The organism is Bacillus sp. FSL L8-0152, from assembly GCF_038006365.1.
Lineage (GTDB): Bacteria > Bacillota > Bacilli > Bacillales > Bacillaceae_G > Bacillus_A > Bacillus_A cereus.
In genome coordinates this window covers 2,896,863-2,953,260 of sequence record NZ_JBBOVB010000001.1, presented here as the reverse complement: position 1 = coordinate 2,953,260, position 56,398 = coordinate 2,896,863, and the positions used below count along the sequence as shown (strand labels likewise).

The following is a 56,398-nucleotide window of genomic DNA, read 5'->3' as shown; positions in this document are numbered from 1 at the left end:
AGAAATGATCGATTGAGACAGGGGAAGTTCATTCATCGCTATCGTTACAGTATATTAAAAGAAGAGTATGAATCAAAAAATAATCACCTATAAAAATATTATGTCAATTAAAAAGGGGAAGATAAAATGATTCGATTACTTACAAAAGCGGATGCAAAACAATATTGGGAGTTACGTTTACAAGCACTACAAGTAAATCCAGAAGCATTTGTAACGACTTATGAAGAAGCAGTACGTCAAGAAAACCCTCTTGAACGCGTTGCTAGTAATCTTTCATCCAACAGTAGTTTTACATTTGGTGCTTTTAATAATGAAAATCGTTTAGTTGGGGTTGTTACTTTATTAACAGAAGAAAAGGACGCATATAAGCATAAAGGGCATATCGTTGCAATGTATGTAGATACTGAAAATCGAAGAAGTGGTCTTGCACGTGATTTAATACGTAAAGCAATTGAAAGGGCAAAAGAGATGAAGCTAGAGCAATTGAATTTAGGGGTTGTGTCAACGAACGAACCAGCCAAACGATTATATGAATCAATGGGATTTAAAACGTACGGAATTGAAAAAAGGGCTATAAAAATGAATGGTATGTATAGTGATGATGAACATATGGTGTTGTTCTTTTAAGAGAGGAAGTTTTGTATGAAAGATCTCCATTTAGAAAGAAATCTGGATCCTCAAGTAGCGATTTTGTATGCGACGGTTGCTGATACGTTTAATAGATTGCAAAGGTTAGTAGAAGGTACTGAAGAGAACGAACTATCCTATAAAGGGTCTGAAAATAATGAAAATAGTATTGGGCAGTTACTTCAGCATTTAGCAGTTGTCGATTTACATTGGGTGTATCGTTTCAAGGGAGAAGATGTTCCAACAGCATTTGAAAATAAATATGGTCCTATGTTGAATGAAGTAGGAGAAATACCGAGTTTAAGAAAATACACGTTGCAAGAGTTAATGCAAGATTATGAAGCAGTGCAAAAATTGTTTTATGAAGAATGTATGAAACTAACAGAAACTGATTTAACGCGGGAAGTTTTGTATGAAAAAGGGGAAAATGCGACTATAAGATGGGGAATTTGGCATATAGCAGATCATAATCGGTATCATCAAGCACATATAAGTCGATTGAGGAAATTATATAGAGAATATAAACTACATATTCTTTAATTTTTGAATGAACAAACGCCCCTAAATAATAATTAAAGGAGGCGTTTATTTTTATTCGTTTGCTTTTCATCCCAAGCTATTATTAAATTTTTATGATAATCTTTTGGTTTTTCAATAGAAAACCAGTAAATTGAATGTGCAATAGTTGGTAGCCATCTTTTATGGCGGATTCGTATATTTTCATGGTGAGTATAATGGGTCGAGATTAAGGTAGATTTTGATCCTTGAAAATTTTGGTATGTAATATCCTTGATTTCATACCAATACACTTTATTCCCATGCAAATCTACTACAATTCCTTCATCATCCCAATAGGAACCTATATCGTTTGCACGTGTTTTCCATAAGGTTAGGGCATACTTTAGTAGCCATAAGGAGAAAAATATTGAAATAATTCCTAGTAAATCAAATTCTTCCATTAAAGATAAAACACTTATTAGAAGGAAAACAACTTCGAAAGAAAGTACAAATAAAATAGATTGTATAGAGGCTCTGTATATTTTCAGTGTTATCACATCCATAGAAGTAACTTATTTTTAAAATTATTTCTGTTTAATGTTTTTATATTAAGTATAATAAATGAATGTATTATTATCTTTTTCATTGCAAGTGAATGGAAAGTGAAATGTAAGTTTGTATGTAGATTTTTCATCGCGTATACTAAAATATATGTTATAGAGATTAAAAATTAAATACAAGGGGTTTTACAATGAAAGCAATTGTTATAGGGATACTGGCATCATTTTTCTTTGCCTTTACCTTTGTTTTAAACCGGGCAATGGACTTAGAAGGTGGAAGCTGGATTTGGAGTGCATCATTACGGTATTATTTTATGGTTCCAATGCTATTACTTATTGTTATGTATAGAGGGAACTTAAAGCAACTCTTTCAATATATGAAAAACAATCCGAAAGAATGGTTAGTATGGAGTATCGTTGGATTTGGTCTCTTTTATGCACCGCTTAGTTTTGCTGGAGCGTTCGGACCAGGTTGGCTCGTTGCATCAACATGGCAAATTACAATCGTTGCAGGGATTTTGTTAACACCATTTTTTGCGGTGGATCCACTACATAAAAAACTTCCGATGAAGGAATTAGTTATGTCGGGCATTATTTTATTAGGTGTTGTTCTCATGCAAGTAGAACATGCTTCTTCATTAGGTATTCGTGAAACCGTTTTATGTGTAGTTCCTGTACTTATTGCAGCATTTGCGTATCCTCTTGGAAATCGAAAAATGATGCAAGTTTGTAAAGGGGAATTAGATGTATTTCAGCGAGTACTCGGTATGACATTAGCAAGTTTACCATTTTGGTTTTTATTATCTGGTTACGAAGTATCAACTGGCGGATTACCGTCAAGTAACCAAGTTTTTCAATGTTTTATTGTAGCAGTTAGTTCTGGGTTAATCGCGACAATATTATTTTTCTTTGCAACAGATCTTGTAAAAGATGATCCACAAAAACTAGCAACAGTGGAAGCGACGCAGTCTGGTGAAGTTTTATTTGCGCTAGTAGGAGAGCTGATATGGTTATCTGCACCAATTCCGTCATCTTTATCTTGGGTTGGTATGAGTCTCGTTATTATTGGAATGATACTTCATAGTTATGTGGCTGTCGTTGTAAAAAAAGAAGAAAAAATAACGGCGTAATGAGATTAGCTCTTTTTATTAAGAGTTAGTCTTTTTTCATAGAAAGGGATGAAAATATGAATTTACAGCGTGTTGAACAAATTGAAAAAGATTCAATATTAAATTTGCTACAATATGCCGTCGGTCCAAATGAAATAAGCTTAAAGAAGGCAGTAATATTTTATCAAAGTAATAAAGGGACTTTGTACAAATATGAAGAAAAAGCTTGTATAGGTATTGAAGTAATCGGAGTAACTAAAGCACGAGTATGTCATATAGCAGTGGCTTCAGATTATCGTCAAAAAGGAATTGCACTGCAAATGATTAAAGAAGTGGTAAGGATATATCAATTGACTTATATAGAAGCAGAGACAGACGATGGGGCGGTAGAATTTTATAAAAGAATTGGTTTTCAAGTTAAAAGTTTAGGAGAAAAATATATGGGAATCGAAAGATTTCATTGTTATTTGGAAAAATAGTATAAAAATATGCATATGGAGTATAGCTTGAAAAAATAAGATTTACATTTTTCTTCATTTAATAAAACTCTCGTTTATCATTCTCTACGATTTTAATAGAGTTTTGAGGCTTCAGTACACCCATATACATATTTTTGTAGTAATGAATATGATTAAGTTAAAAATTAAGAAAAATATGATAATATATTTATATAAAAGTTTAAATTTACGTGGCTAGTGAGGGAACCAATATGAAAATGAATGAAATAGTAGCAAGCACACAATTTCCAAATACAATCGAAACAATAACAAAAGATTTAAAAACATTAGGAATCGAAAAAGGAATGACAATTATCGTTCATTCATCACTAAGTTCTATCGGATGGATATCTGGTGGTGCGGTTGCCGTAGTAGAAGCATTAATGAAAGTTGTTACGGAAGAAGGAACGATAATAATGCCAACGCAATCTTCGGATTTGTCCGATCCGAAACATTGGTCAAGACCACCTGTACCGGAAGACTGGTGGCAAATTATCCGAGATAACGTCCCTGCATTTGATTCACGTATAACCCCAACAAGGGGAATGGGTGAAATAGTTGAATGTTTTCGTACATATCCGAATGTAGTACGTAGTAATCATCCGTTAGGAAGTTTTGCTGCATGGGGAAAACATGCAGTAGAAATAACAATGAACCATTCATTATCAATGAGCTTTGGAGAAGAATCTCCATTAAGAAAAATATACGATTTAGACGGGTACGTATTATTAATTGGTGTTGGATATGATTCAAATACGTCTGTTCATTTATCCGAGGTGCGTACTGGTGCATGTGAGTTAATACAAGTAGGAGCACCTATTATAGAAAACGGTGAAAGAGTGTGGAAAGAGTTTGTTGAAATGGATTACGAATCTGAGAAGTTTGTAGAAATTGGTGTTGAGTTTGAGCGAAAAGGAACTGTAAAAAATGGGAAGATAGGGAATGCAACGTGTCGTCTAATGAAACAGCGTGATATAGTTGATTTTGGAACAGAATGGTTTCGTAAGAAAAATTAGTAAGGGATGGTTACAATGAAAGGGAAAAAGGTATTAATTACGAGCGGTGGTTGTCTAGAAAAATGGGATCAAGTACGCGGGCATACGAATATGGCTAAAGGTACAATCGGAAGGATAATCGCAGAAGAACTTCTAGCTAAAGGGGCACATGTTATATATTTACACGGTTATTTTGCGGAGAAACCGAGCGATGTACATAGAGGGTTAGAATTACATCCATTTGAAGGGATTGTTGATTTACAAGATAAAATGAAAAGTATCATCACACATGAAAAGGTTGATGCGGTTATTATGGCAGCGGCTGGATCAGATTGGATTGTGGAGAAGATCTGTGATCAAGATGGTAATGTTCTTAATATGAACGGAAAAATTTCAAGTGATATTGCACCGATTATTCACTTTCAAAAGGCTCCAAAAGTATTAAAACAAATAAAAGAATGGGACCCAGAAACAGTACTTATTGGTTTTAAACTTGAAAGTGATTTAAATGAAGAAGAACTGTTTGAAAGAGCGAAAAATAGAATGAAAGAAGCAAGGGCGAATGTAATGATTGCGAATTCACCACATTCTTTATATTCGCGCGGAGCTGTGCATTATGTAATTGGACAAGATGGTAAAGGGAAGTTGTGTAATGGGAAAGATGAAACAGCGAAAGAAATTGTCAAAAGCTTAGAGGTATTATGTAATCGTGTCACTGCTTTTTAAAATTAAGTTTTTAGATAAGAATGAATCCGCATAGTAATAAGTAAGCGAAACTTTAATTGGTGGGAATTTTACTTTTACACGAATGTGAAGCGTATATCAATTAAGAGCTATACACAGAATAATTGGTGAGGAGTGGATTCTATGGAACATTTATTAAAGCAAGCTATTAAACTTAGAAACGAAAAGAAATATGCGCAGTCTAAAGAGATGCTTATAGGATTAACAAACTTTACAAAGGATGCAGAAGTACTGTATCAGTGTGCGTGGATACATGATGTAATGGGGCTAGAAACAGAAGCAGTTCCGTATTATGAGCAGGCAATCGCAAATGGACTTGATGGCGAATCCCTTTGCGGTGCTTATATTGGTCTAGGAAGTACATATCGTTGTATAGGGGAATATGAAAAGGCAATTACAGTATTAGAAGCTGGGGTGAAAAAATTCCCAGAGAACGATCCGATGAAAGTATTTTTATCATTAGCAAAATATAACGTAAACGATCACGAGTCAGCGATGAAATTATTACTTGAAACTGTCGTGAAAGTAGAGGAAGTAAAAGAATTTGAACGTGCCATTTCATTTTATAAAGACCACTTAAATGAGGTTTTTAAATAAAGGAGTGAACGTATGAATGTTACACTATCGCGAAGGCGAAAAGGTATTTGGATTGGACTCGTCTCTTTAATTATGCTATCAAACTATTTATTGTATGCTCTTCCAATAGTACCAGCTGCGCCGAAAGAAGTTGTACTTGGGTCATTATTAGATTGCATGTTTGTCATTCCAATCATCACGTATTTCTTCATTATTCGAAAAAGGTACTCGTTAACGTATATAGTTCCTGTTGTAATAGCTGGTTATATTTTTGCAAGATTTATTATTCCAAGTGACTATTTACAAGATTTTTCATACGTTTCTTATATTATAGTTGCAGGAGAAATTGCTTTTGTATGTTTAGAGTTATTCCTTCTATATAAAATTGTTAGAAAGCTTCCTACCATAATAAAAAAATATAAAGAATATAAAAGTGAGTACTCTTCATTTTCTTATGCAATTGATGCTGCGTTTGACGCTACTATGAAAAGAAATAAATTAATAGATATCATTGTAACGGAGTGTAAGTTAATCTATTATGCATTTTTATCGTGGCGTGAAAAAGTACCAGAAGGTGAATACGTATACTCATATCACAAAAAGACTGGTGCAATAGGTGTATATATCATGATCATCCATGCGACCTTAATAGAAAGTATTGGTTTTCATTATTTGCTACACCAGTGGAATCCAGTAATAGCATGGATTTTACTTATTTTAAATGTATACGCGATGATTTATTTTATAGCTGAAATACAAGCGATGCGTAAAAATCCACTTATCGTAACAGAAGAACAAGTAATCATTCAAATTGGATTAGGAAAGAAAATTGTTATATCATTTACACAAATTGATAATATTGCGTTCTACAAGGATGAATTGCTAACGGCAAAAGAAGGGAAACAGGTATTGGATGCAACTGTTATGGAGTTCATAAAAGAACCTGCTACTTTTGAAATAACATTAAAAGAGCCAGTGAAAGCACAGTTGTTATATGGATTTTCTAAAACAGTAAGTCGTGTGCACTTAAATGTTGATGAAGAACGAAAATTTTATGATGCGGTTAAGGAAAAGTTAAAACATGAGTAATAGTGCTGTTAGTTACATAAAAACAAATGCGTTTCCGTTAGAAGTGAAAAAATATGAAACATGGATAGTGAAAAACTCTTTCTAAATAAGAAGGAGTTTTTCTTGTGTACTTGTATAAATCATTATATAAAAAACCATATACTTCTTTATCGTTAGATAAAGAAGTATATAATTGAGGATAGAACTAGTATGAGGGGAAACAAAATAATGAATAAGTTACTTACATCGAAAAGTGAAATTATAGAAAGAAAAATCCGGTATAACTCAACAATAGTAGATCACAATTGTTTATTACTTGAAAAGCAATCACAAAGTATCGTTTTATTTCACGAGGTGCAGTATTCATTTACAATGACTGCAAAAGATACTAAGTTAACAATCCCAAAAGGAAGTTATACAATCGCATATTATTGGAAAGATCGTCCGTACAATTTATACGTATGGAGAGATATAAAAGGGAAGTATTTAGGTTCCTATTTTAATATCGTAAAAAACACACAAATAAAAGGAGAAGTGGTTTCCTTCGAAGATTTAATCATCGATATTATGGTACTTCCAAATGGAGAATACTTCCTATTAGATGAGGATGAATTACCAGAACCATTAGGAAATTTCGAAGGTGGTTATGTGAACGAAGCTCTTCATTTATTAACGGATACAATTAAAACGTTCCTTCCAAAAATAATAAAAGGGACTGCTGATATCTTTAAAAATAAATAATGTTCGCTAAAACCTAGTTGACTTATCGGAAATATTTGTATAATATGTACTTAATTCCATAACGTATTGCTGATTGGAGAAACCAAAGGCATTTATCTGTTGATAAAATGCCTTTGGTTTTTTTATTGCACAAATACTGAATCTGTTCATTTATATGAATCATTTTAAGGAGGAGAAGAAATGACTGTTTCAATTGATGGGGTATCAAAATATTTTTTGAAACAAACTGGTACTGTTCAAGTATTAGAGAATATTAATTTTCAATTAGAGAAAGGGGATTTTGTTACAGTAATTGGTCCGAGTGGGTGCGGAAAAAGTACATTACTAAAAATTGTTGCAGGTCTAGATAATGATTTTGAAGGTGAAGTTATTATTGACGGGGAGCCTATCTTAAAAACGAGCAAGAAACAAGGTTTTATTTTTCAAGAGCATAGGCTTTTTCCATGGTTAACAGTTGAAGAAAATATAGCGGCAGATTTGTCGTTAAAAGATAAGTATGTGAAAGATAAGGTGAGAGAATGGGTTGAAATCGTTCGGTTAGACGGCTTTGAAAAATCGTATCCGAAAGAAATTTCAGGCGGGATGTCACAACGTGTTGCGATAGCGAGAGCGTTATTAAGAGATCCGAATGTATTATTACTTGATGAACCTTTTGGAGCGCTGGATGCTTTTACTCGAAGTCATTTACAAGAAGTATTGCTGAATATTTGGGAGCAGAAGAAAACAACAATGATATTCGTTACACATGATATAGACGAAGCGATATATCTTTCAAACCGAATTATCATTATGAGTGCAAAACCAGGGAAAATACATAAAGTGATTGAAAATAATTTGCCTTATCCGCGAAATAAAACTTCTCAATCGTTCCAACAACTTCGAACGAAAGTATTACAGCAGTTTGAATATGGAGGGTTGATTCAAACAAGTATATAGGAAAAGGGTGATTTTATATGTATAAAAAATTTAAAATTCTTTCTTTTACTTTAGCTATATCAGTATTTTTATTAGGATGTGAAAAAAGTACAGTAAGTAGTAAGAAAGAAGATGTAACAATACAAATTGGTATACAGCAAGGATTAAGCCCGCTATTACTAGCAAAGAAAAAGGGATGGTTTGAAGAGGAGTTTAAAAAAGAAGGAGTTAAAGTGAAATGGACAGAGTTCCAAAGTGGACCTCCTTATTTTGAAGCAATCGCATCAAACCGGTTAGACTTTGGTGAAGTAGGGAATTCTCCAGTCATTTCAGCGCAAGCAGCAGGTATTGGATTTACCGAAATCGCCAATACAAGTTATGCGAGAAAAGGAACTGGAATTCTCGTTCAAAAAGATAGCAAGATTGCGAGTGTAAAAGATTTAAAAGGTAAAAAAATTGCAGTAGCAAAAGGAAGTAGTGCCTTTAATTTATTATATAGAGCGCTTGATAAAGAAGGTATTGATGCAAAAGATGTAAATGTCATTCAATTACAACCAGATGAAGCGCAGCCTGCATTCGAATCAGGATCAGTAGATGCATGGGCGATTTGGGACCCTTTCATATCATTACATACGTTAAATAAAGGTGCGAAGGTGATTGCAGATGGTGAAACATTAAATGTCTCTTCACCAGAATTTTTAATTACGAGGACAAAATTTGCGAAAGAACATCCAGAATTAGTTGAGAAATTCCTCAAAGTTTATGAGAAAGCACGTGTATGGCAAGAGGCTAACTTAGATGAAGCAATAAAAGTGTACACTTCTGTAAAAAAGATAGATGCAGAGATTGTAAAAGAAGTGTTTAATCACGACAAACCAATTTTAGTTCCGGTAACGAAGGAAATAATAGCAGAACAACAAAAGACAGCGGATTTTCAATATAAGCTCGGTTCTATAAAGAAAGAAATTAAGACGGAAAAAGTTGTGGATAATTCTTTCGTAGAAAAAGCATTGAAAGCGAAGTGAAAAGAGGTTTTGTAAAGTGGAAAATACGAAAGCTGTTATGAAACCAGCGAGTATAACGATTAAGAAAAATGGCATAAAGAAGGTACGAAAGTTAAATGTAAAAGTTTTAGTAAGGGCGATTACTATACCGGTTATTATATTAATAATTTGGCAGTTGGCTGGCGTATTCGGTCTTGTTTCTAAAACAGTTTTACCAACACCATTAGATATTTTTCTAGCTTTCCAAGAGCTTATTAAAACAGGAGAGTTATTCGGCCATTTAAGTATTAGTGTATTCAGGGCTGCGGCTGGTTTCTTTATTGGTGGGGGCTTAGGAATCATTTTAGGAACAATTGTTGGATTTTCAACGAGAAGTGAGCAATATTTAGACCCATCTGTGCAAATGTTAAGAACTGTACCTCATTTAGCTGTTGCGCCGCTTTTTGTATTATGGTTCGGTTTTGGTGAAACATCGAAAGTGTTATTAATTGCAGATGGTGCATTTTTTCCTTTATACGTAAACGCATTTTTAGGTATTAGAGGTGTGGATTCAAAGTTATTTGATGTTGCGAGAGTGTTAGAGTTTAGCAAAAGAAAACTAATTACGAAACTAATTTTACCATCTGCATTGCCTAACCTTTTACTAGGAGCAAGGTTATCGTTAGGTGTTGCATGGGTGAGTTTAGTAGTAGCAGAACTTATGGGATCTACAGAAGGTATTGGTTATATGATTATGGATGCAAGGCAATTTTCAAATACAGATATCGTATTTGTCGGCATAATTATCTTTGCATTTGTTGGGAAGTTTTCTGACTCTCTAGTACGTTTACTAGAAGTGAAGTTTTTAAGATGGCGAGATAATTTTAAAGGTGAGACTGGGAATTAACATATAAATTATTAGGGGTAATTTATATAGAATTTGTTAGTATACGTTTCAAAATAAATAAGGGATGTGTAAAGGTATGGAATTATTATGGTTTATTCCGGCTTATGGAGATGGTCGATATTTAGGAACGACAAAACGAGGAAGAGCAGCTGAATATGGTTATTATAAGCAAGTTGCTGCGGCAGCTGATTATTTAGGATATACGGGTGTGTTACTTCCAACTGGTCAAGGATGTGAAGACCCTTGGGTGTTAGCTTCAGCTCTTGCTGCTGAAACAGAAAAACTAAAATTCTTAGTAGCAGTGAGACCAGGACTAATGTCACCTACAGTTGCAGCGAGGATGGCATCTACATTTGATAGAATTTCAGATGGGAGACTACTTATTAATGTAGTAGCTGGAGGAGATCCAGTTGAACTACAAGGAGATGGATTATATCTTGAGCATGATGAAAGATACGAAGCAGCGGATGAATTTTTAAAAGTTTGGAAATCGACATTGCAAGGTGAAACGATCTCTTTAGAAGGAAAACATATTCAAGTTACAGATAGTAAAGTTGTATTCCCGCCAGTTCAAACACCATATCCTCCTATATATTTCGGAGGATCATCAGCTGCTGGAAAAGAAGTAGCAGCTGAACATAGTGATGTATATTTAACGTGGGGAGAGCCACCAGAGCAAGTGAAAGAGAAAATAGAAGAAGTAAGAAAACTTGCAGAAGAGAAGGGGCGTACAGTACGATTTGGCATTAGATTACACGTAATTGTAAGAGAAACAGAAGAAGAAGCATGGGAAGAGGCAGAACGTTTAATTCAATATGTGGATAATGAAACAATTGAGCTTGCTCAAAAGACATTTGCAAGATATGATTCGGTTGGTCAAAAGAGGATGACACATTTAAATAAAGGTACGAGAGAGTCGTTAGAGATAAGCCCTAATTTATGGGCTGGAATCGGACTTGTAAGAGGTGGGGCAGGTACTGCACTTGTAGGCGATCCGCATACAGTAGCAGAAAGGATAAAAGAATATGAATCGTTAGGAATTGATACGTTTGTTTTATCAGGATATCCGCATTTAGAAGAAGCGTATGAGGTCGCAGAATTGTTATTCCCATTATTGAAAGACGAGAAGAAAGAAGAAAATAAAATTGTTGGTGAAATGATTGCTGATGCATATGCATTAAAAAAATAGTGAGAAATAAAGTTTCACATATTTATTGCTTTATTTTGTTCACTGCCTGTTAATACGGGATAAAAAACCCGCAAGTTATTCGCTTGCGGGTTTTCATCGTAAATTATTAGAAAATATGGTAAAATTAAAGGGTAACTTAAGGTGCGGTTGGTTGTTCAATTATCACTTCTCCGAGTAGGAGGGGGGTGATAATACGTGAGTGAAATAGCGTTGCTACTGCAAGGTGGACTGTTTCTCGTTGCATTGTTAACGTTCGTCGTCGTTTTAATAGACAAGCTCAAAAAATAACAACCCACCTATGCTTATAGAATGTGGGTTGTTTTGTTTGTAAGAAACAAATAGGATAAATGAACAATCCAATCTGCTAAGTTACGTGGACTAGTGTGTAGCCGCACACTAGTCTTTTTTATTTATATACAATTTATAATTGGTTTATGTGATTGTATTGTTCTTTTCATACTCATTATAACACAGTGTCTTTTCATCAAGAAAGGAGACCGTATGTTCTGGTTCCTGTTATATAGTAGGTGCTTTTTCTTTAAACAGCCCATCCATATACTGTTTTAAACTTTGGACATAAAATTTCTGCGTATTCACATTATTTACACCGACAATCGGCGATGGAAGGTCAAATCTTTTTTCTGATAAATGAACGACAACATCAAAGATGTCAAACAAACGAATGAAGCAAAACAGGCCGTCTTTATCGCTAAGTAAAATAAAGTAATGATTTTCACTACTTGTATTTAGCGTATTCCATAAAGAACTTTTGCTTAAATCACGTACAATGCTTTTTTCTTTTAGTTCCACGAAATCTGCATTTGAGAGAATGGTAGAAATATCAATTGCATCTTGATCTTCAAAGTAGCCATCAACTGTTTGTACAGCGAATGTATAAGCCATTTTTAATACACTCATTTTATATTTACGGTTATCTAATAGTAATTCACGTTGAATAGAACTCGCTACTTTCGTTACACGTTCCTCCTTCCAAATTTCATTATGTAAGGAAATATCGTGCTTTTTACATAGTTTCATAATTAATGCATTAGAATAAAGAATCTCGTCGCTTACTTCGACAACATCAGTCTCAGCAGCCGCAAGTTCCTCACCGTGCTCATTCGTATAGAGTGGGGAATCAATTTGTCTTTTCATTTGTTCAATCTTAAATTGACTCAATTTATGCCTAATTAAAGGACGATCAATATCTGTTGTCATTTGTTCATGACAAGTATCACAAATTGAGTTTGTGAAATAATATCCACATAATATTTCTGGAATGACATATTGTTCACTAAGTTCTTTCGTATCTTTTCTGCAAATGATGCATTGTGTCATTTTTATCACCTTTACCTGCAAATTTGTATGTAATCTCATTGTAGTGTATTTATTGGTATTTTGGAATATTGTAAAGGAAAATATTATGTGAAATTCATACTTATTTTGGTACAATGAAGAGAAGTGCTAGTTTAAAGGAGGCCGTTTTTTTGAAATCAAAAGTGCACTTTTGGACATTAGAAGTGCTAATGGTTGTAGGAATCATATTTATTTGCACAAAAATATCATTTTTATTTCAACCGATTGGTATCTTCATATCAACATTGTTTTTCCCAATCTTAATCGCGCTTTTTTTATACTTCATATTTAATCCTGTATTAATCTTTTTGGAGAATAAAAAAGTACCTAGAAATTTAGCGATATTACTGTTATATCTTTTTATCATAACATTAACTGCGGTTGGCGTTGGAGTAGTTGTTCCTACGATTTCACAACAGCTAATGGACTTAGTAAAAAATATGCCAGGCTACATAAAAGAGGGGAAAGTATACATACAAGAATTATCACATCATAGGTTGTTTGAATGGTTATCTACACAAAACTACGTTTCCATTGAAACAATTGAAAAAAATGCGATTGAATACTTAAAAGATATTCCAAATACAATTACGTCGAGTGCAACGGCTTTATTTGGTATTATCACGAACGTTGCATTAGTTGTATTTACAGTACCGTTCATTTTATTTTACATGTTTAAAGATGGACATGCCTTTCCAGGAAAAGCGGTAAGTTTATTACCTGAGTCTTACCGTGAAGAGGGGCTTCGTATCATTAAGGAAACGAACGAAACATTATCTGCATATATTCAAGGGCAAGCGCTCGTTTGTATATTTGTAGGTGCGTTTACTTTTATCGGTTATTTAATTATCGATTTACCGTACGCTTTTGTTTTAGGAATTATTGCAGCATTTACAAACATCATTCCTAACTTAGGGCCATTTATTGGGGCAGCACCAGCTGTTATTGTAGGACTGTTCGTTTCTCCGATGCAAGCCTTATACGTAATTATTATCGTAACAATTGTACAACAGTTTGAAAGTAATATTATTTCACCGCGTATTATGAGCTCGAAATTAAACATTCACCCATTAACAATTATTATCCTAATTTTAGGGGTAGGTAATTTTGCTGGAATCATCGGAATGATTTTAGCAGTACCAGTTTATGCAGTAACAAAAACTGTTGTTTCGAACTTAGTGAGATTGTTTAAGACAAAGAGAAGTAATCGGAAATAGTGAAACCTGAGAAAGATACACCGCTTTTTAAGTGGTGTATCTTTTGTTTATAAATAAATAATTAAAAGCGGGTTGATTTGATTTTATTATATATTTTTTATACATCAAATTCAGTGATAAACTTGTGTGATATAAGCTCTATAAAACTATGTGGAATCCCTCTGAACTATCCAAATCATTTCCTTACAGCGTGCTATCAACATCATAATCGACTCCTTTCAATTCTATATAGTTAAACGATTAAAGGTGAGTGTAGTATTTGCTCCTACGATCTCGAATTTCATCAATAACTTGTTTATATTGTCTTTCTTGTTTTAATTCATTTTGAGATATTGTTTCTTTTTGAATTGTAATCGTTAAAAAGAAAAGGTGAAACTTCATATGTGAATTCCTCCTTTCGAATTGGAATTACAGATGACTACAGTAATGACTTTGTCTTTCTTTTACATGATCTATAGCCTGATTAATTTGTCGTTCATGAAACATTTCAGACTCAGAAAATTTATTTTTTTGAATGGTAATGGTTAAAAAGAATACTTTAAATTTCATTAGATAATTGCCCCTTTATAAGTGATTTAGAAAAAACGAGTGTAATAAGAAATTACAGATGACTACAGTAATGACTTTGTCTTTCTTTTACATGATCCATAGCCTGATTAATTTGTCGCTCATGAAACATTTCAGACTCGGAAAATGTATTTTTTTGAATGATAATGGTTAAAAAGAATACTTTAAATTTCATTGGATAATGACCCCTTTATAAGTGATTTAGAAAAGACGAGTGTAATAAGAAGATTGGCGCTCTTTTACTTCGTCCATAATGTTTTGAATGTATTGCTCACGTAAAATCTCTTTCTGTGAAAGTTTACGTTTTTGAATAGTGATAGTTAAAAAGAATGCTTTAAATTTCATTAGATTTATGACCCCTTTATAAGTGATTTAGAAAAGACGAGTGTAATAAGAAGATTGGCGCTCTTTTACTTCGTCCATAATGCTTTGGATGTGTTGCTCACGTAAAATCTCTTTCTGTGAAAGCTTACGTTTTTGAATGGTGATTGTTAAAAAGAATGCTTTAAATTTCATGAATATATTGCCCCTTTAAAATATATTTTTAATACATTTGAGTGTAGTATGAACTTTTAATGTCAGTTATTTTATCAGTCAGTTGTTTTAACTGTTGTTTACGATTGATTTCAGTTTCAGATAAAGTATTTTTTTGAAGCACAGTCGTAAAAAAGAAAATATGAAAAGTCATAAATGAATTCCTCCTTTCGAAAAGGAATTACAGGTGATCACAGTAAAGTGCTTGGCGCTCCTTAACATCATTCATAGCTTTTTCAATTTGCTCATTATGAAGAATTTCCCCTTTGGAAATTGTATTTCTTTGAATCGTAATACTTAAAAACAATACGCTAATAGTCATTGAATGTTGCTCCTTTCTTAGAAAAATAATGTAAGAGACTAAAAAATCGCGCAAAAAAACCACAGGAAGATACAGTTCTCCTATGGCTGGGCGCGAAAAAGCCACAGGAAAGTATACGACCTCCTGTGGCGAATTTATGAATTAAATGAAATAAATTACGATTTTCAATTCTCCATTAGGGTGGTCGAATTCATATTTAATTGTCCAGAAAACACAGGTGCAGTTAACGCTAAAGTTAATGCATGTAATTGTAAGTTCATCATTTCCTTCGACCTCCTTTTAGAATTTTTTTCTTACGTTAGTAAGTATATACAATTAATGGATAATTGTAAACATAAAAAATGAAAATTTTTAATTTTGATTAAAATGCGTATATTTAAAAAGGGATTTGAAAGTAAATATTGTAATTAACGAAATATCGATAAAAATGAGGGATGCTAAATGAAATATATGCATCATAACATAATCGTTATGCTAACAATTTTTTTATTTATTACGGCTTGTTCTAACGGGGAAAGAATAAAAGCTATATATGATGTTAGGTCAGATGATTTTAAGAAATATACTGGGACATACGTTGGTAATAATTCAGATGTGGTTGCAATTATTAATCATTTACCCGGTGGTGGAACAGTTCAAAGTATAAGTTTAGAAAATGAAAATATAAAAGTGAACTATGGCGCAAAAGGGAGTGGGGCTCTTACAGAAGAAATGATTGAGACGTATTGGTTTGATGAGAAAGATACGATGAAGAAGAATTTTCTCTTTAACATTATTTATCTTGTAGTTTTAGTTCCAAATGCAAACAGTTACGAGTTTCAGGTAGAGAATATAAAATTTATGATGAAAAGGGAGGAAATCCTATCAATCTTGCATGGAAAATTTGATGATTTTCCAAAAGAAGATGATATATGGGATAAAAAGAAAGTAGTAAAGTTTCTTAACGATAATAATGAAAAAATTAAAATGCTTGTGGAAGATAAAGATTTTCGGAAATCTTTATTTGCTAAATATCCAGTGAGCCAGTTGAAATAATGGAGGGGAGAAGATGGAGTTAGTATACAAAATTTCTTATCATAGAATGCAGGATCATTATTTACCTAAATTAGTACAGGCAATTAGGCTCGTTAGTGAAGAAGATTTGTGGAAAAAAGAGACCTCTGTTAATTCAATTGGTGGAATCGTACTACATATTTGTGAACATTTACAGAGAAATACAAGGCGTTATAAGGATCCAAATATAGTTTTTGAAAATGGAATTGAAGAATATTTTCCAGTGAAACAAATAAGATCTGAAGCTTTGTTAAAAACTGTTGAAGAAATATTTGATGAGTGGGGCAAAGCATATATACAGGTCTGGGAAGAAAAAAGGCATATTGATCTTCAAAGTCTATTACATTTGGTTGAGCATACAAGCTATCATTTAGGGCAAGTAGTAGATCGTACAAAATGTATTGAGGGACAACAGTTTAATTTTTGTCAAAATGGTATAAATGAAAAGAATTTGAGAACAAGAGTTGAAACTTCGAATTTTTAGAAAGAGAGACATTCTTAATTGAATGACTCTCTTTTTTTGTAAAAGAAATTTATGGAAAAAAATAATTCTATGTGATATGGTTAATTACATAAGTAATGAACCTATGAACCTAAGGTGGTGAAAATGTGAAGCCGACTCTAGAACAAAATAAATTAATATACATACAAATTGCAGAAACGATTGAATCTGATATTTTAAAAGACATATTGCTTGAAGAAGAACAAGTTCCATCGACAAATCAATTTGCGAAGATGTTACAAATAAATCCGGCTACCGCAGCTAAAGGGGTGAATGTATTAGTGGATGAGGGGATTTTATATAAAAAGAGAGGGATCGGGATGTTTGTTGCAAAGGGAGCGAAAGAAGTCGTACTAAAAAAAAGACAAAATACTTTTATGACTGAATATTTACCTAAAGTGTGGGAAGAAGCGAAAGTACTAGAAATATCAAAAGATGAATTGATGGATATGATTCAAAAGATTACGAAGGAGGGGAAAGAGGGATGATTGCACTTGAAACGAAAGATGTAACGAAAAAGTATAAAAAGAAAATAGCTGTAAATGAAGTAACGATTTCATTGGAAGAGAATAAAATATATGGTTTGCTTGGAAGGAACGGAGCAGGGAAAACGACTTTATTAAATTTACTAGCAGGACAAATTACTTCAAGTAGTGGAAGTGTATCAATATTTGGTGGAGATGTTTTTGAAAATAGTAAAGCGATGCAAAATATTTGTTTCGTTAGAGTAAAAGAAGAGTCTCATTTAAGTTATAGCGTAAAAGAAATTTTTAAGATATGTAACATGTTTTATAAAAATTGGGATCAGAAGTTTGCTGAAGAACTGGCGGGTAAATTTCAGCTTAATATAACAGAGAAATACCATAAACTATCTCATGGCATGCAAACAGTTGTAGGAATTATTAAAGGGTTAGCAAGCAGAGCGACAATTACTATTTTTGATGAACCAACTACAGGATTAGACGCAGCACATCGTGAGTTATTTTATAGTTTACTACTAGAAGATTACGGGGAGTATCCCAGAACAATTATATTATCAACACATCTGGTAGAAGAAGTAACCCATGTTATTGAAGAAGTAATTATCATAAAAGAAGGTGCACTTGTTGTTCAATCAACAGTGGAAGATTTATTGCAACAAGGTCATATTATTTCAGGGCAAAAAGGTAAAGTGGAGGAGTTCTTGATTAATAAAAAAGTTATAAATAAAGAAATTTATGGGAATAAAGGTATTGCTGTTATATGGGAAGAGCTTTCTAATGAAGATTGTTACTCTCTTGAAAAAGAAGGTTTAGTAATTGATAGAATTACATTACAAAAACTATTTATTCACATGACTGGTGGCGAAGTGGAATGACGACGTTAATGAAACAATTGAGGTTACATATAAATTTTCATTATAAAGCAATTTTAATATTTTGGATTGTAGCTTTATTAATAAAAGGAGCTTTATATGCTGCTCATTTAAATGAAGCGAAAGTTGGTTATTTACCCGAAATTATCAATAATCCTTCAATTGCAATTATGATTTTTATAGTAGGGAGTGTTTTCATTGTTCAAGATGATGTATTTCGTTTAGCAGTTTCATTTGGTATAACGAGAATACAATATTTTATCGGAGCGATTTGTTATATCGTGTTGCAATCCGCATTGTTTTCATTCCTTCAAATACTGTTTTTACAAGATATAAAATATAACTTAGTAAATGTTAACTTTGGAGAGCAATTAATACAACAGTTTATTTTACAATTTTTATTTTATGTTACGATAGCATGTTTCTTTCAAGTAGTAGTAATTTTTAAGCAAAGATTTCAATGGATTGGTCTCATGATTGGTGGGTCGCTTTTCCTTTCAACAAATAGTGTGCTGTATGGAGAAGTAGGGATAAAAGGATTGTTATTTACAAATGATGTATCTTTAATAGATATCCCTTATTTTATTGTTATTTCAATTGGATTAACAATTCTTTATATCATAACTAGTAGTATATTTATTCGTAAAGTATCATTTGAACGAACAGTTTAAAATAGTGATAGATTATTCTTTTAGGGAGAAGGAAAATATATGGGAGACACGTCCTCACTAATAACCGTCTTTTTATGCATTGCACTACTAATATTTTGGCGTCGTTATCGCTCCATGCATAAGCCAATAAAGGGATCGGGAAAACGTATTTTATGGCCATTACTATTTTTAACACCAGGTATTGTATGGTTTTTAGGTCCCGTACATCCAGCTATATTACAAGTAATTATAGCGGTATTCATTGGTGTACTTTTTGCTGTACCGCTTATAGTATTAACAAATTATGAACGAAGAGATGATGGGAATATTTATACGAAAAAAAGTGCAGCTTTTTTAATTACTTTTATTGCACTTGTCTTTTTAAGATATGGTTCAAGACAATTTATCGTTGATTTAGATCAACAAACGATTGGTTTATTATTTTACGTTGTTGCAGTATCGTATATTTTTCCTTGGAGAGTTGCCTGTTATATAAAGTTTAGGAAAGTTTGGCTGGAAAATAATAATCATGCTATATGAAAACTTCTCATTTGAGAAGTTTTTTTATTTTTACAGGTAAGCAAAACAAGTTGTTGAAGGGCAGGCTGTCATAGAATATGATACATATTATAATGAGGAAAAGTTGAGGGGATAAAAATGCGTACAATTTTACTTTTTCTAAACAACATGTTCATTAGCGAAATCGAGGACATTAGGCAAAAACATGATCCTTTATTTGGATTAATTCCACCGCATATTACAATTGTATTCCCATTTGAAAGTTCGATTTCAAATGATGAGCTGAAATTACATATTATAAATGTATCAAAACCGATACAGAATATAGAAATTGAATTTAAGAATCAAATTACAAGTGAAAGAGAATATTTGTTTTTACGAGTTGAAAAGGGGAAAGAACAAATAGAGGAACTACATAATATTCTATATACAGGACCTTTATTACAATTTTTGAAAGAAGACATTCCGTACATCCCGCATGTAACAGTCGGAAGAAAAGAAAGTGTCGCGTTAGCTGCTGAAGTAGTGAAGGAGATTCCTAGTTTTCATGGGAAGTTAAATTGTGTGATTGATAGAATAAGCGTGGAGCGAATTGGAGAGAACGGGGAATCAATTATTGAATTTGAAGTGCCATTTCTAAAAAGCTGACAAAAGTCAGCTTTTTATTTCGTAGCATGAAGTAATGCACCAATTGCACCGCTATTACCACCATCTTGTAAAAAGATTGGTGTTTTATTTTGATATTCGGTGTAGCTACTAATAATATGTTGAAGTTGTACGTTATTACATAAAGTCGAACCAATATAAATAATATGTTCAATGTTTTTTGTTTCAGCGAATTGAAGGCTTAATGCAGTAACGACTTCACCGACAAGTCCTTGTACAGTAGCTAGTATATCGGAGCTACTATTATTTGATTCTGTAATGGCTGCTTTTCCGAAGTTACTAGCAGTTAAGTTATTATCGATAGGGGAAAGAATACCACCATAAATATCTCCAACCGTAATATCTAGTTCTTTTCTAGATCCTACTTTTGTTAGAGGGATTACATCTTCAAAATGATCTATATTTGTTAACAATTTTGAAAGTCCCATAATAGTCCCACCGCCAACTCCGGTTCCACCAGCGCGAATATATTGTTCATTATAAACGTAATGGATAGAAGTACCTGTACCGATATTGGTTAAAATAAAATTGCGTATAGCATGTTTTTCTTCTTTTAATATGTATTGGACACCTGCAAGAGTAGCTTCAAATTCGTTTAGCTCTATTATTTTATATGAACCTGTAAGCAGTTGCTGTAATAGTTTCGATTTACCACCCGTAATACATATTTGTTTTATGCCATTGTTGTTTTTAATCCAATCTATTATTTTATGTTGTTCATGTGAATAAAATTTTTCAAAAGTTAATAGCCTTTTTTCGTTAAAATAAGCTATTTTCGTTAATGTGCCTCCAGCATCGATACCGATAGTACGTTCCATTTTCCTGCTCCTAACTACGTAATATGTTTTCCTATTTATTTTTAATTGGTTGAGAATAGATATTCCCAACTGATATAAGGAACAATTTAATCTGCTTGATATATTAATAGTTTTTCTATAGTTACAATAGGCTGGTCGTTTACAGTTGCAATACCTTTACCAAGAACAAAACCTCGACGATTGCGCGTTAGTTCATAATGTAAATCAAGTTTATCACCGGGATATGCTTTTCCTTGGAATTCAACTCCATCTAAAGAGGAGAGGAATCCTAGTCCTTCAGAATCACTTGTATGTACAAATGCACTAAGCTGAGCAAGTGCTTCTACAATTAACATATGAGGCATATGTTTTTGATTATCATTTATAAACCATTCGTTATTTGTAATGAGTTTATATCCTGTAACGGATTCACCTTGTTTTACATTTGTTACTTTATCAGTCATTAAAAATGGATAACGATGGGGAAGAGTGTCTTTAATATGCATATGAAAGTACCTCCAATTAATAATACCCCTGCTAAATTTAAGCAGGGGAGTGGGAACTAATTTTTAACTAATTCATTTACTTTTTCAAGAGTGAAAATGCCGCTATTTCTAATGTTTTCAACAACTTGTTGCAACACTTCTTTATCTTGAACGAGTGCAATACGTACGAAGCCTTCTCCGTGAGGTCCAAATGCATGACCAGGTGTAACAACGACATTCGCACGATCCATTAATGCATAAGCGAAGTCTAGAGAAGTCCATCCTTGTGGAATTTCAGCCCAGACAAACATACTACCAGCTGGCTTATCGACATTCCAGCCAAATGTTCGGAATCCATCGACTAAAGTATCTCTCCGTTCTTGATAAATATCGCGGTTTTTCTCACAAAATACAGCGCCATTTCTTAGTGCTGCAGATGCCGCTTTTTGAATTGGTAAAAATACACCGTAATCGGTATTAGATTTAAATTGAGTAAGTGCACGAACAATTTCTTCGTTTCCAATCATATATCCAATACGGCTACCTGCTAAACTATAACTTTTTGACAAAGAATTGATTTCTACACCAACTTCTTTAGCACCATGTACAGAGAGGAAGCTAATTGGCTTATTACCATCGAAATAAAATTCAGCATAAGCAAAATCATGGACAACGATAATATTATGCTTTTTCGCGAATGCGATTACTTCTTTAAAGAAATCTTCATGAGCCATTGCTGGAACGGGATTCCCTGGGAAGTTTAAAATCATCATCTTCGCTTGATCGGCAATTTCTTCAGGGATGACTCCTAAGTCTGGTAAGAAATCATTCTCTTTCTTTAAAGGCATGTAGTAAGATGTTGCACCAGCCATTTGAATACCTGTTTCATAAGCTGTATATCCTGGATCAGGAACTAATATAATATCACCTGGATTTGCATAAACCATAGGTAAATGAACGAGCCCGTCTTGTGAACCCATTAATAATAAAACTTCTTTATCCGCATTTAATAAAACGTTATGAGTGTTGTTGTAATATTCAGTTACAGCTTCGTGAAATTCTTGAATACCTGATAATGTATACCCGTAGCTCTCTTTCTCACTCGCTGTATGTACCATTGTTTCTCTTACAAAATCAGCGGGCGGCATATCAGGATTTCCGATGCTCAAATCAATCATGTTATGACCTGCTGCAATTTTTTCTTTTTTATAGGCTCCTAATTCACTAAATATAGAAGATTGGAATGCTTTCATTCTAGTTGCTAACGTGTAAGTCATCAAAACCCCTCCTAAAACAGTGCTTTCATTCTGCGTTTTTAATTATTCTGAAAACACATGTTTATATTTTATCATTTTTTTATGAAAATTAAAACGATTGACAAATTTAGAGGAAGGATTAGCCTATTTTGAAAAGTATCGATGTAAATAGCGTAGACGTGTTAATTGAAATGTCTATTATAGGATTCATTTTATATAACTTAAGTTATTTTATAGTTTTTATTAAGTATTTGTGGAAGATTTCTAAAGTGAAATAACGCAGAAAATATTTTCTGCGTTTCCTCTGAAATGTAATCATTTCTTTTTATACGTGCATAATTTTTCAGCTGTCAAAAAGTATACATTTAATGTACCGTCGGCAACTTTTAAAGTTTGCTCTGATGTAAATGAATTACCATAATCAATGTGATATACATTAGAATTTTTGACAAATGAGCCTTTATATAAATCGTCTTTATTCTTTGTGGTTTGCATTTCTACTAAATTTTGCACAATTTCCTCTTTATTTTCTTTTTTGACAACTGTTTCAAATTTATAATATACAGGGCATTCACCATTTTTATTGTCAACGACTTCCCAAGAACCGTATATATCGTTATTGCTGCATCCACTAAGTAGGATGATTAGTATAGGAATTGTAAGTAGAACCTTTTTCATTTTGTGCTCCTTTCTTTTAAATTTGAATAAACGTGCGAATACGATAGGGATATTATAATAAATAAAGTTTAAATTTTTTTAAAGAATTATTTAATTTCATATAAAAATTTAGGAGAAATTAAATAAGCATGAATCTAGTGTAAAGTCAGATTCATGCTAGTACTATAGCCTATGTTATGTCTTTTTTGAGGATATATAAAGAGGAAAGCAGAAGCACTATTCCATTTATTATATATACGCTTGCGATCATAAAGGCTAACGTACCTGCGCCAAATCCTGCTTTATCGAATATAGAAGCAAATGTTGCGATAGTCAAAAAGATAATGGGAGTCAGTAGTAAAAATATGAAACCTGCCACGATTCTTTTTTTAAAACTATGTCCAGATAAGGAAATGGCTAAAAAGTTTAGGATGCTAAACAGAGCAATTGCAAAGAGCAGGACAATAAATACTTGGATGCCATCAGACATTTTACCACTCCTTTTATAAAGAGTACTCTTTATAATCTATTCGAAATAAAAGAGGGCTACTCCTTTAGATAATTTCAATAAACGTAATAAATAGGCGTATTATAAAACAAAGAAGTATGGATTCAATATTATATCCATACTTCTTTGTTTATTTTATAAATTCGCAGATTGCGAATGCTGTTTTTCATAATGTTTCTGCTTAGAAAGGGAAATAGAAATAATCAATAATGAAACGACTCCGAAGATGAGAACCATATATTGTAACCCAATTGTATCTAAGAAGAACCCTGTGCCAAGTAAGACGATTTGGAACATAACCCTCTCAAACATATTACGGAATGAGAAGAGGCGACCGTGATAACTTTTTTCAACTTTCGTTTGGAAAATTGTCGACATAATAGGGAAGAAGCAGCCAACGCTAAACCCAAACAAACCAAATGATGTAAGAGCCATCCATTTTATATCGCTAAAGAACAATGAAAGGTGTGCAAAAGCAGTACAAACTGCGAAGAAATATAGTAATTTTTCAGGTTTGAAATGATCAGATAGACGTTTAATTACGAAGGCACCTAACATAAATGCGACACCTTCAATTGTATATATGAACCCTTTAATCGTAGGATCATGTTGCATTTCGCTAATGTTAATAACCATTAAATTAAACCCAGCTATAAATAATAGAGGGATAATACTTAATATAAGTGCTGTAAAAGCAATAGGAATTCCTTTTAAAATACGAAATACTTCCATAAAGCTATTATCTTTTGCAGCTTGTTTACTTGGTGTTGTTGATTTCTTGTCTTCGAATTGTAGGAAGAAAGTCGAGAGGAATAATAAGGCGTATGCTGCCATTGAGAAGGCATACATGTACTGTAAACTCATCACAACTAAAAGAATTCCACCTAGTGAAGTACCTGCAATACGAGCGATTGTACCAACATTCATATGTACACCATTCATTTGTAATAACTCATGCTCACGTACGATGAGTGGAATTACAGATTGTAATGCAGGGAAATAAAATGCTGCTGAAATTTGAAGAGCAACCATAAATGCAATCATAAATGCGATACTTTCAAATTGAATAGCAAAAAACATGAAAATAACACTTAAAACTCGACCAAACCCAGCGTAAAGAAGAACTTTTTTCTTTTCATACTGATCGATGACACGGCCAGCCATAGGTCCAACTAGAACACCGGCTAATAGTCCGATAAATAATATAACTGATTTCATGAAATCAGAAGGGACATATTTTTGCATAAATTCAAGGTTGCCAAGAATACCAAGCCATAATCCTAGACCTGCAATAAACTCCCCAATTAAAACAATCCAAACGTTTTTATTACGCCACATAACATAAAACCTCTCCGTCTTTTAAAATGAAAAACTCGTATATAAAACCTCCTTATTTATGTAGTATTTTTATACGAACTTTTTTAGAGTCAGAGTCTATATTACGTGTTTCATAATTGGATTTCAATCTTTTTGATTTGTCAAAAATTTGATGCGTTAATTGATGAAATAAGTGAATTAAAACATAAAAAATTTATGATTAAAGCTAATAGAAAGTAAGGGTACATATAAAAAAGCAAGAACGTATAACTACGCCTCGCTTTTCTCAAGTACAAAATTAAATATTAGATTCACTTAGCAACATTTACGCTCTTGTCCAATAGCTAAAGCGCTAAAAGATAGTGGGCCAACAACTTCTGCGCTTGCACCACTAGTAAGGTTTTCTACAGTTAATGAATATTCGTGTGTTCCACTGCTAACGTTTTGATCTATAGCTTGAAATGTTTGTACGTAGAATTGTTCAGAATCTGTAGATTCAATACCTACTTGTGCATTAAAAATTTCAATATTATCACGGAAAATTCGGAATAAAACTTGTGAAGTCTCAGTTATACCTTCTACACCAATTGTAGCGATTAATTCTACTCGATTATTACGTGAATCTCTACTTGAAATTCGCAATTTCAAATTTGCTAAAATTGCTTTATTTGGAGAAGCTGGGATTGCAAAAGTTGTTTCACCAGTTTTACTTATAGGCTGAGTAGCTTGGTAATCAATGATATGAGTCATATTCTTCACCTCCTCATATACTAGAATATGAAAATAGTGAATAATTAGTTTGGACAAATACTAGATTATTTAATAGAGTCAACAATAATTATTGAAAAGAAGAAATTCACATAAAAGCATTAAGAATATATCACAATAAGATGATATTTTTCTTAATGCTTTTTGTAATTAAGCAGAATATTCTTCTTTACGTACTTCAAAAAATTCATTACGTCGTAAGTAATTATAAATTTTCTCTGAAACCTCTTCTTCTTCAGACACTAAGAAACGATGATCAAAAGCGTAGAAAGATTGACCTTTAATTAATTTTACGTAATACATATTAAACGCCTCCTGACACTAGATTATTACTTGCTTCATATTATGATGGCCTATATGTCTGCTAAAAATACTTGGAGTTTCAAAGGGGATAAGTAAAGGGATGAAAGAGCTTACAATTCTGTAAGGTTTATGTCACCTTTTTCGATAGTTTGTATTTACCAGTTTCTTCTATAATGCAAATAGGTTACATAAAATAAGGGGGTAAAAAGATGGATGAAATAATTGGAGAAGTTGTAGCTGGTATTTGTGAATTTGTAGTGGAAGTAACAGCGGATGCTATAGGAAATTTAGTTTCTGGAAATGATGAGGAAAAAGAAACATTATAATAATTTGTAAAAGAATAAAGTTGATCAAATTATAAAGACTGATTTCTAAAGGGAAATCAGCTTTTTTATTTTTTACATTATATTAATTTAATTTGAATATTCATTTGTTATCATATTTAAGAAGCCTATATAAGGAGGTGAATAAACAAATATGCCGAATTCAGGGCCTGATTTATCTGTTTCTCGTTTGATTGTGGTAAATATAGAGGAAAAAGAATATCATTTTATTGTTCGTGAACATCCGATTGTAGGGAAATTTATATCGCTATTTGAAAATGGGAAAGAATACGGTTTAATAGATAAACAAATCGCTAATAAAGATAAATTTATTACAGCGGAGCTTACTAAGTTAGATTATTTTAATATAGATGTTTTATATCTTACACCTGGGTGGATATGGATTGGTATGGATCAATTTGGTTTACATGCTCGTGAGGCTACTTATAACGAAGTAGATGTTATTATGAAGTTGAAAGAGGATTTATATTATATAGATATATACGAAGAAATAAAAATGTAGTAAATATTTATTCAGGTTAGGGGGGAAGTTCCCATAGCCTTTTTTTTTGTTTAATAATAAAGTGAAAAATTATATTATTTTAATGAAAGGTAAATATGATAAGAAGTGAGATGAAAAGAGGATTTGAAAATACATTAAGAGAATTGTAGTAATTATATGAGTCGTATATGTAAATAACAATAGAAAGAAGATGATAATATGAGTAAAGAAGAGCTTGTGAAAAAACAGTTTGGCAGCAATGCAGATAAATATGTAAATAGTAAAATACATGCTAAAGGACTGGATTTACAATATGTAGTTCAACAAGTTGAGTCTCGTCATAATAATCGTCTTCTTGATGTTGCTACTGGTGGCGGGCATGTGGCAAATATGTTAGCACCTATGTTTGAAGAAGTAGTTGCACTTGATTTAACAGAACAGATGTTAGAAAAAGCAAAAGTTTTTATAAAGCAGAATGGTCATGAAAATGTATCTTTTGTAGCAGGAAATGCAGAGAATTTACCATTTGCAGACCATTTTTTTGATACAATTACATGCCGGATTGCAGCCCATCATTTTACGAATCCGGCTCAATTTATTTATGAAGTAAATCGTACGTTGGAGGATAATGGATTATTCATCTTAATAGATAATGTTTCGCCAGAAAATAATGAATATGATACATTTTATAATTTTATAGAAAAGAAGCGGGACCCAAGTCATGAACGAGCTCTAAAAAAGACAGAATGGCTTACTTTATTAGAAAAAAACGGTTTGCAAATGCAGTCATGTCTTACTTTTGATAAGAAGTTTGATTTTGACTGGTGGTGTAATATGATGGATGTCCCTGTACAAAAGCGTGAAAAATTAACAGAATGTATGATGAAAGCACCAAACGAAATGAAGGAATATTTTAATATTCAACTTAAAAATAATAAAGTAGATTCGTTCTATACTGAAATGGCTATGTTTATATGTAAAAAAAGTACAACATTAAAAAGATAAATGTGTTGCAGTCTTTCTGAAGTACGATATACTTAGTACAGAGAAACTGTGAATTGAGGAATAGTTATTATGATTCGTGTACGCATTGAAGGTACTGAGGAAGAAATGCTTGAATTTATGGGGAAAATGCCAGACATTCCTGGATTTGAAAAGACACATATGAGAGAGCCAAGAAAAGGAAATAACCCGAAATACGATTCAAGTAAAAATGTACTAGCATATTTGTCTTATAAAAAGATTGAAGTCGCCAATAAATAGGCGGCTTTTTTAGTTTGCACTGTTTCACCGCCTTGTCTTTTTCACATAATAATAATAGTAGATTATGCTGAAGAGGGGTGAGAATAGTTAATAAGAAAATCATCTTTTTTGGAGACTTTGGTATTGATGACGCCGTAGCGTTAATTTATGCAAATAAAACATGTAAATTAGATATTCTAGGTATTGTTGCAGAGTACGGGAATGTATCACGAGATATCGTTACGGAAAATGTTTATTTTTTAGAAAGGTACTATGCTACACAAGTGAAAATTATTGAAGGTGCGAGTAGGCCGATGACAGCTGAAGAACCTTTGTTTTTCCCTGAAATCCATGGGGATCATGGTTTAGGTCCTATTATTCCACCTGAAATGAGAATTTGTAAACGAGAAAATTTTTGTGAATTAATCAAATTAATCGAACCTTGTCCAGAAGATATTATAATTGTGGCGACAGGAAGACTAACGACGCTTGCTACGTTATTTTTATTGTATCCAAATATAATGGATCGTATTTGTTCGTATTATATAATGGGCGGCGCTTTCCTATTTCCAGGTAATGTTACACCAGTATCTGAAGCGAATTTTTATGGTGATCCAATTGCAGCAAATATTGTTATGAAATATGCGAAAAACGCTACTATATACCCGTTAAATGTAACACAGGGTGCGCTTATTACGCCTGAAATGGCCAATATAATAGATAAACAAGGAACTGGACAGGCGAAACTCATTAAACCAATGATTGATTTTTATTATGAGAATTTTTATAAAAAAGAATATCCAGGTATTGGTGGAAGTCCCATACACGATTTACTACCGTTTGTCTCGTTTATAAACGATAGTATTTTCGAATATAAAAAATCGGCAGTGTGGATTAGTACGACAAATGATGTGACTAGGGGCCAAAGTGTAGCTGACTTTAGAAAAATAGCTGAACCAACAAGGTTTGATGATCGGCCGATTCAGAGAATTGCTGTTGGTTTTAACTATCCTGCTTTTAAAGAAGAGTTTATGCGAACAATATTGAAGCCAGATTGTCCTTAATGTGTGTAATAACAAGTCGGATAAATCGTTAGTTCGAAAAATAGTTTATCGGTGTGTATTATTCTCAAAAATCTTATAGTTGAGCAGCATGAATAACTTATGAAAAATGTCACATAACTAATGGTAAGCAATTGTTTCTAATTATATTTTGATTGGTTAAATATAAAGGAGGTTATTATATGATCTGGTCTTTAATCGTTGGTGGTTTATTAGGATGGTTTGCAAGCTTAATTACTGGAAGGGATGTACCAGGTGGTGTAATTGGTAATATTATTGCTGGTATTATCGGTTCTTGGATTGGTACGAAATTACTTGGTAGTTTCGGTCCTGTAATAGGCGGATTTGCAATCATTCCTGCTTTAATTGGTGCGGTTATTTTGATCTTCATTGTGAGTTTTTTACTAAGAGCAATGCGGAAATGAATGTAGCAGGACTGTTTACATTTGTAAGCAGTCCTTTTTATATGTTATGCTAGTATTATACAATCAGGAGGTGTCAGCATTGAAATCATTTACAGTAAATTTCCATCAAGAAGATAATGCAAAAGCGACAACAGTACATAAATTAAGTGAAGAGGACTTCAATAAAGCAACTGAAAAAGGTACTCGTCATTTATTTGATTTAGATACAAACGTTGGCTTCTTCGTATTCTTTGATGCAGAAGATGCAGAAGGAAATGATCAATACTTAATGTTACAATATGAAGGAGATCATGAAGAACCAACTGCGTGTTATGGATTTGATTTAAAACTATACTATCAATTTTTAGCACTATACTTAAATGATCTGGAATACCAAGGTGAAACAGATGAGGAAGAGGAAGAATATGGTCCAATTCATCATTTAGCTCACTTACTTTATCATATTGTTGAAGACGGTAAGTCAATCGAAGTGTAATATACATATTTAAAGCTGTCCTTTTGGGCAGCTTTTTTATATGACATTGAAATGGTGTACTTTGAGCTAAATAAAGTGAAGCTTTAATCAGTGGGTGGTTCATCCCCACTGATTATTAGCCCTACCAATCGGGCTTTTACGGGCAGCCCTTACCCCTATCTAACTTCTTTGCTTCGAAGTGGGGATCTTACTGCCCGGCAAATAGCGGGATAAATTAATAATAGAAATTTATTTATTAAGTAGGATTATTTATTACTTTCATGTTAGGATCGTAAAACACCTGTTATAATGATTGTAATTAAATTCATGGAGGCTAATTCTATGCTTGTAGATGTAAAAGCTTTTATTAAAGCTGCAGGTTTAACATGTATTTCATCATTAAGTGGAGATAATACATTTGCTTATAATTTTGAAACTGTAAAAAGCACTATCGCTACATTTTTTAAGAAACTAAGATTTACCGTTTAATTTCATTTCAACCAGTAGGAAAAGAGTAATCACTTCCTACTGGTTTTTTTCTGTTTCAAGGAGCTGTTGTGACGGCATATTTTCAGCTATAGATAGAGGATATTATCATTGAGAAGAGAAGGTTTAAATAAGGAGATGAATACAGTGATTAACAATATAATTCCAAGTTTTTTGAAATTATGGGAAAGTGACGATTTAGAATTAGAACTCCTTAATCGCTACTTTACTTCGCATTCAGAGATATTTGAAGAATACTTTAAGTATCATTGTCCTAAAACGAAAGAACGTCTTTCTAATGCCATTAAACAATATCCCGCAAAAATAGAAGATATTCGTATTATTGCAGAATCATTACCAATCATTATTCAAGAGGTAACAAATGAATATCGTAATAAATATAACTTTGATGTAAATATGAAATTCCATGTATTCGTTGGAGGATTTGGTTCAAATGCATTTGTAGAAAGGGAAATCATTGGAGACATATTTTTTGCGGCAGAAAAATTATCTCCAGATTTGAATCATCTTCGTGTTATTGCTGCTCACGAAATAGGTCATATATATCATAATGTTATGCTACAAAATACTGGAATAGATTGGACTAGGGCTGAATGGACCGATGCGTCGGTAAGTTTGTATCGTGAAGGTGTTGCAACTTATTTATCAAAAAAAATCGTTAAAGATTTAAATGAGTCTGTTTACTACTCATATAATAGTGACGGTGATCTATGGCTACAATATTATAAAGAAAATGAAGAGAAAATAAAGAAACGTTTTTTACAAGATTATGTTGAAGGATGGACAGATGAAAAAGAGAAAGAATGGTTCCGTTTATCAGGAGGTAGTTACTTCGGATATAACAGACTTGGTTACTTTTTAGGAACAGCTTTTGTAACATATTTTGTACAAGCCTTTGGAGAGAATGAAGCACTGACTTTTTGGAACAAACATAATTTGAAAAGTAGTGTAATGGGTTGGTTATCGAAATGAATAAGATGCAATAGGGGGGTAAAATGATGAAAGGGTATTTGAAAATAGTTATGTTGTTTTTGGCTATAGCATGTATGTTTGCGCTAGCAGCATGTAATGGGACAGACGAAAAAAAGGAAACAAATCCAACCTTGGAAAATAATAAAAATGAACAAAGCAATTCTTCAGAAGAACAGAAAAATCCTGAAGCAAAACCAAGTAATGAAAAAACAACAAAACCATCACCTGAGCCAGATTCGAAAAATAGAACACTTAATCAAAAATCAATTAACCACGTTAAAGATTTGTTTGAACTAGCAAAAGAAGGAAAGGTACCTAATGTGCTATTTGGAGCCCATACAGGGGATATTGAAGAAATTGAAAAAGCGTGGGGGCAAGCAAATAAAACCGAATATACAGGGAATGGAATGTACGCAACTTTTACAAATAAAAATGTTGTTTTCGGATTTAATAAAGGGTCACAAGTTTTTGATGTACGCTCATATCATGCAGAACTAAAATTGATTACATTACAAGAAATTGAAAAAGCATTAGGAAAACCATCTTCAGTTAAAGAGAATGGTGAAGATAAAATATATGTATACAAAGTAAATAACCAGTATGAGCTGAAATTTGTCATTCCAAAATCGACTGGTAAGGTAGATCATATTTCTGTATTTTCACCAGAGGATAGTATTAATAAAATGGCAGGATAAGAAATTAAGTGATTTCAAAAACACCTCACTTTATTGAAGTGAGGTGTTTTTAGTTGTAAATAAGGAACGTCTCCTGCCATATAAAACATACTTTCATATGCGAAATACTTCACTTTTGTTTTTTAATATTCATCCAATAAGAAATATTGATCTACTGAAAAAGTAGTAACCTATAAATTATGTGTAGGCTGGTTCATGATTTTTTTACGTTCTAAATTTTGAACAAACAGTGCTTGAACAATACCTCCAATTAATAAGAAACTAGCACAAATATAAAACAGCATACTTCCATTTAATTTACTTAATAAAACTGCACCAATAACAGGTCCACACGTTCGAGATATATCCCAGTGTATACCGTAAATTGAAAAATATAAACCACGTTTATCATGAGGTGCAATTTCTGAAACGAATCGCAATAAATGGTTTAAAGCAATACTTTCTCCAATGACTAAAAAGAGTAAGGTGAAGAACAACGACAATATCGTCGTTGAATAACTAAAGCCAACTGCAGCTATCGTATAGCAGGCGTAAGAAATAAGGATGATTTTCGCCATAGAAAATCGTTCAGACCATTTTACGAGGAAGATTTGTAGAATGATTTCCAAAATGGCTTTGCATGTTGAAATAAATGCGAGTATGAATACGAGATTAGGAAATACATGTTCTGCAAAAATACGATAATTCGTCTCAGTTTGTGCATAAAAAAAGCTAATAGGAAGTGTAGAAAACATAAGACCGAATATGGCGTAATGTTTAAAAACAAATTGCTTTGGTGAACTTGCCTCAATTGTTTGTTTCGTCTTACTTATAGTCGGAACGGTTTCTGGGAGCTGGGTCCAAACAACAACGGCATATATCGTAAGGGTTACACTTTGCACGATAAATAAATATTCTGGGTGAGTATTATAAAAACTTGCACCGATTAAAGGGCCGATTACGGATCCAATTGCTCCCATCGTTTGTAGGAGAGCAAAAATTTCTGCTTGCTGCTCTTTTTTTGTTAAATCAGCAATTTGTGCACGTTGAGCCGGAATATATAAGGAACGGCCAATGCCATTAATGACATATAACAGTGCAAATATAAAAACGGATTGAGCGAAAACGAAATTACCGATTGCAACACTTTGTAGCAATAAGCCGAGTAACATAATCTTTTTCCGGCCATATTTATCAGTAATTCCTCCAGCAATAAGTGTAAATAAAATGTCTGAAAGTGGCTGTAATCCGAAAATCAGCATAGTTATTATTACATTGCCGTTTAACATTTTATTAACGTAAATAATCATAATGATAGCTAGCATAGATTCAGTCGTTCGGGTTAATAATTCACCACACAGTCTAATAAAAATAGGTTTATTGTAACGAAGTAAGAGATAATTCAATATTAATTCCTCCTTTCTATATTTAAATGATAAGATGAAAGAAGAATTGGAAAAAGGGTAGAAACAATAGGGAGTATTTTTCACCTTTTAGGGGGATTATGATGTTTATTTTAGATCAATATATTGAACTATGGATTGCTTATGGAAAAGGGAAAAAAGAGGGAGAACGATTGGAAGTAACAGTGCAAAATATATCTGAAACATTATTTTGTACAGAGCGTAATAGTAAATTAATTATAAAAAAATTAGATGAGTTAAATTGGATCAAGTGGTTTCCAGGTCGCGGCAGGGGAAATCGTTCCAAGTTAATATTTCAAAAGCACCCGATGTCTTTAATTTTAGATAGAGGAAAAGAAATAACGAAAAAAGGGGATGTGAAAAGCGGAAGCGTATTTGTGGAACGCTATAGCTCACATTTTCCGTCAGTAAAGGGAGAATATCACTGCTGGGTAGATTCAATATTTGGTCATAAGATTGAAATGACATCTGAAGGGAGAAGAGATGTACTCCGGTTGCAAGTACAAATGAATTTAGATATCATATTAGATCCTGTATACGCTACAATGCGTTCAGAATGTCATATGGTAAAACATATATTCGACACACTCGTGTATGTAGACGGTAATACAAACATTATAGAGCCAAGACTTGCATTTCACTGGGAATATAATGACGCTGAAAAAATATGGACGTTTTATTTACGAAAAGGAGTTCACTTTCATAATGGAAAACAACTTACTGCACATGATGTTATATACTCATTGAATCGATTTATGAATCTGGAAAATAATGCACACGCATGGATGTTACAACACGTTGAAAGTATCCGTTCAGTGGATGACTACGTTGTCGAAATTCAATTACAAACGGAAAATAAAATGTTTTTACATATGATAAGTGCAGAACAGTGTTCTATCGTGAATGAAGATGAAGCAGGAGAGCTAATTGGAACAGGGTCTTTTCAATTATATAAAAGTAATGAAAATCTGTTCATTTTAGAAGGTCATCCTTTATATTTTCGTGAAAGACCTTTTTTAGATCGTGTTGAGTTGTGGAATGTAGAACAAGGTGTAAGTACATATGATGTTTTAGTAAAGGCGCAGTATAAAGATAAAGAAAAACATAATAAAGAATTGTCTCGGCTTGAGTCGAACGTGACATATATAACATGTAATCTTACGAAAGAAGGACCAATGCAAGATGAGTTATTTCGGAAAGCGTTATATAAAATCATTCATGGTTATACAATCGTTCAAGAACTCGGCGGAGAACGTGGAGAAGTGGCAAAGAAACTAATATTAGCAGGTGAAAGCATTGTAGAGATTGAGGAAGATGTAGAAAGTTTAATTAAAAGGAGTACTTATCATAATGAAGTGCTACAGCTCTACACATTTACAGGACGAGATCATGTTGAAGATGCACAATGGATACAAAAAGAGTGTGCGAAGTACGGGATTCGTGTAGAAAATAATTTTCTTGATATAGAAGAGCTATTGGAAGTAAGTACGATACAAAAGGCTGATATGATGCATGATAGTGCCACAATAAGCGAACGAATAGAAGATAGTCTATTATATATGTTTCTTACAAAAAATAGTTTTATTCATGGACAAAGCAACATGGACTTTTATGAAAAGTTGTCTATTTATTTTAAACAAGAAGAATTAGAGAAAAGAGTTACATTGTTACGCGATATTGAGGATACTTTGTTACGTCAAATTCATATTATTCCTTTGTATCGTAATAAACAAGAGGTAAGTACACATGAAAAAGTCCAAAATATAATGATTAATTCACAAGGTTGGATTGATTTTTATAATATTTGGTTTAAATCTTGATATATAAGGGCTTTTGCGCATTTTCATAAGATGTGTAAGAGCCTTTTTTGTATGTAGGAATATGTTTGTTTTACACATTGTTACGCTACTTGTGATAAAAGTCTATTTACAGCGTAACAGTGTTATGTTACATTGTTATCAGGAAGGAGTGTTATACAGTTGAGTACAGATTTGATTTCAAAAAAAGATTTATTAGAACTAACTGGCATTTCATACGGACAGTTATATAGGTGGAAAAGAAAAAATTTAATACCGGAAGATTGGTTTGTACGAAAGTCAACATTCACGGGTCAAGAGACATTTTTTCCGAAAGAAAAGATATTAGAGCGTATTGATAAAATCCAAACGATGAAAGAGGATTTATCACTTGATGAACTAGCGAATATGTTTTCACCGAGTGTGAGGGAAATTCTTTTAACAAAGGAAGACATTTTACGTAAGGGGATTGCATCAGAACCAGTTTTACAATTTTTCATAGAACAAACGAATAAAACAGCAGAGTTTCAATTTGTAGATATTCTTTATGTGTACATGTTAGAAGAATTATTACAATCGGGAGATATTAGTTTAGAAGAAGGAAAAATGATCTTGCAAGTTGTACGTGAAAATTATGAAGCAATTAAACATAAAACTTGTGATTTAATCATTGTACGAAAGTTAGGGATTTCTACATGTTTATTAGTTTCAAACGTGGAAGATTTAATTTTTGAAAAAGGCACTAAAATCGTTTTACGCGAAGCGATTATGAAATATACCGAAGCATTAAAAACGAAATTGTTGTAGTGGAGGAGAAAATATGCGTACAGATAATTTGATTATAAATGGTTACGGTTCATCGAATGGTGGCGAGTTTCATAAAGTGCAATTAAACGGAAAAGGTACTGTGAATGGAAATGTTGAATGTGACCAATTTGAATGTAACGGTTACGGTGCCGTTACTGGAAATTTGAAAAGTAGCAATGCAAGAATTAGTGGATCAGGTAAAATCGACGGTACAGTTCATGCTGAAACGATGCGAATTGATGGAAAAGCAACAATTACGCAAGATGTGAAGGCAAACAGTTTGAAAATTGCAGGAAAAGGTACGGTAGGTGGAAATGTCACTGGTGAAGAATTTAAAGTCAATGGTCAAGCGACAATTGATGGTAATTGTGAAGTGGATACGTTTTCTTCAGAAGGACAATTTACAATTGGTGGATTACTAAGCGCTGATGAAATAAATATTAATATTCACGGTACATGTCGAGCGAAAGAAATTGGTGGTCAAACGATTAAAGTAAAACATAGACTAAGTACTTTTAGTAGGCTGTTTAAATCAGTATTTGGTATGCAATTAGAGGCTGAACTATTAGAAGGTGACAATATCGATATTGATTATGCTCACATAAGAACGGTAAGAGGAAATAATGTTACGGTAGGACCGAACTGTGAGATTGAACTGATCGAATATACGGGTGTTCTTACTGTTGATAAAAGCGCAAATGTAAAAGAAATGAAGCAGATTTAATGGAAGGGAGAAAATGATATGGAACATCAACATAGTCTTACTGTTAATGGTTCTGGTAGTTCAGCAGGCGGAGATTATAATAAAGTGAAGATTCGCGGTGAAGGAACGATTTCTAATGACATGAGCTGTAATGAATTTAAAACGTACGGCACGAGTGAAGTGTGCGGTAATATGAAAGTGAAAAGTTATGTCGTGTATGGAGATAGTGAAGTACAAGGAAATGTAGATGCGGAATATGTAAAAGTATACGGAAATACACAAATGCATAGTGATGCTCATATTGAAAAAATAAAAGTAAGAGGTATGATAGAAGTTAAGGGGAAATTAACTGGTGATTTCGTAGATGTGAAAGGCGCTTTAAATGTAAAAGGAGATATTGAAGTTGAAGAACTGTCACTAACTGGTGGCCTTGAAAGTGATGGATTACTTAATGCTGAAAATATTGAAATTTCACTTCGTTATGAAGGTAGCAAAGTAAGAGAAATTGGCGGTAAGAAGATTACCGTTCGTAAAAAAGCGAGATTTATTCCATTTACAAATCATGCTGGAAGCCTCCAAACGTCTATCATTGAAGGAGATGAGATTTATTTAGAGCATACGATTGCTGAAGTAGTAAGAGGAAATAATGTTACAATTGGTCCTGGATGTGAAATTAGTGTTGTAGAATATCATACTAGTTTTAATCAAAAAGGTAATGCAGTCGTAAAGGAACATAAACAAATATAAGTAGTACGAGGGAGAGCAAGGTTATGGTTGAAAAGAATAATAAGCTCGGCTTTGTTGTAGCGGGCTTATTGCTAGGTATTTTAATGGCATCAATGGATAATACCATTGTCGTAACAGCGATGGGAACAATCGTTGGTGATTTAGGAGGCCTTGAAAACTTTGTATGGGTCGTTTCTGCCTATATGGTCGCAGAAATGGCAGGTATGCCGATATTCGGAAAACTATCAGATATGTATGGTAGAAAGAGGTTCTTTATTTTCGGTTTAATCGTCTTTATGATTGGTTCGGCGCTTTGTGGTACTGCTGAAAATATTACACAGTTAGGGATTTATCGTGCCATTCAAGGTATTGGCGGCGGGGCATTAGTGCCGATCGCGTTTACTATCGTTTTTGATATTTTCCCTCCTGAAAAGCGCGGGAAAATGGGTGGTTTATTCGGAGCAGTATTTGGTTTATCAAGTATTTTTGGTCCGTTGCTTGGTGCGTATATTACAGATTACATAAGCTGGCACTGGGTATTTTATATTAACTTACCGCTTGGCGTTTTAGCACTTATTTTTATTACATTCTTTTATAAAGAGTCACGAGTTCATAGAAAGCAAAAAATTGATTGGTTTGGCGCAATTACTTTAGTTGGTGCAGTAGTTTCTTTAATGTTTGCGCTTGAACTTGGCGGACAAAAGTATGATTGGGATTCTAACTTTATTTTAAGTTTATTTGGTGGATTCGTTATTTTAATTATTGCATTCATTTTTATTGAACGTAAAGTAGAAGAACCGATCATTTCATTTGAGATGTTTAAACAACGTTTGTTCGGAATGAGTACAATTATTGCTTTATGTTACGGAGCTGCATTTATGTCAGCAACTGTATACATTCCATTATTTATTCAAGGTGTATACGGTGGCACTGCAACAAACTCAGGATTATTACTTTTACCAATGATGTTAGGCTCAGTCGTAACAGCGCAGTTAGGTGGTTTTTTAACGACAAAGCTTAGCTACCGAAACATTATGATCATTTCTGCGGTTATTATGCTAATTGGACTATTTTTATTAAGCACATTAACGCCAGAAACAAGTCGTGCATTATTAACAGTGTATATGATCATTATCGGATTTGGAGTCGGTTTCTCATTCTCTGTACTAAGTATGGCAGCTATTCACAACTTCGGTATGGAACAGCGCGGATCTGCGACTTCGACGAGTAATTTCATTCGTTCATTAGGTATGACACTTGGTATTACAATCTTCGGAATGATTCAAAGAACAGGTTTCCAAGATCAATTAGAAGAAGCATTTAAAGGTATGAGCGGGGGAATGAATACAAACACATTAGGGGATTCAAGAGCCATTTTATCAGAATCGGCAAGATCTCAAATCCCTCCGCAAATATTAGATAAGATTATTGATGCTCTTTCTAGTTCAATTGTTCAAACGTTCATGTGGGCATTGGTACCAGCTGGATTAGCATTCATATTCATTTTCTTTATGGGAAATGAGCGCATGGTAATTAAGAAACAACAAAAGAATAAAAAGAGCGAAACATCAAAAGCGTAATGAAAAAGCTCCTTTCCAATTGGAAAGGAGCTTTTTCATATGTATGGTGTTAGATTAGCCTTCGATAATTTCGTATTCTTCGTCTGCAAGTAATAAAATTTGTGTTTTCTTACCTTTGTTTTGAACTTCGATTACATCGTATGCACCTAAGTCTCTTACTTTGCTTTGAGAAGCGTTAACCATAACTTCCATAGAATCAATTAAGATATCTTCTTCAATGTATGATTCAGGCAATGCCATATCTTCAGTTTCTAATACACATGCGTATAGATTTTGTAAGTTTTCAGCAGTTGGGTTTTGTTCCTCAACATCAATGATGTTTTTTACTGCTTCCATATTTTCTTCTTTTACTTGGTATACTTTAATTTTAGCCATTGTTTTAATCTCCTTTATAACGTAATCGTAGAGGCTACACTTCATTATAACGTTTTTTTCATGAAAGATGAAATTGTTATATGTATTTATAGTAAAAATTATGTGTTATTACTCATTATTGGTGTAATTCCCTTACTAATATTATGAATAGGTAACGATATTCCTACGTTAAAGTTATATTGTCCAAGCTTTTTTGTTTTCCTTTCATATATATGTATTAGCTATTCTATATAAAGAAGGGATGGAGTGTAAGTGGATTGTGAGCCGAAACGTGATTGTGGATGTTGCCAAAATAGTATATGTGAATTTTTACAAAGTCTAGAACCGTATACTAAAGTTGAAAGTATTGTAATAGCAGGAAACGAAATCGTTGTATCCTATTTTCTTTCGTTTAATGTGATGAAAGGGATTGTATCATTTGTACAAGAAGATAGTGAGGTTATATTTGTAGATTGCTCAAAAATTGATGCAATCCGAATAGGAAAAGTTTGTAGTTGCAAATCGAAAGTTAAATATATTGAAGAGGACTTTAGCTTGCTAGGAAATGTGTGCCCGCAATGTTTAACAGAGGGGAGCACAATCTTTTTCGATTTTCATGATCCAGAATTAAATTTATCTTTACAAGCGAAAACAATTGATGCACCTATATGTACTGAATTTACAGATGAACTTGGGAATATAGTAAAGCAAGTTGCAATCGTAGGTGAAGCAATTGTTTCTAAGGATTTTGTTCAAGTACCTGAACTGTTAGATTTTCGATTAGTTTTATCGGATACTGCTGCGAACCCTTTGAAGTTTGGAATACTATTCATTAATTTTCCTGATATTACATTCATTATTCTTTTCGCATCTAGTGGATACTTAAACATTTCAAATTGTTTAAAAGTAGAGAGTGGAACTGGTAATATTGAAATAGAAGAGCTGAAAAAAATGATAAAGGATGACGATAACACGTACAAATCGGTTGTTAAATTGACTAAGGTATATAAGAACGGTGAGACGGAATCTTTTATTTCTAAGAAGGAGTTATAACGCATTTTTTGATAAATCCTCATACATTATGTTGAGGGTTTATACATACACGATGTATATTCTAAAGTTTAAAAAGTGAGATACTCTTTTTTTATTAGATGTTATAATAATTTTATATTTGTGAATAATTTATAATTATATAAAATTTTAGTTTAATAGGTGTTTGCTTATATGGTAAGTGGTTTATTGAAAAATTATATATATTGAATCTTAAATATTTAGAATACGATTGATTTTAAAGAAGGCGGGAATGTAAATGATATATGAAGCGAATATACGTACAAGAAAAAAACTAGTTTCTATGTTTGATGATTTCAATAACGTTGTTTTACTTTCTTATTTACAAGGACATATGGGTACTGCTTGGGTAAATGATCTTGAAAATCCAACATTAGCACAAGTTACGGTAGGAATTTTCACATTTTACGCTGGAGACCCAAATGTGCAAGAAACAGAAGAGTTATTACGTAATATTCCAGAAAGAATTTTAGTTATCGTAAATAGTGAAGAGTGGAAACAACGCCTAGAAACATTCCATGAAAGAAAAATAGATAAGTTTTTACGTTATAAATTCAAACGAAATCCAGAAGTTTTTAATCGTTCAAAATTACAATCTTTTATATCAACACTTCCAAAAGGATATGAGTTAAAAAGAATAGATGAGCATATCGCAAATAGCCCTACATTACATAAGATCTCCGAAGATTTTACAAGTCAATTTCAGTCGGTAGAAGATTATATAAACCGTGGTATAGGTTATAGCATTTTATATAACGGAGAAGTTGTATGTGGTGCATCCTCGTATAGTATTTATAATGATGGAATTGAAATTGAAGTTGCGACTGATCACAATCATAGAAGAAGAGGTTTGGCAACTGTAGTTAGTGCAGCTCTTATATTGGATTGCTTAGAAAATGGAAAGTATCCAAACTGGGACGCAGCGAATACTACATCTGCTAACCTAGCAGAAAAGTTAGGATATGTTTTTGATAAAGCGTATGATACTTATTTTGTGGATAATAGATGAGTGAAGGAATTACATACTAAAAAATAAATGCGCCCTAGTACGTAAGTCTAGGGCGCATTTATTAGTTGGTAAATATCTTCATAACAATCTTATCACATTTTATCTTTTGAATGTTTGGAATTAAAGATATTTATGTGACTTTTTGAAAAAATAAAAGAGCAGCTAGCAAAAGCTTACTGCTCCTCTCCAAGGGAGAATGGAGAAATACAATCATGTTACTATAGTATTGACGGAACATTAAGTTTTAATCAGCCATTTATAAAAGGAGAGATAAAATATCTTTAATTAATCCTTAGGTTCCGATTAGGAGTACTGATAGAAAAACGATTGAGAATATACTTTGTTATCCCGCATTAACGGGCAGTAAAACCCCCACTGATTAAAGTTTCGCTTTATTACATTTACAATTTAAATAGTAGAACGTGTTTTTCGTAGTTCTCCAAACACCAATTATATTTTTTTATAATAATTGGATGGACTGCTTCTTTCGTAGTATCGACTTCAGTATAGCCATATTTCTTATAAAAGTTTTCTAATTCCTCAAAAGGAAGACAATATACATCTTGTATTTGTGATTTTCTCGCAGTTTCCACTAAAAATGAAACAAGCTCACCAGCTAATTGTAGCCCTCTAAATTGAGGCAGAATAAAAATTCCACCCATTTCTAAAGTATCTGCATCTATTTGGACTAATCGTCCAACACCTGCATACTCATTGTTATATGTAATAATTGCAACTTTATCTCTCTTTAAATCACTTCTTACAAATCCTATTGAGTCATATTGATTATTAACCCATTCTAAATCGTTAGATGTGGCCAATTGAATACTCATATACATCCTCCTTGGAAATACTAGCGCTCTCTTCATTATATAGAACATAACATACTATATCAAAAGAACCTTGAGATAGCACATTTGTTTAAGTTATTAGTTAAAAGTGTGGGATTGCTGGCATTGAAATGTAGGCTTCACCAAATATAGGATAATAATGTTGTGAATTTAGTGTTACATAGTCAAAATAAAAAATAGTTCATGTGTTCGATAACGCACGATTGTTTAAGTGTAGAGAAAATCATAGGGGTATTTTAATTAGTAGCTACTGTATTCATTGAAGCTATTAAGGAAATGTGGTAATCGCCAGCCTTATTGATACAAATCATATTAGGATTTAATAAAAAACTCTTCCTGAAAAAGAGGGAGATTAAAGATAAGAGCACTTCGAAAAGTGCCCTTCAGTAACGACTACTCATTCTAAAAAGAAAGGATGCAATATATCATATGAAGTTTAGTGTATTTAATTATGGGCCTTTTATATAAAAGTTTTATTTTGTTCCGAATAAAAAGGCGGTTGTTTCCGCAACCACCTTTCAGTAAAACAAAGCACTTTTTATGAAATAAATTATGGATGATCCCTAAAAAAGGTTATAGGATATACCCACATTTTTATAACTAAAGTGACGAACTCAGGTTATAAGGAAGGAACAATTATATTGTATGAAATCTATTCTAGAGTAGTCACAAAGAAAGTTGTCTTCTTATTAGAAGGCAGCTTTTTTTATTAGAAAAAGAAGTAGAAGATTAAGTTACTTGTCCAAACAAATTTTAAAAAAATACATAAAATGCTATTAGTTAGTCAATATTTTAATATTGCTAATTTTTAAGACTAAAAGGGGTGATTTTATGTGTGAATGTGAAGTTTGTAGACGAAAGAAAAATCGGGATCCATTAAACCGGGAGTTTGAGCCGAAAAAACGAGTTCCTGAGCCAAAAGAAGAGGATTGTGAGCCAAAAAAAGAGGACTGTGAATCAAAAAAAGAAGATTGCGAATCATTAAATTATTATTCATTTAGTAAAAATGCAAATTTTTTAGAAGAAGCTATACAAACAGATGAAATCGATCAAATTTCTGAGGAATATATTGAAATAGTAGATTCAGCAGATGTACAAGTTACTACTACAGATACAAAAGCTGCGCTATCTATCCAAGCTGCATTACAAGCAGCTATTGTGGTTGTGGTAAGTATTTCTATAGCAGATAGTGAAAAGGCAGATAAAATAACACAAGAATTGTTTCAAAAATCATCTATTAAACAAATTAATAGACAAAAAACATTTATTAAAAATTCCAGAAACGTAACCGTAACAACTACTGATACAGATATTGCAGTGAATATTCAAATTCTCCTTCAAATTTTATTAGCGTTACTAGTTAAATTAAATATTTTATAAAGTGTCTATCCCATTTATATTTAGCTATAAGGGTTCACTCTAAGTAAATATTTTTTTGTTGTAATATGTGGTACAAGCTTGGACTTCTCATTATGACTGAATTAATATTCAAGATTAATGGGAAATTAAGTGTGGAAAACTACACAATAACAAAGGTGAACTTATAATTTAACATTGAATAAAACTTATATATGTGAAGTAAAGGAAGGCTGTCTTCGTATTAGAAGACAGCTTTTTGATTTTATTAGTAAAAAGAAGTGAAAATAGAAGATTAAGTTACTTGTCCAAGCAATTTTTATTTAAATGCATATAATGCTGGTAGTTATTTGAAATTTTTATAGGAAACTGATAGGAGTGAACATTGTAAATGGATGATTTAAATAAATTTTCTTCCTTTAAGTTTGATAAGGATCAAAAGAATATAATTATAGACCTTTTACTCTCAGATATTTTTAATAGGCATGGAATCAATGAAGAAAAACTAAAAAATTTATCACCAGAAAAAAAGCAGCAAATTAAAAGTATTGTTTCTGAAATACAATCACAAGTTAATAATTATTTAGATTGAAAGGGGGTGAACGTATGGACAAAACATGTCATTCAGATGAAAATAAAAAGTGGAGTGCATTAGATTCCTCAAATCCTCATCCGTCTTTTAAAAATGCTAGCGTTTCAGAAGCAGCTGCGCAAGAAAGTAAAACGTACCAAATTTCTGAAGAATCTATTACAATTGTAGATTCAGCAGATGTAGAAGTTACTACTACAGATACAAAAGCTGCTTTATCTATTCAAGCAGCATTACAAGCAGCTATTGTGGTTATAATAAGTGTTTCTATAGCAGACAGTGAAAAAGCTGACCGTGTAGCACAAGAATTGTTTCAAAAATCATCTATTAAACAAATTAATAAACAAGAAACTGTTATTAGAAATTCTAGAAATGTTACAGTTACGACTACGGATACAGACATAGCAGTAAATGTTCAAATTCTTCTCCAAATTTTATTAGCTTTACTAGTAAAATTAAATATTTTATAAAATGTTTAACTTGTTTTTTATCTAGTGATTCTTACAGGTGAATATTCACTGTTTTAATTATAGTACAGGCTATAAATATTAATCATAACTGGACTAATATTTAACATCGCCAAAATAATAATGAGAACAATGTGATGGAAAATAAATTTTGGTTATTTTATGAAAATTTAAAAGCCATTTCCTTTATTGGATTTGGCTTTTAAATTTTAAACAGTATGAATTTGAAAAGATTATATTAAGATAAAGAATCAAAATATAATGATACAAAATACTTATAAAATTATTCGTGTTATAGAAAAATAATAAGAAAAAGGTGTTTAAAATAGAATCATTTTCATTAATAGTTCAAGTTTTGAAGAATAGTGCATACAATATAAAGTGTTTTCCTTTCTTCATTTAAGTTTTACGTATATAATTTAAAAGTACTATTTTTATTTTATTATTTTATATTTATAACAGAATAGAGGTTTAAAAATGGGTGTTAAAATCATTACGGATAGTGCGGCGGATTTACCAGTAGAATTGCTGCAAGCATATGATATTGATTTAATTCCACTCCGTGTATATGATGAAGCAGAAACAGAGTATTTAGATGGAGTAACATTAGAGTCAGTTACATTATTGCAAAAAATGAGAGAAGGCGCTGTTTATAGAACGTCATTGCCTTCACTTGAAACTTTCCAAGAAAAATTTGTTTCTTATGCAAAAGAAGGTAATCCTTGTATATATTTAGCTTTTTCATCTGAACTGTCTGGTACATATCAATCATCAGTTGTCATTAAAGAGGAAGTAAAAGAAACATATGTAGATTTAGATTTAGAAATTATTGATACGAAATGTGCTTCGCTTGGTCAAGGTCTTGTCGTTTTAGAAGCTGCTAAAATGGCAAAAGATGGCGCATCAAAAGAAGATATTTTAAACCGTGTCGCTTTTCTAATGAACCATATGGAGCACATCTTCACTGTAGCTGACTTACAGTACCTTGTTAGAGGTGGACGTTTAAGTAAAGTAGCTGGTTTTATCGGTGGTTTACTAAACATTAAGCCGATCTTAAACGTGGAAGAAGGAAAACTTGTACCACTTGAAAAGGTACGAGGGAAAAAGAAAGTATTAAGCCGTATTGTTGATATTATGGAAGAGCGTGGTAAAGACCTTAAAGGTCAAACAATCGGTATGACTCACGGTGACGATTTAGAAACAGCTGAAGCATTAAAAGCATTAATTACGGAAAGATTTGGCTGTGAAGTATTTATCGTAAATACAATTGGTGCAGCAATCGGAGCACATACAGGACCTGGCGTTATAACGTTATTTTTCTTAAATGAAGTAGAGTAAAGGATTGATCTTTTGATCAATCCTTTTTTATTTTTTAATCTGTGATAATCGGTCGTTATGGTATTGATGAAGATAAAATCTTTGAAGTTTTCCTATATCAAATGCAATCTTGTAGAGGGAGTATTTTTTATATGTGGAATGATACTTAATGGTAGAAGAAAAGAGTATAAATAAGAATGTATTTATAGGAATCTGAATATTTAATGATATCGAAATTTTGTCATTTCATATATAATTGTGTAGGGAGAAATATCTGTAACTATTTGTAAAAATAGGAGGCGGCTATAAAAATGCAAGAAATTGCTAGATGGGATTTAAATCGACTGTATTTGAATGAGGATATTCTATTTCCGATTTTGGAGTTGAAAGAGCAATATTTTGTAACAAAAGATGTAGAGATTCTTTCAAAGCTTATACAAGTTATTGAAAAAGCAGAATACTATTTGTACTGTCAATCGGTTGAAGAAAGTGTTTCATCTGACCTTACTAAATTGACTGTGAAAGTGAAGGAACTAAAAAGTGAAGTACAGCAAGTAATAAAACATAATGAAGTGGAAACTTCAGATAATACTAAGTTAATAAAAGATGAACTTAATGCGTGGGAAAATATGTACATACAATTACGGGATAGGATAGAAATAGCGCACAATAACAAACAATTATCATTTGGACAAGCAAATAACATTGCAATGAATAGTGATAATGAAAAGGAAAGATTAGAATTATTCGAGTTACTTACAAATGCATTAAATAAAGAAAAAGAAATCTTTGCTACTGTATTAAATCAAATAGGGAGATTACGTAATATAAAGAGTAATGAAATAGAAGATAGAGAGATTTTAACACAATCTTTTCATGCGAATGGCATTTCAGAAACTGTATTATTACAAATGTGGAATGTGACAGAAGAAAACCTTGATAAATTAGTAAGTGCTTTAAGCGTGTATAAGAAAGGGAAAGCTTCGATTACATGGCATGAACTTATGACAGTAAAGGAAAGTAATGAGGTTACTATTCCTTTTTCAGTAGCAGTACAAAACGTTTATGATGCATGTAAGAATATTGATGAAGAATTAGCAGTATTTGCACGTAATGCGATAGAAAGTGGATGGATAGATGCTGAACCGAGAGAGAATAAACCACCAGGTGGGTTTTGTGCTCCATTTTTCAGTGAGAAAGAATCGAGAATCTCCATGCGTTATGATGGGAGTATAGATAGTGTAAGAGTGCTCGCTCATGAATTAGGACATGCTTGGCATTTTTATAATATGAGTTTTGAACAATCTACATCTTTTTTAGATGATTATTTGCCGATGAGTACGGCTGAATCAGCATCTATTTTCTTTGAAACGGTACTCTTAAATTATCTAATTGAAACAACTGATAGTAAAGATATGAAAAAGGCATTGCTTAGCTGGAAAATAAGAAATAGTTTTAATTATGTAATGGCAATACGAGCATCGTATCAGTTTGAAAAAACATTTTATGAAAAATGTAAAGAGGGTCCATTAAGTGCTGATGAAATTGAGAAATTATCTATAATGGCACAAAAAGAAGCATATGGAAATTCTTTAAGTGAATACCAGCCGTTTGTATGGATGAAATATATTCAATTTTATATAGCAGATGTTCCTTTTTACAATTATCCATACACATTTGGATATTTAGTAAGTTTTAGTTTATTAGAAATAGCTCAAGAAAGTAAAAGTACTTTTCATCCGAAATATAAAGAGTTTTTAAGAGAAACAGGAAAGGCTCCAGTAGAGGAGCTTATGAAAAAATATTTTGAAATAGATATAAGAAATTATGAATTTTGGAATAAGGCTTTTATTCAAATTTCTAAAGACATTGATGAATATTTGCAGCTTATGTAAGGGGAGAGTATAGTGGATCAACAGTTTATAAAAGGTATACCTTTTTCAACTTTAGAATATGCAAAAGCTATAAGTTTATTAAAAGGTTGGATACATGAACAACAAGAGAAACCAAGGTTTGTAGTAACTGCAAATCCTGAAATTGTTATGTCTGCAAAGGAAAATACGGAAAAATCAAAGCAGTTTAAAAAGATGTTACTATCTGCGGATTTAATAACAGCGGACGGGATTGGTGTCATAATTGGCTCGAAAATATTAAAAGGAACTTTGAAAGAACGTGTTACTGGGGCGGATTTAACTCACGATTTAATAAAATATTGTAACGACAATGAATATCGTGTCTTTCTTTTTGGAGCCGCTCCAGAAAGTAATAAAAAGGCATTAGAAAAATTAAATGAGCAGTTCCCAGGAGCACAGTTTAAAGGACAGCATGGATTTGTAAATGGTGAAGAAATAGAAAAAATAAAAATAAAAATTAAGCAATTCAAGCCGCATTTACTACTCGTAGGACTAGGTTCACCAAAACAAGAAGAGTTCATCTATGAAAACATACAAACATTAAACGTTCCGCTATCTATTGGTATCGGAGGCATGATTGATATAGTATCTGGTACTGTAAAAAGAGCACCGAAAATGATGAGGGATACTGGAACTGAATGGCTGTATAGGTTACTCTCACAGCCGAAAAGATTGAAGAGGCAACTTGTACTTCCGAAATTTTTATTGTCGGTTATGTTAGAGAGAGTGAAAGGAATGCCAAGCTAAGAAAGGACAAGTAAGATGATAGAGCCGTTATCTAATGAAAAAGCTACAATGATTTTTCAAGAGCTGAAAGTAGAATGTGAAACTTTATTTGAATTTAAAATTCGAAATGCAATACCTATTCATCGTGGTTGGCTAAATTTGAAGTGGAAACTCGAAACGGATGCAGGGGATTTTGTATTAAAGCAATATAATCAAGAACGGTACAAAATGTATAACTCAGACCTTTTAATACAAGCATTACAACAACAGCAAAGATTACATAATAATGGTGTAAGTTGTCCAAGGGTATTAATTTATAAAAATAATGTAATGCATATATCAAAAAGTGATGAAAGATTTATAGTATTAGAACATAAGGAAGGTAGCTTAGTTTCACCAGGAAAAGTGAATCAAAAGGAAATTCACTCTCTTGGTCAGACGATAGGTTATATGCATAACTTGTTAAATGATGGCTCTTTAATAAAAGGAGAAAATCCTAAATTTGTTCCACCTACTAAAGAGGCGAGATTGAAACATTGGGAAGAAAAAATGAGAGAAGTAGAGAAGCTAGGAAAAGAGCACATTCTCTCTTATATAAAATTACAGCAAGAAGCAACACAATTGGTAAATACAGAACAATTTCATAATAGCCAACGGGGATGGGTGCACCGTGATTTATGGGTAGATAATTTCTTGTTTCTTAATGATAAAGTATCAGCGATTCTTGATTTTGATCGCATGGATTACGATTATGTAGAGTTAGATATTGGCCGTGTAGTTATATCGTGCGCATTAAGTGACGGAGTATTAAATAAGAGTCTTGTTGCATCATTTTTAGAAGGGTACCGAAATGAAGTAGACTTTCCAGTAGGGAATATTGTTCGGGCAATTCAAATGCTTTGGTACATGGAGAGTACTTGGTGGATCCATGCCAATATGGATCAGCATAGTGTACCACCTTCACGCTTTGCAGATGAAATGAATTGGATAGCTGAAAATTATGGTGTATTACATAATATATTGGCCGACTTATAAATAAAGAGGAGACTACATACATGAACAGAATCGGCATTATTGGAGCAATGCAAATTGAAATAGATTTACTTTTAGAAAAACTAGTTATACAAGAAGAACAGACAATAGCGGGAATGCCTTTTTATATTGGAGAATTCATGGGAATAGAAGTAATTATTACACGTTCTGGTGTAGGGAAAGTAAATGCAGCTGCATGCGCGCAAACATTAATTCATAAATTTGATGTAGACTCTATCATTAATACGGGCGTTGCTGGCGGATTACATTCAGATGTAAAAGTCGGCGATATAGTTATTTCAACGAATGTTACTCATCATGATGTAAGTAAAACTCAAATGAAAAACTTATTTCCGTTCCAAGAGGAATTTATTGCAAGTAAGGAATTGGTAGAGTTAGCACGTAAAGCTTGTATTAGTAGTAGTTTACAGATTGCAGTTCATGAAGGAAGAATTGTCAGCGGTGAATGTTTTGTTGAAGATTCAAAGTTAAAGGCGAAATTAATAGACGAATACGCACCTCATTGTACAGAAATGGAAGGGGCAGCAATTGGACATGTTGCCTATATAAATGATATACCGTTTCTCATTATAAGATGTATTTCTGACAGCGCAGATGATGAAGCTCAAATTTCTTATGATGACTTCGCGAAAACTGCTGCGAATTATTGCTCAGAAATTATTATTGAGATGCTTAAAAATATATCTGGTAAAACCATAGTCCAAAAGGAGAGATAGGAATGTTACAAGCATTAATTTTTGATATGGATGGTACGTTATTTCAAACAGATAAAATTTTAGAATTATCATTAGATGATACTTTTGATCACTTAAGATCATTACAATTATGGGATACAGTAACACCAATTGATAAATATAGAGAAATTATGGGTGTGCCGTTACCGAAAGTTTGGGAAGCTTTATTACCAGACCATTCTATTGAAATAAGAGAACAAACAGATGCATATTTTTTAGATAGACTTATTGAAAACATAAAAAGCGGAAAAGGCGCTTTATATCCAAATGTAAAAGAAATATTTACATATATAAAAGAAAATAATTGTTCCATTTACATTGCTAGTAATGGTTTGAAAGAATATTTACGAGCAATCGTAACTTATTATGCTTTAGACAAGTGGGTGATTGAAACGTTTAGTATTGAACAAATACAATCGCTAAATAAAGGTGACTTAGTTAAAAGTATTATGAACAAATATGATATAAAAGAGGCAGCGGTAGTTGGTGACCGGCTATCTGATATAAATGCAGCGAAAGACAACGGTTTACTTGCAATTGGGTGTAATTTTGATTTTGCGCAAGAAGATGAACTTGCTCAGGCTGATGTAGTAATAGATGATTTAATGGAGTTGAAGGGGATATTACCTGCTGTACAGAGGTAAATAAAGTGTGTGCGTTTTTTGCCAAGTCCTATATGTCTTAGTTTATGGAGGGAATATGATTAAAAATAATTTTAAAATTAGTAATATTCCTGCGGTTTTATGGGGAGATAAGAGTGATAAAATTTTTATTGCAGTACATGGAAATATGTCAAATAAGGAAGATACAATTATTCAAATATTAGCTGAAGAAGCCAAACAAAAAGGTTATCAAGTATTAAGCTTTGATTTACCTGAGCATGGAGAAAGAAAAGATGATAATACTCCTTGCAAAGTACAGATTTGTGTTAGTGAATTATCTATAATTATGAATTATGCCAAAGAACATTGGAAAGAAATAAACGTGTTTGCATGTAGTATGGGAGCGTATTTTAGCCTTTTAGCTTATCAAAATGATGTGGTAGAAAAGGCATTATTTTTATCACCAGTAGTTAATATGGAACGAATTATCGAAAATATGATGAAATGGTTTAATGTAACACCAGAGCTTTTGCAAAAAGAAATGATTATAGAGACACCTATTGGTCAAAAGTTATATTGGGATTATTTATGCTATGTAAAAGAACATCCTATTAATATATGGAATATAGATACATATATTATGTACGGAGCCAAGGATGAACTGTGCGAATTTGAAACTATTAACTATTTTATAAAAAAACATCGTTGTGAATTAGAAGTTATGGAGACGGGTGAACATTACTTTCATACTGAAGAACAGTTAAAGATATTTGAACAGTGGTTACACAAACATATCGATTAACAAATTACAATTTATTTTGAACCTGTTAGAGAAGAATGAGAAATATATAAACTTATAGTATATTTGAGAGAATTTATAAATGGTGAATGTATACACTTAAACAAACACATGCTTTAATTCGATAAGAATTAAACAACTTTAAAGAGCCTTATCACACACTAGATTGTAGCAAGGCTCTTATATTTTCATAATAAAATTAATCAACTGTATTATCGGTTTAGATATGAAGTGAAGAATACGCACGCTATAAATTACATAAAGTAACAACCATAAAAATGCTCAGAATAAATGATTCTCGAGCATTTTATATATTTTCGTACTTAGGGGGAATGGACTTGAAAGATATACATATTCAACAAATAGAAAATTTAATGGGATATGAATTCAGTCATCTCGTTCAAGACAGTGAAGAAGAAGGTTTTAATTTCCTTATAAGGCTAATAAGTGAATATAAAAACGAAATAAATACATTCAATAAAACTGGAGAATGTTTATATGGTATTTTTCAAGGTGATATGTTAATTGGAGTTGGAGGTTTAAATGAGGATCCGTACACAAAAGACAATAAGATTGGGCGGTTAAGGAGATTTTATATTTCAAGGGATTATCGGCGTTTAGGGTTAGGGAACTTATTATTAAACCAACTATTATGTCATGCGGAAAAGTATTTTGAAGTGATTGTTTTACATACTGACACGAAGCAAGGGGATGTGTTTTATACTGCGAATGGATTTGTAAAAGGGGGATTATATAAGGGATCGAGTCACTACAAACTATTATAGAGATTGCTATCCAAATAATAGCTACGAACAGGTTTTTTGTTGGTAAATCGATATATCTTAAAAATCGCTGATATATGAAGTTGCGATCCTTATATTAAAAACCAACTTTTATAATTTCATTTACTAAATTGTTATTATAAAAAAGAGCACCTTAGCTTTTAAAATTTAGCTTATAAGGTGACTCCTTTTCAGTCAATTACGTTTTAACGTTCATTTGTTTCAATAATAATCCTGGTTTACCTTTTACATAATAAAAATGCGGATTATTTTCATCATCATAAAGCATAATATAAGGCTTTTCATTTAGTGGGAGCAGTATAAGTACTTCGTCTATTGTAGTGTGTAACCATTGATTAGTAATAGAAACCGGCTTAGATAATGGGATTTTTATCATATAGCCATCTTTTGGAACGACATTTAAGTTTTTAAATGGACCAGTAATTGCTTTAGCGTATTGAACTGCTTCTTTTTGGACTATTGGATCTAAAGATTGTTTTTGAATGACCATTTCTTTTTGACAATCAAACACTTCAATTTGTTGATTTGTATTTGCTAATGCATTTGTTGATAATAGAAATAAAAGAAGAGAAATGACCCCGATTTTTTTTATCATAATACAACACCTCACCATTACTATCCCCTCAAAAGCTTTAAATATTTTTCTGTCACATTCATGTAACAAAGATGTTGTATGATACAATTGGTTTTTGTTTAAAAGCAATGGAGGAAAAAATATGAAAGTTTTAATTGCAGATGACGAACAAGATATGTTAAGAATTTTAAAAGCTTATTTTGAAAAAGAAGGCTTCGAAGTTTTATTAGCGAAAGACGGAGAGGAAGCACTTCAAATATTTTATGATGAAAAAATTGATTTAGCTATTTTGGATTGGATGATGCCAAAACATAGTGGTATTACTGTCTGTCAGGAAATAAAAAAGAATTCAAGCGTAAAAGTATTAATGCTTACGGCGAAAAGTGAAAGTGAAGATGAATTAGCAGCGCTTCAAAGTGGGGCAGACGAGTACGTAAAAAAACCATTTCATCCAGGAGTACTAATTACACGAGCGAAAAAACTTATTCAGCATGATGATATTATTCAAGTACAAGATGTAAAGATAAATTTCGCCAAAAATAAAGTATATAAAAATGATATAGAGTTAGAAATTACAAAAACAGAGCTCGAATTAATAAAATGCTTTTTAAATCATAAAGGAACGATTTTAACTCGTAAAAAATTGTTAGACATTGTATGGGGATTTGACTATTTTGGAGAAGAGAGAACGGTTGATACACATGTAAGAAGGCTGCGTAAAAAAATTGGAGAAAATATTATTAAGACGCATCGTGGGCTGGGTTATAGTTTGGAGGAACAAAGTGAATAAACTTGGGAAAAAGCTATTTCTCAGCATTTCTTTAACCGTTATTCTTATATTTACAATTTCTTTATTATTAATTAACTTTCTCCTGCCGAAATATAATATTTATAAAACACGTGAAAACTTAAATGAATTTACAACTCAAATACAAAATGCGCCAGTCAATGATTTAGAAGATGTTATTCATACAATTGAAAGTGAAAATAATGTTACAATTGCGTATACGCCAATTAATCAGTCAGAAGATGCTATGAACGACGCGTTACGCATGCAACTTACGAAAAAGAAAGTAACGTTAAATAAGCTTTGGATTACGAAAGACGAAGTTATGAAAGTGAAGACGGAAGGGCAATCGAATAAACTGTACGATCAAGGAAAGGTAAAAGCGAGTTTTTTTGCTAAATATATTGCGAAAGATGATACGATAATTTTAATTGGGACTTCCATTGCGAATTCAAATGAAATTATAAATACGTTAAATACATTTTACTTATATATCCTATGTTTCTCGCTCCTTCTTATTATTTTACTTGTGTGGATACTTTCAAAAATAATAACGACACCACTGAAAGAGTTAAGTGATGTGGCTCAGGATATTTCACATTTGCAGTTTAAAAGAACGAAAGTGAAAACGAATGATGAAATAGGAGAGTTGGCCAATAGTATTAATATCATGAGTGAAAAACTACATGAAGCACATCAAGACTTAACTGATCGTAATGAACATTTAAAACGATTTATGGGTGATGTAACGCATGAATTAAAGACACCGATCGCATTAGTAAAAGCATACTCTATGGGGATTAAAGATGGATTAGATGATGGGACTTATGTAGATACAATTATTAAACAAACAGATCAAATATCAAACTTAATTGAAGAATTATTACGATTTTCTAAACTAGAAAGAGATATTTTACAAAAAGAAGAATTCCCCATTGAACCACTGGTCCAGAGTATATTAGATAAGCATCAGATTGAACTGGATTCGAAAGAAATTAACTTGCAAGTAAATTGTAATGCGGGCGATACAATCGTTTATGCAGATTTAAATAAAATGAGAATGGTGTTTCAAAATTTAATTTCTAATGCGATAAAATATACAGCAAATCAAAACATAATAATTACATTAGAAGATAGAAATAAAAGTATATATTTCCAAATAAAAAATGGCATTCATACGGATAAAATTAAAGATATAGAGAAAATTTGGGAGCCTTTTTATGTACTAGAATCTTCTCGTAGTAAAGAAAAATCAGGTACAGGATTAGGTTTAGCGATAGTGAAAAGTATTTTAGAAAGGCATGGTTTTGAATATGGAGTTTCCTCTATAGATGGAGAAATTCAATTTTATATAAATGTGAAAAAGGACTAATGAAAATATTAGTCCTTTTTGCAGCTTTAGAGATTAGCGATACAGGATGAATCACCATAATTTTCAAAATTGATGTATTAAATGGAGAATTAGCAAATGTTCTACTTTCATTAAATTCACGTGAAGTTCACAGGAAAACGTTATATTTACATAGTTATATTTGAATTTAATGAAGTGAGGTATTCAGATTTGAAAAGAAAGAAATTAGTAATTGGTAGCATTTTAATGGGTATGACGTTATCTTTATCTGCATGTGGTTCATCAGATAATATTGTAACGACAAAATCAGGAAGCATTTCAGAAAGCGATTTTAACAAAAAATTAAAAGAAAACTACGGTAAACAGAATTTATCTGAAATGGTAGTAGAAAAAGTATTAAATGATAAATATAAAGTTACGGATGAAGAGGTAACGAAACAACTAAAAGAATTAAAAGACAAGATGGGCGATAATTTTAATACATATATGGAATCTAATGGTGTGAAAAATGAAGATCAGTTGAAAGAGAAATTAAAGCTTACTTTTGCTTTTGAAAAAGCTATTAAAGCAACCGTAACGGAAAAAGATATTAAAGATCATTATAAG

General features: G+C 32.4%; 74 protein-coding genes (2 of these 74 only partly in view). 53 read left to right on the top strand and 21 right to left on the bottom strand.

Going from position 1 to position 56,398, the window contains the following annotated elements:
• The 3 genes in view from MHH27_RS14945 to MHH27_RS14935 are tightly spaced (at most 33 nt apart) and all read left to right on the top strand, a layout consistent with a single transcriptional unit that may run on beyond the window.
• A protein-coding gene (locus MHH27_RS14945; RefSeq protein WP_340943121.1) for a GNAT family N-acetyltransferase crosses the window boundary here: on the top strand, positions 1-93 show its 3' end. It extends 453 nt beyond the left edge of the window; 93 of the gene's 546 nt are visible here — the last part of the coding sequence; its start codon lies beyond the left edge, outside the window; its stop codon occupies positions 91-93.
• A gap of 33 nt (positions 94-126) precedes the next feature.
• Entirely contained in the window at positions 127-627 is a 501-nt protein-coding gene (locus tag MHH27_RS14940) for a GNAT family N-acetyltransferase (RefSeq protein ID WP_340943120.1), read from the top strand.
• A 15-nt stretch (positions 628-642) separates the two neighbouring features.
• Positions 643-1,167: a DinB family protein gene (locus MHH27_RS14935; protein ID WP_000653846.1), complete on the top strand. Its 525-nt coding sequence runs from the start codon at positions 643-645 to the stop codon at positions 1,165-1,167.
• A gap of 32 nt (positions 1,168-1,199) precedes the next feature.
• On the opposite strand, the gene MHH27_RS14930 is transcribed toward MHH27_RS14935, so the two are convergent.
• Complete coding sequence (locus MHH27_RS14930) at positions 1,200-1,688, bottom strand: hypothetical protein (RefSeq protein ID WP_340943117.1); 489 nt, start codon at positions 1,686-1,688, stop codon at positions 1,200-1,202.
• 188 nt (positions 1,689-1,876) lie between these two features.
• Here MHH27_RS14930 and MHH27_RS14925 point away from each other — a divergent pair, with 188 nt between their 5' ends.
• The 12 genes from MHH27_RS14925 to MHH27_RS14870 all read left to right on the top strand — a co-directional run bounded on the left by MHH27_RS14925 (position 1,877) and on the right by MHH27_RS14870 (position 11,697).
• Positions 1,877-2,815, top strand: a complete 939-nt coding sequence (locus tag MHH27_RS14925; protein ID WP_340943114.1) for a DMT family transporter — start codon at positions 1,877-1,879, stop codon at positions 2,813-2,815.
• A 56-nt stretch (positions 2,816-2,871) separates the two neighbouring features.
• Positions 2,872-3,273 carry a GNAT family N-acetyltransferase gene (locus MHH27_RS14920; protein ID WP_106824800.1) on the top strand — a complete coding sequence of 134 codons (402 nt, stop codon included), beginning with the start codon at positions 2,872-2,874 and terminating at the stop codon, positions 3,271-3,273.
• 230 nt (positions 3,274-3,503) lie between these two features.
• Positions 3,504-4,307 carry an AAC(3) family N-acetyltransferase gene (locus tag MHH27_RS14915; RefSeq protein ID WP_153592209.1) on the top strand — a complete coding sequence of 268 codons (804 nt, stop codon included), beginning with the start codon at positions 3,504-3,506 and terminating at the stop codon, positions 4,305-4,307.
• A 15-nt stretch (positions 4,308-4,322) separates the two neighbouring features.
• A complete protein-coding gene (locus MHH27_RS14910) occupies positions 4,323-5,012 on the top strand; it encodes a phosphopantothenoylcysteine decarboxylase domain-containing protein (protein WP_000676727.1) in 690 nt (229 codons plus the stop codon).
• 141 nt (positions 5,013-5,153) lie between these two features.
• Positions 5,154-5,627, top strand: coding sequence for a tetratricopeptide repeat protein (locus MHH27_RS14905; protein WP_000400637.1), 474 nt, complete (start codon positions 5,154-5,156; stop codon positions 5,625-5,627).
• A 12-nt stretch (positions 5,628-5,639) separates the two neighbouring features.
• Entirely contained in the window at positions 5,640-6,695 is a 1,056-nt protein-coding gene (locus MHH27_RS14900) for a hypothetical protein (RefSeq protein WP_001103388.1), read from the top strand.
• Positions 6,696-6,902: 207 nt separating this feature from the next.
• Positions 6,903-7,415 (top strand): DUF402 domain-containing protein, encoded by a 513-nt coding sequence (locus MHH27_RS14895; protein WP_001037890.1) that lies wholly within the window; start codon positions 6,903-6,905, stop codon positions 7,413-7,415.
• Between the two features lie 180 nt (positions 7,416-7,595).
• Positions 7,596-8,351, top strand: a complete 756-nt coding sequence (locus tag MHH27_RS14890; protein WP_000218578.1) for an ABC transporter ATP-binding protein — start codon at positions 7,596-7,598, stop codon at positions 8,349-8,351.
• Positions 8,352-8,368: 17 nt separating this feature from the next.
• A complete protein-coding gene (locus MHH27_RS14885) occupies positions 8,369-9,355 on the top strand; it encodes an aliphatic sulfonate ABC transporter substrate-binding protein (RefSeq protein WP_340943105.1) in 987 nt (328 codons plus the stop codon).
• 16 nt (positions 9,356-9,371) lie between these two features.
• A complete protein-coding gene (locus MHH27_RS14880; RefSeq protein WP_000432135.1) occupies positions 9,372-10,220 on the top strand; it encodes an ABC transporter permease in 849 nt (282 codons plus the stop codon).
• 76 nt (positions 10,221-10,296) lie between these two features.
• Positions 10,297-11,409 (top strand): FMNH2-dependent alkanesulfonate monooxygenase, encoded by a 1,113-nt coding sequence (gene ssuD / locus MHH27_RS14875; protein ID WP_000422252.1) that lies wholly within the window; start codon positions 10,297-10,299, stop codon positions 11,407-11,409.
• A gap of 195 nt (positions 11,410-11,604) precedes the next feature.
• Positions 11,605-11,697 carry a putative holin-like toxin gene (locus MHH27_RS14870; protein WP_001289320.1) on the top strand — a complete coding sequence of 31 codons (93 nt, stop codon included), beginning with the start codon at positions 11,605-11,607 and terminating at the stop codon, positions 11,695-11,697.
• Between the two features lie 228 nt (positions 11,698-11,925).
• Here the strand turns inward: MHH27_RS14870 and MHH27_RS14865 are convergent, their stop codons facing one another.
• Entirely contained in the window at positions 11,926-12,747 is an 822-nt protein-coding gene (locus MHH27_RS14865) for an HNH endonuclease (RefSeq protein WP_000189684.1), read from the bottom strand.
• A gap of 149 nt (positions 12,748-12,896) precedes the next feature.
• On the opposite strand from MHH27_RS14865, the gene MHH27_RS14860 reads away from it, so the two are divergent.
• Positions 12,897-13,982 (top strand): AI-2E family transporter, encoded by a 1,086-nt coding sequence (locus tag MHH27_RS14860; RefSeq protein ID WP_000837892.1) that lies wholly within the window; start codon positions 12,897-12,899, stop codon positions 13,980-13,982.
• A 240-nt stretch (positions 13,983-14,222) separates the two neighbouring features.
• Here the strand turns inward: MHH27_RS14860 and MHH27_RS14855 are convergent, their stop codons facing one another.
• From MHH27_RS14855 to MHH27_RS14825, 7 genes are read right to left on the bottom strand one after another with little or no spacing between them, the layout of a single operon-like run.
• A complete protein-coding gene (locus tag MHH27_RS14855; protein WP_000668497.1) occupies positions 14,223-14,363 on the bottom strand; it encodes a YrzI family small protein in 141 nt (46 codons plus the stop codon).
• 27 nt (positions 14,364-14,390) lie between these two features.
• Entirely contained in the window at positions 14,391-14,531 is a 141-nt protein-coding gene (locus tag MHH27_RS14850; RefSeq protein ID WP_000669802.1) for a YrzI family small protein, read from the bottom strand.
• A 52-nt stretch (positions 14,532-14,583) separates the two neighbouring features.
• On the bottom strand, positions 14,584-14,724 hold the full coding sequence (locus tag MHH27_RS14845) for a YrzI family small protein (protein ID WP_000669797.1): 141 nt from the start codon (positions 14,722-14,724) through the stop codon (positions 14,584-14,586).
• Positions 14,725-14,750: 26 nt separating this feature from the next.
• Entirely contained in the window at positions 14,751-14,894 is a 144-nt protein-coding gene (locus tag MHH27_RS14840; protein WP_000668968.1) for a YrzI family small protein, read from the bottom strand.
• Positions 14,895-14,921: 27 nt separating this feature from the next.
• Entirely contained in the window at positions 14,922-15,065 is a 144-nt protein-coding gene (locus MHH27_RS14835) for a YrzI family small protein (RefSeq protein WP_000668965.1), read from the bottom strand.
• Between the two features lie 28 nt (positions 15,066-15,093).
• Positions 15,094-15,237, bottom strand: a complete 144-nt coding sequence (locus MHH27_RS14830; RefSeq protein WP_000142729.1) for a YrzI family small protein — start codon at positions 15,235-15,237, stop codon at positions 15,094-15,096.
• A 27-nt stretch (positions 15,238-15,264) separates the two neighbouring features.
• A complete protein-coding gene (locus MHH27_RS14825) occupies positions 15,265-15,405 on the bottom strand; it encodes a YrzI family small protein (RefSeq protein WP_000156197.1) in 141 nt (46 codons plus the stop codon).
• Positions 15,406-15,846: 441 nt separating this feature from the next.
• Between MHH27_RS14825 and MHH27_RS14820 the strand changes: the two genes are divergently transcribed.
• The 7 genes from MHH27_RS14820 to MHH27_RS14790 all read left to right on the top strand — a co-directional run bounded on the left by MHH27_RS14820 (position 15,847) and on the right by MHH27_RS14790 (position 20,131).
• The gene (locus MHH27_RS14820; protein WP_000876527.1) at positions 15,847-16,440 is read left to right on the top strand and encodes a DUF4825 domain-containing protein; all 594 of its coding nucleotides are present in this window, start codon (positions 15,847-15,849) and stop codon (positions 16,438-16,440) included.
• A gap of 13 nt (positions 16,441-16,453) precedes the next feature.
• On the top strand, positions 16,454-16,942 hold the full coding sequence (locus tag MHH27_RS14815) for a DinB family protein (RefSeq protein WP_000424636.1): 489 nt from the start codon (positions 16,454-16,456) through the stop codon (positions 16,940-16,942).
• A 125-nt stretch (positions 16,943-17,067) separates the two neighbouring features.
• Complete coding sequence (locus MHH27_RS14810) at positions 17,068-17,448, top strand: GntR family transcriptional regulator (RefSeq protein WP_000805185.1); 381 nt, start codon at positions 17,068-17,070, stop codon at positions 17,446-17,448.
• Entirely contained in the window at positions 17,445-18,317 is an 873-nt protein-coding gene (locus MHH27_RS14805) for an ABC transporter ATP-binding protein (RefSeq protein WP_340943100.1), read from the top strand. Before MHH27_RS14810 ends, MHH27_RS14805 begins: the two co-directional genes overlap by 4 nt.
• Positions 18,314-18,985 carry a DUF4052 domain-containing protein gene (locus tag MHH27_RS14800; RefSeq protein WP_000209601.1) on the top strand — a complete coding sequence of 224 codons (672 nt, stop codon included), beginning with the start codon at positions 18,314-18,316 and terminating at the stop codon, positions 18,983-18,985. Before MHH27_RS14805 ends, MHH27_RS14800 begins: the two co-directional genes overlap by 4 nt.
• Positions 18,986-19,024: 39 nt before the next feature.
• A complete protein-coding gene (locus MHH27_RS14795; protein ID WP_340943097.1) occupies positions 19,025-19,504 on the top strand; it encodes a cytochrome c biogenesis protein CcdC in 480 nt (159 codons plus the stop codon).
• 117 nt (positions 19,505-19,621) lie between these two features.
• Positions 19,622-20,131: a 2'-5' RNA ligase family protein gene (locus MHH27_RS14790; RefSeq protein WP_001259198.1), complete on the top strand. Its 510-nt coding sequence runs from the start codon at positions 19,622-19,624 to the stop codon at positions 20,129-20,131.
• Positions 20,132-20,145: 14 nt separating this feature from the next.
• Here MHH27_RS14790 and coaW read toward each other — a convergent pair whose 3' ends face one another.
• From coaW to MHH27_RS14750, 8 genes are all read right to left on the bottom strand, one after another.
• Entirely contained in the window at positions 20,146-20,967 is an 822-nt protein-coding gene (gene coaW / locus MHH27_RS14785; RefSeq protein ID WP_000442499.1) for a type II pantothenate kinase, read from the bottom strand.
• Positions 20,968-21,053: 86 nt separating this feature from the next.
• On the bottom strand, positions 21,054-21,452 hold the full coding sequence (locus tag MHH27_RS14780) for a 3-hydroxyacyl-ACP dehydratase FabZ family protein (protein ID WP_000547673.1): 399 nt from the start codon (positions 21,450-21,452) through the stop codon (positions 21,054-21,056).
• Positions 21,453-21,508: 56 nt separating this feature from the next.
• Complete coding sequence (locus tag MHH27_RS14775; protein WP_000222704.1) at positions 21,509-22,708, bottom strand: LL-diaminopimelate aminotransferase; 1,200 nt, start codon at positions 22,706-22,708, stop codon at positions 21,509-21,511.
• 294 nt (positions 22,709-23,002) lie between these two features.
• A complete protein-coding gene (locus tag MHH27_RS14770) occupies positions 23,003-23,365 on the bottom strand; it encodes a hypothetical protein (RefSeq protein ID WP_000757024.1) in 363 nt (120 codons plus the stop codon).
• A 169-nt stretch (positions 23,366-23,534) separates the two neighbouring features.
• A complete protein-coding gene (locus MHH27_RS14765) occupies positions 23,535-23,834 on the bottom strand; it encodes a hypothetical protein (protein ID WP_001279472.1) in 300 nt (99 codons plus the stop codon).
• Positions 23,835-23,987: 153 nt separating this feature from the next.
• Positions 23,988-25,190, bottom strand: a complete 1,203-nt coding sequence (locus MHH27_RS14760; RefSeq protein ID WP_000269261.1) for an MFS transporter — start codon at positions 25,188-25,190, stop codon at positions 23,988-23,990.
• A 294-nt stretch (positions 25,191-25,484) separates the two neighbouring features.
• Positions 25,485-25,919 (bottom strand): exosporium protein ExsC, encoded by a 435-nt coding sequence (gene exsC / locus MHH27_RS14755; RefSeq protein WP_000148797.1) that lies wholly within the window; start codon positions 25,917-25,919, stop codon positions 25,485-25,487.
• Positions 25,920-26,087: 168 nt separating this feature from the next.
• A complete protein-coding gene (locus MHH27_RS14750; protein ID WP_000291905.1) occupies positions 26,088-26,240 on the bottom strand; it encodes a YqbF domain-containing protein in 153 nt (50 codons plus the stop codon).
• Between the two features lie 477 nt (positions 26,241-26,717).
• Between MHH27_RS14750 and MHH27_RS14745 the strand changes: the two genes are divergently transcribed.
• The 9 genes from MHH27_RS14745 to MHH27_RS14705 all read left to right on the top strand — a co-directional run bounded on the left by MHH27_RS14745 (position 26,718) and on the right by MHH27_RS14705 (position 32,421).
• On the top strand, positions 26,718-27,086 hold the full coding sequence (locus MHH27_RS14745) for a hypothetical protein (RefSeq protein WP_340943092.1): 369 nt from the start codon (positions 26,718-26,720) through the stop codon (positions 27,084-27,086).
• A 198-nt stretch (positions 27,087-27,284) separates the two neighbouring features.
• Positions 27,285-28,070, top strand: a complete 786-nt coding sequence (locus tag MHH27_RS14740) for a class I SAM-dependent methyltransferase (RefSeq protein ID WP_000031302.1) — start codon at positions 27,285-27,287, stop codon at positions 28,068-28,070.
• Positions 28,071-28,139: 69 nt separating this feature from the next.
• The gene (locus tag MHH27_RS14735; RefSeq protein WP_000621885.1) at positions 28,140-28,328 is read left to right on the top strand and encodes a DUF3970 family protein; all 189 of its coding nucleotides are present in this window, start codon (positions 28,140-28,142) and stop codon (positions 28,326-28,328) included.
• A gap of 77 nt (positions 28,329-28,405) precedes the next feature.
• Positions 28,406-29,371: a nucleoside hydrolase gene (locus MHH27_RS14730; protein WP_001223685.1), complete on the top strand. Its 966-nt coding sequence runs from the start codon at positions 28,406-28,408 to the stop codon at positions 29,369-29,371.
• 179 nt (positions 29,372-29,550) lie between these two features.
• On the top strand, positions 29,551-29,793 hold the full coding sequence (locus MHH27_RS14725; protein ID WP_000638310.1) for a GlsB/YeaQ/YmgE family stress response membrane protein: 243 nt from the start codon (positions 29,551-29,553) through the stop codon (positions 29,791-29,793).
• Positions 29,794-29,872: 79 nt separating this feature from the next.
• A complete protein-coding gene (locus MHH27_RS14720) occupies positions 29,873-30,268 on the top strand; it encodes a hypothetical protein (protein WP_000834885.1) in 396 nt (131 codons plus the stop codon).
• A 321-nt stretch (positions 30,269-30,589) separates the two neighbouring features.
• Positions 30,590-30,736: a hypothetical protein gene (locus MHH27_RS14715; RefSeq protein WP_000959551.1), complete on the top strand. Its 147-nt coding sequence runs from the start codon at positions 30,590-30,592 to the stop codon at positions 30,734-30,736.
• 135 nt (positions 30,737-30,871) lie between these two features.
• Positions 30,872-31,726 (top strand): aminopeptidase, encoded by an 855-nt coding sequence (locus MHH27_RS14710; protein ID WP_340943088.1) that lies wholly within the window; start codon positions 30,872-30,874, stop codon positions 31,724-31,726.
• 23 nt (positions 31,727-31,749) lie between these two features.
• Positions 31,750-32,421 carry a YjgB family protein gene (locus tag MHH27_RS14705; RefSeq protein ID WP_340943085.1) on the top strand — a complete coding sequence of 224 codons (672 nt, stop codon included), beginning with the start codon at positions 31,750-31,752 and terminating at the stop codon, positions 32,419-32,421.
• A 170-nt stretch (positions 32,422-32,591) separates the two neighbouring features.
• Here MHH27_RS14705 and MHH27_RS14700 read toward each other — a convergent pair whose 3' ends face one another.
• Entirely contained in the window at positions 32,592-33,806 is a 1,215-nt protein-coding gene (locus MHH27_RS14700; RefSeq protein ID WP_340943083.1) for an MDR family MFS transporter, read from the bottom strand.
• Between the two features lie 101 nt (positions 33,807-33,907).
• On the opposite strand from MHH27_RS14700, the gene MHH27_RS14695 reads away from it, so the two are divergent.
• From MHH27_RS14695 to MHH27_RS14675, 5 genes are all read left to right on the top strand, one after another.
• Entirely contained in the window at positions 33,908-35,644 is a 1,737-nt protein-coding gene (locus MHH27_RS14695; protein ID WP_340943080.1) for an ABC transporter substrate-binding protein, read from the top strand.
• A 159-nt stretch (positions 35,645-35,803) separates the two neighbouring features.
• Positions 35,804-36,427 (top strand): YhbD family protein, encoded by a 624-nt coding sequence (locus tag MHH27_RS14690; RefSeq protein WP_071714223.1) that lies wholly within the window; start codon positions 35,804-35,806, stop codon positions 36,425-36,427.
• A 13-nt stretch (positions 36,428-36,440) separates the two neighbouring features.
• Positions 36,441-37,151, top strand: coding sequence for a bactofilin family protein (locus MHH27_RS14685; protein WP_001258371.1), 711 nt, complete (start codon positions 36,441-36,443; stop codon positions 37,149-37,151).
• Between the two features lie 18 nt (positions 37,152-37,169).
• Positions 37,170-37,877, top strand: a complete 708-nt coding sequence (locus MHH27_RS14680) for a polymer-forming cytoskeletal protein (protein ID WP_000401031.1) — start codon at positions 37,170-37,172, stop codon at positions 37,875-37,877.
• A gap of 23 nt (positions 37,878-37,900) precedes the next feature.
• Complete coding sequence (locus tag MHH27_RS14675; RefSeq protein ID WP_000229635.1) at positions 37,901-39,436, top strand: MDR family MFS transporter; 1,536 nt, start codon at positions 37,901-37,903, stop codon at positions 39,434-39,436.
• A gap of 54 nt (positions 39,437-39,490) precedes the next feature.
• On the opposite strand, the gene MHH27_RS14670 is transcribed toward MHH27_RS14675, so the two are convergent.
• On the bottom strand, positions 39,491-39,811 hold the full coding sequence (locus tag MHH27_RS14670) for a hypothetical protein (protein ID WP_001062742.1): 321 nt from the start codon (positions 39,809-39,811) through the stop codon (positions 39,491-39,493).
• 252 nt (positions 39,812-40,063) lie between these two features.
• Here MHH27_RS14670 and MHH27_RS14665 point away from each other — a divergent pair, with 252 nt between their 5' ends.
• Both MHH27_RS14665 and MHH27_RS14660 read left to right on the top strand, forming a co-directional pair.
• Positions 40,064-40,843 carry a BC_2878 family exosporium-associated protein gene (locus tag MHH27_RS14665; protein ID WP_071714224.1) on the top strand — a complete coding sequence of 260 codons (780 nt, stop codon included), beginning with the start codon at positions 40,064-40,066 and terminating at the stop codon, positions 40,841-40,843.
• Between the two features lie 256 nt (positions 40,844-41,099).
• Positions 41,100-41,870 (top strand): GNAT family N-acetyltransferase, encoded by a 771-nt coding sequence (locus tag MHH27_RS14660; protein WP_340943075.1) that lies wholly within the window; start codon positions 41,100-41,102, stop codon positions 41,868-41,870.
• Positions 41,871-42,271: 401 nt separating this feature from the next.
• On the opposite strand, the gene MHH27_RS14655 is transcribed toward MHH27_RS14660, so the two are convergent.
• Positions 42,272-42,703 (bottom strand): GNAT family N-acetyltransferase, encoded by a 432-nt coding sequence (locus tag MHH27_RS14655; protein WP_000027160.1) that lies wholly within the window; start codon positions 42,701-42,703, stop codon positions 42,272-42,274.
• Positions 42,704-43,552: 849 nt separating this feature from the next.
• Between MHH27_RS14655 and MHH27_RS14650 the strand changes: the two genes are divergently transcribed.
• The 11 genes from MHH27_RS14650 to MHH27_RS14600 all read left to right on the top strand — a co-directional run bounded on the left by MHH27_RS14650 (position 43,553) and on the right by MHH27_RS14600 (position 53,062).
• Positions 43,553-44,101, top strand: coding sequence for a spore coat protein (locus tag MHH27_RS14650; RefSeq protein WP_098211122.1), 549 nt, complete (start codon positions 43,553-43,555; stop codon positions 44,099-44,101).
• 367 nt (positions 44,102-44,468) lie between these two features.
• The gene (locus tag MHH27_RS14645; protein ID WP_000342253.1) at positions 44,469-44,669 is read left to right on the top strand and encodes a spore coat protein W; all 201 of its coding nucleotides are present in this window, start codon (positions 44,469-44,471) and stop codon (positions 44,667-44,669) included.
• A 14-nt stretch (positions 44,670-44,683) separates the two neighbouring features.
• A complete protein-coding gene (locus MHH27_RS14640; protein WP_000361677.1) occupies positions 44,684-45,136 on the top strand; it encodes a spore coat protein in 453 nt (150 codons plus the stop codon).
• Positions 45,137-45,610: 474 nt separating this feature from the next.
• The gene (locus MHH27_RS14635) at positions 45,611-46,471 is read left to right on the top strand and encodes a DegV family protein (RefSeq protein ID WP_000538280.1); all 861 of its coding nucleotides are present in this window, start codon (positions 45,611-45,613) and stop codon (positions 46,469-46,471) included.
• A gap of 290 nt (positions 46,472-46,761) precedes the next feature.
• Positions 46,762-48,345, top strand: a complete 1,584-nt coding sequence (locus MHH27_RS14630; RefSeq protein WP_097946198.1) for a M3 family metallopeptidase — start codon at positions 46,762-46,764, stop codon at positions 48,343-48,345.
• Positions 48,346-48,357: 12 nt separating this feature from the next.
• The gene (locus MHH27_RS14625; protein WP_000372650.1) at positions 48,358-49,110 is read left to right on the top strand and encodes a WecB/TagA/CpsF family glycosyltransferase; all 753 of its coding nucleotides are present in this window, start codon (positions 48,358-48,360) and stop codon (positions 49,108-49,110) included.
• A 15-nt stretch (positions 49,111-49,125) separates the two neighbouring features.
• Entirely contained in the window at positions 49,126-50,124 is a 999-nt protein-coding gene (locus MHH27_RS14620) for a phosphotransferase (RefSeq protein WP_000572384.1), read from the top strand.
• 20 nt (positions 50,125-50,144) lie between these two features.
• Positions 50,145-50,858, top strand: a complete 714-nt coding sequence (locus MHH27_RS14615) for a 5'-methylthioadenosine/adenosylhomocysteine nucleosidase (protein WP_001079715.1) — start codon at positions 50,145-50,147, stop codon at positions 50,856-50,858.
• A 2-nt stretch (positions 50,859-50,860) separates the two neighbouring features.
• Positions 50,861-51,520, top strand: a complete 660-nt coding sequence (locus tag MHH27_RS14610) for an HAD hydrolase-like protein (protein WP_000938413.1) — start codon at positions 50,861-50,863, stop codon at positions 51,518-51,520.
• 55 nt (positions 51,521-51,575) lie between these two features.
• Positions 51,576-52,280, top strand: coding sequence for an alpha/beta hydrolase (locus MHH27_RS14605; RefSeq protein WP_017763266.1), 705 nt, complete (start codon positions 51,576-51,578; stop codon positions 52,278-52,280).
• A gap of 335 nt (positions 52,281-52,615) precedes the next feature.
• On the top strand, positions 52,616-53,062 hold the full coding sequence (locus MHH27_RS14600) for a GNAT family N-acetyltransferase (protein ID WP_000651687.1): 447 nt from the start codon (positions 52,616-52,618) through the stop codon (positions 53,060-53,062).
• Between the two features lie 196 nt (positions 53,063-53,258).
• Here the strand turns inward: MHH27_RS14600 and MHH27_RS14595 are convergent, their stop codons facing one another.
• A complete protein-coding gene (locus MHH27_RS14595) occupies positions 53,259-53,675 on the bottom strand; it encodes a hypothetical protein (protein ID WP_000591776.1) in 417 nt (138 codons plus the stop codon).
• A gap of 121 nt (positions 53,676-53,796) precedes the next feature.
• On the opposite strand from MHH27_RS14595, the gene MHH27_RS14590 reads away from it, so the two are divergent.
• The 3 genes from MHH27_RS14590 to MHH27_RS14580 all read left to right on the top strand — a co-directional run.
• Positions 53,797-54,444, top strand: a complete 648-nt coding sequence (locus tag MHH27_RS14590) for a response regulator transcription factor (protein WP_000865979.1) — start codon at positions 53,797-53,799, stop codon at positions 54,442-54,444.
• Positions 54,437-55,813, top strand: a complete 1,377-nt coding sequence (locus MHH27_RS14585) for a sensor histidine kinase (protein ID WP_340943065.1) — start codon at positions 54,437-54,439, stop codon at positions 55,811-55,813. Before MHH27_RS14590 ends, MHH27_RS14585 begins: the two co-directional genes overlap by 8 nt.
• A 189-nt stretch (positions 55,814-56,002) precedes the next feature.
• On the top strand, positions 56,003-56,398 hold the start of the coding sequence (locus tag MHH27_RS14580; protein WP_001987511.1) for a peptidylprolyl isomerase PrsA. 447 nt of this gene lie beyond the right edge of the window; 396 of the gene's 843 nt are visible here — the first part of the coding sequence; the start codon lies at positions 56,003-56,005; its stop codon lies off the right edge, out of view.

Bases quoted from the DNA above. Each gene is read 5' to 3' on its own strand.
- MHH27_RS14910 (WP_000676727.1), top strand. From the start codon at position 4,323: ATGAAAGGGAAAAAGGTATTAATTACGAGCGGTGGTTGTCTAGAAAAA.
- MHH27_RS14815 (WP_000424636.1), top strand. From the start codon at position 16,454: ATGGAGTTAGTATACAAAATTTCTTATCATAGAATGCAGGATCATTAT.
- MHH27_RS14915 (WP_153592209.1), top strand. From the start codon at position 3,504: ATGAAAATGAATGAAATAGTAGCAAGCACACAATTTCCAAATACAATC.
- MHH27_RS14940 (WP_340943120.1), top strand. From the start codon at position 127: ATGATTCGATTACTTACAAAAGCGGATGCAAAACAATATTGGGAGTTA.
- MHH27_RS14790 (WP_001259198.1), top strand. From the start codon at position 19,622: ATGCGTACAATTTTACTTTTTCTAAACAACATGTTCATTAGCGAAATC.
- MHH27_RS14855 (WP_000668497.1), bottom strand. From the start codon at position 14,363: ATGAAGTTTCACCTTTTCTTTTTAACGATTACAATTCAAAAAGAAACA.
- MHH27_RS14805 (WP_340943100.1), top strand. From the start codon at position 17,445: ATGATTGCACTTGAAACGAAAGATGTAACGAAAAAGTATAAAAAGAAA.
- MHH27_RS14900 (WP_001103388.1), top strand. From the start codon at position 5,640: ATGAATGTTACACTATCGCGAAGGCGAAAAGGTATTTGGATTGGACTC.
- coaW (WP_000442499.1), bottom strand. From the start codon at position 20,967: ATGGAACGTACTATCGGTATCGATGCTGGAGGCACATTAACGAAAATA.
- MHH27_RS14770 (WP_000757024.1), bottom strand. From the start codon at position 23,365: ATGAAAAAGGTTCTACTTACAATTCCTATACTAATCATCCTACTTAGT.
- MHH27_RS14845 (WP_000669797.1), bottom strand. From the start codon at position 14,724: ATGAAATTTAAAGTATTCTTTTTAACCATTATCATTCAAAAAAATACA.
- MHH27_RS14705 (WP_340943085.1), top strand. From the start codon at position 31,750: ATGATGAAAGGGTATTTGAAAATAGTTATGTTGTTTTTGGCTATAGCA.
- MHH27_RS14840 (WP_000668968.1), bottom strand. From the start codon at position 14,894: ATGAAATTTAAAGCATTCTTTTTAACTATCACTATTCAAAAACGTAAA.
- MHH27_RS14670 (WP_001062742.1), bottom strand. From the start codon at position 39,811: ATGGCTAAAATTAAAGTATACCAAGTAAAAGAAGAAAATATGGAAGCA.
- MHH27_RS14590 (WP_000865979.1), top strand. From the start codon at position 53,797: ATGAAAGTTTTAATTGCAGATGACGAACAAGATATGTTAAGAATTTTA.
- MHH27_RS14920 (WP_106824800.1), top strand. From the start codon at position 2,872: ATGAATTTACAGCGTGTTGAACAAATTGAAAAAGATTCAATATTAAAT.
- MHH27_RS14830 (WP_000142729.1), bottom strand. From the start codon at position 15,237: ATGACTTTTCATATTTTCTTTTTTACGACTGTGCTTCAAAAAAATACT.
- MHH27_RS14725 (WP_000638310.1), top strand. From the start codon at position 29,551: ATGATCTGGTCTTTAATCGTTGGTGGTTTATTAGGATGGTTTGCAAGC.
- MHH27_RS14895 (WP_001037890.1), top strand. From the start codon at position 6,903: ATGAATAAGTTACTTACATCGAAAAGTGAAATTATAGAAAGAAAAATC.
- MHH27_RS14750 (WP_000291905.1), bottom strand. From the start codon at position 26,240: ATGTATTACGTAAAATTAATTAAAGGTCAATCTTTCTACGCTTTTGAT.
- MHH27_RS14745 (WP_340943092.1), top strand. From the start codon at position 26,718: ATGCCGAATTCAGGGCCTGATTTATCTGTTTCTCGTTTGATTGTGGTA.
- MHH27_RS14775 (WP_000222704.1), bottom strand. From the start codon at position 22,708: ATGACTTACACGTTAGCAACTAGAATGAAAGCATTCCAATCTTCTATA.
- MHH27_RS14820 (WP_000876527.1), top strand. From the start codon at position 15,847: ATGAAATATATGCATCATAACATAATCGTTATGCTAACAATTTTTTTA.
- MHH27_RS14675 (WP_000229635.1), top strand. From the start codon at position 37,901: ATGGTTGAAAAGAATAATAAGCTCGGCTTTGTTGTAGCGGGCTTATTG.
- MHH27_RS14620 (WP_000572384.1), top strand. From the start codon at position 49,126: ATGATAGAGCCGTTATCTAATGAAAAAGCTACAATGATTTTTCAAGAG.
- ssuD (WP_000422252.1), top strand. From the start codon at position 10,297: ATGGAATTATTATGGTTTATTCCGGCTTATGGAGATGGTCGATATTTA.
- MHH27_RS14635 (WP_000538280.1), top strand. From the start codon at position 45,611: ATGGGTGTTAAAATCATTACGGATAGTGCGGCGGATTTACCAGTAGAA.
- MHH27_RS14630 (WP_097946198.1), top strand. From the start codon at position 46,762: ATGCAAGAAATTGCTAGATGGGATTTAAATCGACTGTATTTGAATGAG.
- MHH27_RS14695 (WP_340943080.1), top strand. From the start codon at position 33,908: ATGTTTATTTTAGATCAATATATTGAACTATGGATTGCTTATGGAAAA.
- MHH27_RS14825 (WP_000156197.1), bottom strand. From the start codon at position 15,405: ATGACTATTAGCGTATTGTTTTTAAGTATTACGATTCAAAGAAATACA.
- MHH27_RS14885 (WP_340943105.1), top strand. From the start codon at position 8,369: ATGTATAAAAAATTTAAAATTCTTTCTTTTACTTTAGCTATATCAGTA.
- MHH27_RS14660 (WP_340943075.1), top strand. From the start codon at position 41,100: ATGATATATGAAGCGAATATACGTACAAGAAAAAAACTAGTTTCTATG.
- MHH27_RS14835 (WP_000668965.1), bottom strand. From the start codon at position 15,065: ATGAAATTTAAAGCATTCTTTTTAACAATCACCATTCAAAAACGTAAG.
- MHH27_RS14760 (WP_000269261.1), bottom strand. From the start codon at position 25,190: ATGTGGCGTAATAAAAACGTTTGGATTGTTTTAATTGGGGAGTTTATT.
- MHH27_RS14865 (WP_000189684.1), bottom strand. From the start codon at position 12,747: ATGACACAATGCATCATTTGCAGAAAAGATACGAAAGAACTTAGTGAA.
- MHH27_RS14905 (WP_000400637.1), top strand. From the start codon at position 5,154: ATGGAACATTTATTAAAGCAAGCTATTAAACTTAGAAACGAAAAGAAA.
- MHH27_RS14780 (WP_000547673.1), bottom strand. From the start codon at position 21,452: ATGCATATTAAAGACACTCTTCCCCATCGTTATCCATTTTTAATGACT.
- MHH27_RS14935 (WP_000653846.1), top strand. From the start codon at position 643: ATGAAAGATCTCCATTTAGAAAGAAATCTGGATCCTCAAGTAGCGATT.
- MHH27_RS14715 (WP_000959551.1), top strand. From the start codon at position 30,590: ATGCTTGTAGATGTAAAAGCTTTTATTAAAGCTGCAGGTTTAACATGT.
- MHH27_RS14925 (WP_340943114.1), top strand. From the start codon at position 1,877: ATGAAAGCAATTGTTATAGGGATACTGGCATCATTTTTCTTTGCCTTT.
- MHH27_RS14680 (WP_000401031.1), top strand. From the start codon at position 37,170: ATGGAACATCAACATAGTCTTACTGTTAATGGTTCTGGTAGTTCAGCA.
- MHH27_RS14655 (WP_000027160.1), bottom strand. From the start codon at position 42,703: ATGAGTATTCAATTGGCCACATCTAACGATTTAGAATGGGTTAATAAT.
- MHH27_RS14605 (WP_017763266.1), top strand. From the start codon at position 51,576: ATGATTAAAAATAATTTTAAAATTAGTAATATTCCTGCGGTTTTATGG.
- MHH27_RS14640 (WP_000361677.1), top strand. From the start codon at position 44,684: ATGGACAAAACATGTCATTCAGATGAAAATAAAAAGTGGAGTGCATTA.
- MHH27_RS14740 (WP_000031302.1), top strand. From the start codon at position 27,285: ATGAGTAAAGAAGAGCTTGTGAAAAAACAGTTTGGCAGCAATGCAGAT.
- MHH27_RS14795 (WP_340943097.1), top strand. From the start codon at position 19,025: ATGGGAGACACGTCCTCACTAATAACCGTCTTTTTATGCATTGCACTA.
- MHH27_RS14615 (WP_001079715.1), top strand. From the start codon at position 50,145: ATGAACAGAATCGGCATTATTGGAGCAATGCAAATTGAAATAGATTTA.
- exsC (WP_000148797.1), bottom strand. From the start codon at position 25,919: ATGACTCATATCATTGATTACCAAGCTACTCAGCCTATAAGTAAAACT.
- MHH27_RS14595 (WP_000591776.1), bottom strand. From the start codon at position 53,675: ATGATAAAAAAAATCGGGGTCATTTCTCTTCTTTTATTTCTATTATCA.
- MHH27_RS14610 (WP_000938413.1), top strand. From the start codon at position 50,861: ATGTTACAAGCATTAATTTTTGATATGGATGGTACGTTATTTCAAACA.
- MHH27_RS14650 (WP_098211122.1), top strand. From the start codon at position 43,553: ATGTGTGAATGTGAAGTTTGTAGACGAAAGAAAAATCGGGATCCATTA.
- MHH27_RS14800 (WP_000209601.1), top strand. From the start codon at position 18,314: ATGACGACGTTAATGAAACAATTGAGGTTACATATAAATTTTCATTAT.
- MHH27_RS14735 (WP_000621885.1), top strand. From the start codon at position 28,140: ATGATTCGTGTACGCATTGAAGGTACTGAGGAAGAAATGCTTGAATTT.
- MHH27_RS14890 (WP_000218578.1), top strand. From the start codon at position 7,596: ATGACTGTTTCAATTGATGGGGTATCAAAATATTTTTTGAAACAAACT.
- MHH27_RS14930 (WP_340943117.1), bottom strand. From the start codon at position 1,688: ATGGATGTGATAACACTGAAAATATACAGAGCCTCTATACAATCTATT.
- MHH27_RS14685 (WP_001258371.1), top strand. From the start codon at position 36,441: ATGCGTACAGATAATTTGATTATAAATGGTTACGGTTCATCGAATGGT.
- MHH27_RS14765 (WP_001279472.1), bottom strand. From the start codon at position 23,834: ATGTCTGATGGCATCCAAGTATTTATTGTCCTGCTCTTTGCAATTGCT.
- MHH27_RS14710 (WP_340943088.1), top strand. From the start codon at position 30,872: ATGAATACAGTGATTAACAATATAATTCCAAGTTTTTTGAAATTATGG.
- MHH27_RS14645 (WP_000342253.1), top strand. From the start codon at position 44,469: ATGGATGATTTAAATAAATTTTCTTCCTTTAAGTTTGATAAGGATCAA.
- MHH27_RS14850 (WP_000669802.1), bottom strand. From the start codon at position 14,531: ATGAAATTTAAAGTATTCTTTTTAACCATTACCATTCAAAAAAATAAA.